At 73.1% G+C, this 57,671-nt stretch carries 48 protein-coding genes and 2 pseudogenes (1 of these 50 running past the window's edge); 20 read left to right on the forward strand and 30 right to left on the reverse strand.

What is annotated here, in order from left to right; translation table 11 throughout:
• Positions 1-328 (forward strand): hypothetical protein (locus ABZ479_RS07710; RefSeq protein ID WP_500460582.1); only part of this gene is annotated, 328 nt, incomplete at its 5' end.
• A 267-nt stretch (positions 329-595) separates the two neighbouring features.
• Here ABZ479_RS07710 and ABZ479_RS07715 read toward each other — a convergent pair.
• Complete coding sequence (locus ABZ479_RS07715) at positions 596-1,159, reverse strand: MarR family winged helix-turn-helix transcriptional regulator (RefSeq protein ID WP_499605018.1); 564 nt, start codon at positions 1,157-1,159, stop codon at positions 596-598.
• 116 nt (positions 1,160-1,275) lie between these two features.
• Here ABZ479_RS07715 and ABZ479_RS07720 point away from each other — a divergent pair, with 116 nt between their 5' ends.
• Entirely contained in the window at positions 1,276-2,523 is a 1,248-nt protein-coding gene (locus ABZ479_RS07720; protein ID WP_500460583.1) for an MFS transporter, read from the forward strand.
• Positions 2,524-2,530: 7 nt separating this feature from the next.
• On the opposite strand, the gene ABZ479_RS07725 is transcribed toward ABZ479_RS07720, so the two are convergent.
• Entirely contained in the window at positions 2,531-4,180 is a 1,650-nt protein-coding gene (locus ABZ479_RS07725; protein ID WP_500460584.1) for an ATP-binding SpoIIE family protein phosphatase, read from the reverse strand.
• Positions 4,181-4,296: 116 nt separating this feature from the next.
• Entirely contained in the window at positions 4,297-5,676 is a 1,380-nt protein-coding gene (locus tag ABZ479_RS07730; protein ID WP_500460585.1) for an NAD(P)/FAD-dependent oxidoreductase, read from the reverse strand.
• A gap of 294 nt (positions 5,677-5,970) precedes the next feature.
• Here ABZ479_RS07730 and ABZ479_RS07735 point away from each other — a divergent pair, with 294 nt between their 5' ends.
• The gene (locus ABZ479_RS07735; RefSeq protein ID WP_499605010.1) at positions 5,971-6,666 is read left to right on the forward strand and encodes a TetR/AcrR family transcriptional regulator; all 696 of its coding nucleotides are present in this window, start codon (positions 5,971-5,973) and stop codon (positions 6,664-6,666) included.
• Between the two features lie 110 nt (positions 6,667-6,776).
• Entirely contained in the window at positions 6,777-8,645 is a 1,869-nt protein-coding gene (locus ABZ479_RS07740) for a sigma-70 family RNA polymerase sigma factor (protein ID WP_500460587.1), read from the forward strand.
• Between the two features lie 25 nt (positions 8,646-8,670).
• Here the strand turns inward: ABZ479_RS07740 and ABZ479_RS07745 are convergent, their stop codons facing one another.
• The 6 genes and pseudogenes from ABZ479_RS07745 to ABZ479_RS07770 form a co-directional block, all read right to left on the reverse strand.
• Positions 8,671-9,369, reverse strand: a complete 699-nt coding sequence (locus tag ABZ479_RS07745; RefSeq protein WP_500460588.1) for a DsbA family oxidoreductase — start codon at positions 9,367-9,369, stop codon at positions 8,671-8,673.
• 98 nt (positions 9,370-9,467) lie between these two features.
• Entirely contained in the window at positions 9,468-12,710 is a 3,243-nt protein-coding gene (locus ABZ479_RS07750) for an ATP-binding protein (RefSeq protein ID WP_500460589.1), read from the reverse strand.
• A 795-nt stretch (positions 12,711-13,505) separates the two neighbouring features.
• Positions 13,506-13,679: pseudogene (locus ABZ479_RS07755) on the reverse strand (precorrin-4 C(11)-methyltransferase); the annotation flags it as partial.
• Positions 13,680-13,852: 173 nt separating this feature from the next.
• Positions 13,853-16,936 (reverse strand): dTMP kinase, encoded by a 3,084-nt coding sequence (gene tmk / locus ABZ479_RS07760; protein WP_500460590.1) that lies wholly within the window; start codon positions 16,934-16,936, stop codon positions 13,853-13,855.
• 78 nt (positions 16,937-17,014) lie between these two features.
• Positions 17,015-19,894, reverse strand: coding sequence for a type I DNA topoisomerase (gene topA, locus ABZ479_RS07765; RefSeq protein ID WP_500460592.1), 2,880 nt, complete (start codon positions 19,892-19,894; stop codon positions 17,015-17,017).
• 161 nt (positions 19,895-20,055) lie between these two features.
• Complete coding sequence (locus tag ABZ479_RS07770) at positions 20,056-20,256, reverse strand: hypothetical protein (protein ID WP_499604999.1); 201 nt, start codon at positions 20,254-20,256, stop codon at positions 20,056-20,058.
• 329 nt (positions 20,257-20,585) lie between these two features.
• Between ABZ479_RS07770 and ABZ479_RS07775 the strand changes: the two genes are divergently transcribed.
• The 3 genes from ABZ479_RS07775 to ABZ479_RS07785 all read left to right on the forward strand — a co-directional run bounded on the left by ABZ479_RS07775 (position 20,586) and on the right by ABZ479_RS07785 (position 21,853).
• The gene (locus tag ABZ479_RS07775) at positions 20,586-21,002 is read left to right on the forward strand and encodes a TM2 domain-containing protein (protein ID WP_500460593.1); all 417 of its coding nucleotides are present in this window, start codon (positions 20,586-20,588) and stop codon (positions 21,000-21,002) included.
• Between the two features lie 5 nt (positions 21,003-21,007).
• Positions 21,008-21,421: a DUF2752 domain-containing protein gene (locus ABZ479_RS07780; protein ID WP_500460595.1), complete on the forward strand. Its 414-nt coding sequence runs from the start codon at positions 21,008-21,010 to the stop codon at positions 21,419-21,421.
• Positions 21,422-21,574: 153 nt separating this feature from the next.
• The gene (locus ABZ479_RS07785) at positions 21,575-21,853 is read left to right on the forward strand and encodes an NINE protein (protein WP_499604994.1); all 279 of its coding nucleotides are present in this window, start codon (positions 21,575-21,577) and stop codon (positions 21,851-21,853) included.
• Between the two features lie 55 nt (positions 21,854-21,908).
• Here the strand turns inward: ABZ479_RS07785 and ABZ479_RS07790 are convergent, their stop codons facing one another.
• The 5 genes from ABZ479_RS07790 to bldG form a co-directional block, all read right to left on the reverse strand.
• Entirely contained in the window at positions 21,909-23,426 is a 1,518-nt protein-coding gene (locus ABZ479_RS07790; protein WP_500460597.1) for a DUF7059 domain-containing protein, read from the reverse strand.
• 56 nt (positions 23,427-23,482) lie between these two features.
• Positions 23,483-24,046 carry a small secreted protein gene (locus ABZ479_RS07795; RefSeq protein ID WP_500460598.1) on the reverse strand — a complete coding sequence of 188 codons (564 nt, stop codon included), beginning with the start codon at positions 24,044-24,046 and terminating at the stop codon, positions 23,483-23,485.
• Between the two features lie 173 nt (positions 24,047-24,219).
• Positions 24,220-26,643 carry a sodium-translocating pyrophosphatase gene (locus ABZ479_RS07800; RefSeq protein WP_500460599.1) on the reverse strand — a complete coding sequence of 808 codons (2,424 nt, stop codon included), beginning with the start codon at positions 26,641-26,643 and terminating at the stop codon, positions 24,220-24,222.
• Positions 26,644-26,952: 309 nt separating this feature from the next.
• Positions 26,953-27,447, reverse strand: a complete 495-nt coding sequence (locus tag ABZ479_RS07805) for an ATP-binding protein (RefSeq protein ID WP_499604988.1) — start codon at positions 27,445-27,447, stop codon at positions 26,953-26,955.
• An 84-nt stretch (positions 27,448-27,531) separates the two neighbouring features.
• Positions 27,532-27,873, reverse strand: coding sequence for an anti-sigma factor antagonist BldG (gene bldG, locus ABZ479_RS07810; protein ID WP_018562186.1), 342 nt, complete (start codon positions 27,871-27,873; stop codon positions 27,532-27,534).
• Between the two features lie 135 nt (positions 27,874-28,008).
• On the opposite strand from bldG, the gene ABZ479_RS07815 reads away from it, so the two are divergent.
• Complete coding sequence (locus ABZ479_RS07815) at positions 28,009-30,411, forward strand: DEAD/DEAH box helicase (RefSeq protein ID WP_500460601.1); 2,403 nt, start codon at positions 28,009-28,011, stop codon at positions 30,409-30,411.
• A 35-nt stretch (positions 30,412-30,446) separates the two neighbouring features.
• Here ABZ479_RS07815 and ABZ479_RS07820 read toward each other — a convergent pair.
• From ABZ479_RS07820 to ssd, 7 genes and pseudogenes are all read right to left on the reverse strand, one after another.
• Positions 30,447-30,728 (reverse strand): annotated as a pseudogene (locus ABZ479_RS07820) (Rv3654c family TadE-like protein); the annotation flags it as partial.
• Complete coding sequence (locus ABZ479_RS07825) at positions 30,725-31,072, reverse strand: TadE family type IV pilus minor pilin (RefSeq protein ID WP_500460602.1); 348 nt, start codon at positions 31,070-31,072, stop codon at positions 30,725-30,727. The gene ABZ479_RS07825 and the pseudogene ABZ479_RS07820, both read right to left, overlap by 4 nt.
• A complete protein-coding gene (locus tag ABZ479_RS07830) occupies positions 31,059-31,196 on the reverse strand; it encodes a DUF4244 domain-containing protein (protein ID WP_018562183.1) in 138 nt (45 codons plus the stop codon). The genes ABZ479_RS07825 and ABZ479_RS07830 overlap by 14 nt, the downstream gene beginning before the upstream one ends.
• 71 nt (positions 31,197-31,267) lie before the next feature.
• Positions 31,268-32,044, reverse strand: coding sequence for a type II secretion system F family protein (locus ABZ479_RS07835; RefSeq protein WP_500460604.1), 777 nt, complete (start codon positions 32,042-32,044; stop codon positions 31,268-31,270).
• Entirely contained in the window at positions 32,041-32,895 is an 855-nt protein-coding gene (locus ABZ479_RS07840; protein WP_500460928.1) for a type II secretion system F family protein, read from the reverse strand. Before ABZ479_RS07840 ends, ABZ479_RS07835 begins: the two co-directional genes overlap by 4 nt.
• A gap of 50 nt (positions 32,896-32,945) precedes the next feature.
• Complete coding sequence (locus ABZ479_RS07845; protein ID WP_500460606.1) at positions 32,946-34,100, reverse strand: TadA family conjugal transfer-associated ATPase; 1,155 nt, start codon at positions 34,098-34,100, stop codon at positions 32,946-32,948.
• Entirely contained in the window at positions 34,097-35,257 is a 1,161-nt protein-coding gene (gene ssd / locus ABZ479_RS07850; protein ID WP_500460607.1) for a septum site-determining protein Ssd, read from the reverse strand. Before ssd ends, ABZ479_RS07845 begins: the two co-directional genes overlap by 4 nt.
• Before the next feature lie 490 nt (positions 35,258-35,747).
• Here ssd and ABZ479_RS07855 point away from each other — a divergent pair, with 490 nt between their 5' ends.
• Complete coding sequence (locus ABZ479_RS07855; protein WP_500460608.1) at positions 35,748-36,578, forward strand: HAD family hydrolase; 831 nt, start codon at positions 35,748-35,750, stop codon at positions 36,576-36,578.
• Positions 36,579-36,962: 384 nt separating this feature from the next.
• Here ABZ479_RS07855 and ABZ479_RS07860 read toward each other — a convergent pair whose 3' ends face one another.
• Positions 36,963-37,793, reverse strand: a complete 831-nt coding sequence (locus ABZ479_RS07860; RefSeq protein WP_500460610.1) for a Fic family protein — start codon at positions 37,791-37,793, stop codon at positions 36,963-36,965.
• A gap of 214 nt (positions 37,794-38,007) precedes the next feature.
• Here ABZ479_RS07860 and ABZ479_RS07865 point away from each other — a divergent pair, with 214 nt between their 5' ends.
• The 7 genes from ABZ479_RS07865 to ABZ479_RS07895 all read left to right on the forward strand — a co-directional run bounded on the left by ABZ479_RS07865 (position 38,008) and on the right by ABZ479_RS07895 (position 47,060).
• Entirely contained in the window at positions 38,008-38,988 is a 981-nt protein-coding gene (locus ABZ479_RS07865; RefSeq protein ID WP_500460611.1) for an ATP-binding protein, read from the forward strand.
• A gap of 197 nt (positions 38,989-39,185) precedes the next feature.
• Complete coding sequence (locus ABZ479_RS07870; RefSeq protein WP_500460612.1) at positions 39,186-41,480, forward strand: SulP family inorganic anion transporter; 2,295 nt, start codon at positions 39,186-39,188, stop codon at positions 41,478-41,480.
• Positions 41,481-41,695: 215 nt separating this feature from the next.
• Positions 41,696-43,657: an acetate--CoA ligase gene (gene acs, locus ABZ479_RS07875; protein ID WP_500460614.1), complete on the forward strand. Its 1,962-nt coding sequence runs from the start codon at positions 41,696-41,698 to the stop codon at positions 43,655-43,657.
• Between the two features lie 221 nt (positions 43,658-43,878).
• Positions 43,879-45,318 (forward strand): Na+/H+ antiporter NhaA, encoded by a 1,440-nt coding sequence (gene nhaA / locus ABZ479_RS07880; protein ID WP_500460616.1) that lies wholly within the window; start codon positions 43,879-43,881, stop codon positions 45,316-45,318.
• Positions 45,319-45,370: 52 nt separating this feature from the next.
• On the forward strand, positions 45,371-45,853 hold the full coding sequence (locus ABZ479_RS07885) for a phage holin family protein (RefSeq protein ID WP_499604963.1): 483 nt from the start codon (positions 45,371-45,373) through the stop codon (positions 45,851-45,853).
• A gap of 12 nt (positions 45,854-45,865) precedes the next feature.
• Entirely contained in the window at positions 45,866-46,786 is a 921-nt protein-coding gene (locus ABZ479_RS07890) for an alpha/beta fold hydrolase (RefSeq protein WP_500460617.1), read from the forward strand.
• 94 nt (positions 46,787-46,880) lie between these two features.
• Positions 46,881-47,060 carry a hypothetical protein gene (locus ABZ479_RS07895; protein ID WP_499604960.1) on the forward strand — a complete coding sequence of 60 codons (180 nt, stop codon included), beginning with the start codon at positions 46,881-46,883 and terminating at the stop codon, positions 47,058-47,060.
• An 83-nt stretch (positions 47,061-47,143) separates the two neighbouring features.
• Here the strand turns inward: ABZ479_RS07895 and ABZ479_RS07900 are convergent, their stop codons facing one another.
• From ABZ479_RS07900 to nth, 3 genes are read right to left on the reverse strand one after another with little or no spacing between them, the layout of a single operon-like run.
• Positions 47,144-48,346, reverse strand: a complete 1,203-nt coding sequence (locus ABZ479_RS07900) for a MarP family serine protease (protein WP_499604958.1) — start codon at positions 48,344-48,346, stop codon at positions 47,144-47,146.
• Positions 48,347-48,368: 22 nt separating this feature from the next.
• Positions 48,369-49,049 carry an NUDIX hydrolase gene (locus ABZ479_RS07905; protein ID WP_500460619.1) on the reverse strand — a complete coding sequence of 227 codons (681 nt, stop codon included), beginning with the start codon at positions 49,047-49,049 and terminating at the stop codon, positions 48,369-48,371.
• Positions 49,046-49,867, reverse strand: coding sequence for an endonuclease III (gene nth / locus ABZ479_RS07910; RefSeq protein ID WP_500460620.1), 822 nt, complete (start codon positions 49,865-49,867; stop codon positions 49,046-49,048). The genes ABZ479_RS07905 and nth overlap by 4 nt, the downstream gene beginning before the upstream one ends.
• Before the next feature lie 254 nt (positions 49,868-50,121).
• On the opposite strand from nth, the gene ABZ479_RS07915 reads away from it, so the two are divergent.
• Positions 50,122-50,796 (forward strand): Crp/Fnr family transcriptional regulator, encoded by a 675-nt coding sequence (locus ABZ479_RS07915; RefSeq protein ID WP_431950174.1) that lies wholly within the window; start codon positions 50,122-50,124, stop codon positions 50,794-50,796.
• Between the two features lie 76 nt (positions 50,797-50,872).
• Here ABZ479_RS07915 and ABZ479_RS07920 read toward each other — a convergent pair whose 3' ends face one another.
• The 4 genes from ABZ479_RS07920 to sp36 form a co-directional block, all read right to left on the reverse strand.
• Positions 50,873-51,697, reverse strand: a complete 825-nt coding sequence (locus ABZ479_RS07920; RefSeq protein ID WP_500460622.1) for an MBL fold metallo-hydrolase — start codon at positions 51,695-51,697, stop codon at positions 50,873-50,875.
• On the reverse strand, positions 51,694-52,566 hold the full coding sequence (locus tag ABZ479_RS07925) for an NUDIX hydrolase (protein WP_500460623.1): 873 nt from the start codon (positions 52,564-52,566) through the stop codon (positions 51,694-51,696). The genes ABZ479_RS07920 and ABZ479_RS07925 overlap by 4 nt, the downstream gene beginning before the upstream one ends.
• 112 nt (positions 52,567-52,678) lie before the next feature.
• On the reverse strand, positions 52,679-53,143 hold the full coding sequence (locus tag ABZ479_RS07930) for a RidA family protein (RefSeq protein WP_499604949.1): 465 nt from the start codon (positions 53,141-53,143) through the stop codon (positions 52,679-52,681).
• A complete protein-coding gene (sp36, locus tag ABZ479_RS07935) occupies positions 53,140-53,301 on the reverse strand; it encodes a Sp36 family protein (RefSeq protein ID WP_319134706.1) in 162 nt (53 codons plus the stop codon). The genes ABZ479_RS07930 and sp36 overlap by 4 nt, the downstream gene beginning before the upstream one ends.
• Positions 53,302-53,372: 71 nt before the next feature.
• Here sp36 and bagA point away from each other — a divergent pair, with 71 nt between their 5' ends.
• Together bagA and bagB are read left to right on the forward strand one after the other, a co-directional pair.
• Complete coding sequence (gene bagA, locus ABZ479_RS07940; protein ID WP_499604946.1) at positions 53,373-54,353, forward strand: ATPase BagA; 981 nt, start codon at positions 53,373-53,375, stop codon at positions 54,351-54,353.
• A complete protein-coding gene (gene bagB, locus ABZ479_RS07945; protein ID WP_500460625.1) occupies positions 54,350-55,852 on the forward strand; it encodes an ATPase BagB in 1,503 nt (500 codons plus the stop codon). The genes bagA and bagB overlap by 4 nt, the downstream gene beginning before the upstream one ends.
• On the opposite strand, the gene ABZ479_RS07950 is transcribed toward bagB, so the two are convergent.
• A complete protein-coding gene (locus ABZ479_RS07950; RefSeq protein ID WP_499604943.1) occupies positions 55,834-56,184 on the reverse strand; it encodes a WhiB family transcriptional regulator in 351 nt (116 codons plus the stop codon). The genes bagB and ABZ479_RS07950 overlap by 19 nt on opposite strands.
• 397 nt (positions 56,185-56,581) lie before the next feature.
• On the opposite strand from ABZ479_RS07950, the gene ABZ479_RS07955 reads away from it, so the two are divergent.
• Positions 56,582-57,671 carry the start of a transglycosylase domain-containing protein gene (locus tag ABZ479_RS07955; protein ID WP_500460626.1) on the forward strand. Its footprint extends 1,226 nt past the window's final position, so 1,090 of the gene's 2,316 nt are visible here — the first part of the coding sequence; the start codon lies at positions 56,582-56,584; its stop codon lies beyond the right edge, outside the window.

Below are 57,671 nucleotides of genomic sequence, written 5' to 3' on the forward strand. Positions count from 1 at the left end.
ATGTCTTCACGAGAGCGGCACCATCGGGAGGAATAATCCCGACGTGCCCAGCGTCCTCGCTGTGTTTTTCTTCAAAGGAACCTCGCCCCAGACCGAATGGTCCGGAGACGGGGTATCAACATATCTGGCGTTGACTTTTGGCACGCTGTTGAGTTCTCAAGGAACGGAAGCTTCCTTCGAGACCGTTTCACCGGCCCCTCCGGGCTTTCCCTTCGTTGTCTCCAGCTTAGCAGATCCGATTTCCTTCTCTGCCACCCTCTGGAGGGGGTTCGCCTTCGGGCTTTCGCTCTCCGGCTTTTCCGACTGTATCAGACCATTTCCGGGCTGATCCCCAGTCAGCGGGGCTCGTCATCGCGGCTGTTGGGCCGTTCCGACTGGTGAGACATTAGCGGATCGGTGGCGCCCGATGCCAATCGAGCAATTCCTTCGATCCTCATTCCGAAAAACGCACACGCGAACGAGACGACACATGGCCGTTCATCGAGTGGGTCCTGCGGGATGGCTGCCCGGGGCCGACCGGAGTCGGTGTTCACCGGCGGGCAACTCGGAGAACATTACGGATCCCCCGTACGTCTGTCAAACCAGGGCAGGGGGGTCAGTCGAGGTCCTTCAGGCGGCCGCCGGCGTCCGGCTGGGCGGCCTCGACCCGGCGGAGGAGTCGGGTCAGCAGGTCACCGAGGCCGGTGCGTTCGTCGGGGGCGAGGTCCTGGAGGAGGTCCGCCTCGAAGACGGAGGCCATCCGCATCGTCTCCAGCCACTTGCTACGGCCGAGGTCGGTGAGCTCGACGATGACGCGGACGCGGTTGCTCTCGTCGCGCTCCCGGGTGACGAGTCCCTCCGAGACCATGCGGTCGATGCGGTGGGTCATGGCCGCGGGGGTGAGGCCGAGCCGCTTCGCGAGGTCTCCGGGGCCGAGGCGGTACGGACGGCCCACGACCACAAGGGCCTTGAGGACCTCCCACTCGGCGCTGGTGATGCCGACCGCCGACAGGTGCCGGCTGTAGCCCACGTTCATACGGCGGTTGAGCCTGCCCAGGGCCGTGACGATCTTCTCGACCTGAGGGTCCACCTCAGGGTATTCGCGCTGGTAGATCGCGATCTGCTCGTCGAGGTCCAGCTCCTGCGGGGTGCCGGCAGGGCCGTCGGCTGCGCTCGTCATGGCAGGAGTGTCCCACGAAACTCATTGGCCCTAAAGACTTCCGGCATGTACTGTTTAGCTTCGAAGTTTAAAGTTGAAGTCTTCAAGTTCGAGAACTACTGACCTAAGGGGTGAGTGTGACCACCGCGATGGGCGCCGCGCTGCGCCGGATCCAGCTGGGCAACGCGCTGAGCGCGTTCGGCAACGGCTTCACCGTCCCGTTCCTGTTCGTCTACGTGGCGCAGGTCCGGGACCTGGGAGCGGGCACGGCGGGTGTCGTGCTGTCCGCGTTCGCCGTGGCGGCGCTCGCCGTGCTGCCGTTCACCGGCCGGACGATCGACCGGAGCGGCCCGCTGCCCGTGCTGCTGGCCGGTGCGTTCGCGGCGGCGGTGGGCTCCATGGGCTTCGGGCTCGTGTCGAGCGCTCCCCTGGTGATCGCCGCGTCCGCGGTGATGGGCGCGGGCATCGCCGTGATGCAGCCCGCGCTGGCCACGCTCATCGTGTGGTGCTCCACGCCGAGGACCCGGTCGCGGGCCTTCGCGACGCAGTTCTTCCTGAGCAACCTCGGGCTGGGGGTCGGTGGTCTGCTGGGCGGGCTGCTGGTGGACACCTCGCGCCCGGGCTCCTTCACGCTGCTGTTCTCGATCGAGGCCGCGATGTTCGTGGTGCTCGGTGTCGTCGCGGCCTCCGTGCGGCTGCCGAGGGCGGCACGCCTGGAGGCGGCGCCCGCGGACAAGGCCGCCGGGGGCTGGCGCGCGCTGTTCGCCGACCGGGCGATGGTGCAGCTGTGCGTGCTGGGCGGCGTGCTGTTCTTCGCCTGCTACGGGCAGTTCGAGTCGGGGCTGTCGGCGTACGCCGTCGAGGTGACCAAGGTGTCGCCGGCGACGCTGGGCATCGCCCTCGCGGCGAACACCGCGGCGATCGTGGTGGCGCAGTTCCTCATCCTGCGGCCGGTGGAACGCCGGCGGCGCAGCCGGGTGATCGCGGCGGTCGGCCTGCTGTGGGCGCTGGCGTGGGTGGTCGCCGGGCTGTCCGGGCTGACGGGCTCGGCGCACGGCACCGCGACGGCGATGCTCATCGCCACGTACGCGCTGTTCGGGCTCGGTGAGGCGATGCTGTCGCCGACGGTCGCGCCGCTGGTGGCGGACATGGCGCCGGAGCGGATGGTCGGCCAGTACAACTCGGCGTTCGCGCTGGTGAAGCAGCTGGCGCTGGCCGTGGGGCCGGCGGTCGGCGGGCTGATGGCGGGCAGCGGGATGTACGCCGAGTACATCGTGATGCTCGTCGCGTGCTCGCTGGCGGTCAGCGTGCTGTCGGTGCGGCTGGGCCGGCGCCTGACGGTCGGGCAGGACGCGCCGATGCGGGAGCCCGTGCTCGCCGCGTGATCCCCCGTCAGGTGGGGAGCGCGAACTCGCACCACACCGCCTTGCCGCCGCCGGGGGTCCGGCGGGATCCCCAGGCGGAGGCGATGGTGGCGATGATGGAGATGCCCCGGCCGGCCTCGTCGGCCGGTTCGGCGCGTCGGCGGCGCGGCAGGTGGTCGTCGCCGTCGGTGACCTCGATGATCAGGCGCCGGTCGGTGCGGCGCAGTCGCAGCCGCATGGGCGGGACGCCGTGCTGGAGGGAGTTCGCGACCAGTTCGCTGGCCGCGAGGACGCCGAGGTCGACGAGTTCCACGGGGAAGCGCCAGGAGGTCAGCACGCCCTGGGCGAAGGCGCGGGCGCGGGGCGCCGCCTCGATGCCGCCGAGCAGTTCCAGGGAGGCGTTGCGGAACAGCTCGGAGTCGTTGCCCTCGCGCAGCGGGTACTGCATGACGAGCACGGCGACGTCGTCGGCGTGCTCCGAGGTGACGCCGAGGGCGCGCAGCAGGCGGTCGCAGATGACCTGGGGGCTGCCGGTGGCGCCGCCGACGGCGTTCATCAGGGCGGAGACGCCCTCGTCGATGTCCTCGCCGCGGCGCTCGATGAGTCCGTCGGTGTAGAGCACGGCGGTGGCGCCCGGCCCGAGGGGGATGGAGCCGGAGGTGTGGACCCAGCCGCCGGTGCCCAGTGGCGGTCCGGTGGGCTCGTCGGCGCGGCGGACGGTGCCGTCGGCGTCGCGGACGACGATCGGCAGGTGGCCGGCGGAGGCGTAGGACAGCCGTCCCTCGCTGGGGTCGTGGACGGCGTAGACGCAGGTGGCGATCTGGGTGGCGTCGATCTCGGCGGCGAGCCCGTCGAGGAGCTGGATGACCTCGTGCGGGGGCAGGTCGAGGCGGGCGTAGGCGCGGACCGCGGTGCGGAGCTGGCCCATGACGGCGGCAGCCCGCACGCCGCGACCCATCACGTCGCCGATGACGAGGGCGGTGCGGCCCGCGCCGAGGGTGATGACGTCGTACCAGTCGCCGCCGACGGCGGCGTCGGTGCCGCCGGGCTGGTAGGTGGCGGCGACGCGCAGGTCGTCGGGCTGTTCGAGTTCCTGGGGGAGCAGGCTGCGCTGCAGCGTGACGGCGGTCGCGTGGAGGCGGCGCTCGCTCTCGCGCAGGCGTTCCGCGGCCTGCACCTGGTCGGTGACGTCGGTGGCGAAGACCAGGACGCCGCCGGTGTCTCCGCCGTCCTTCACCGGGACGGGGCTGCAGGTGAGGGTGAAGTAACCCTGACGGGTGGCGGTGGCGACCTTGCGGGCCTTGACGGTGCGCGGCTTGCCGCTGCGGAGGACCTGGTCCATCAGCGGGAGCAGGCCGAGTTCGGCGAGTTCGGGCAGGGACTCGCGGGCGGGCTCCCCGGGGGTGCGGGGGCCGAAGACCTCGGTCCAGGACCCGTTGACGTACCCGAGGTGGTGGCTGGGCCCGTGCGTGACCGCGATGAGGGCGGGCAGCCGGCCCAGCACCTCGCGTACGGGGAGGGCGTCGAGGGTGTGCGCCGGCGCGTCGGGGTGCTCGGCGGCCTCGCCGCGCGCCGCGGGGACCGCTCCGCCGGACGGGGGTTCGGCACCGGCGGCCGCCGCCTGGGCATTGCGTCGTTGTGTTCCGGGGAGCCGGGCGCTCCAACGCGTGAGGTTCAAACGTCCGATTCCTCGTATTTGTCACTCTTTGCAGGTGCTGGCGCACACTTGGTCACGGGTCCAGTGTGGCCGACCCACCGCTCCGGGGGAATCGGCCACCGCATCCGCACTGGCGGTCAGGGCGCGTCGGGCTTGCGTCCGGTCTCCGCGGCGAGCTCGAACTCGGCGCGGGGGTTCTCCAGCGAGCCGAGCGAGACGATCTCCCGTTTGAAGAGCCCGGACAGGACCCATTCGGCCAGGATGCGCGCCTTGCGGTTGAAGGTGGGCATCCGGCTGAGGTGGTACGCGCGGTGCATGAACCAGGCGGGGTACCCCTTGAGTTTGCGCCCGTAGACCTGCGCCACGCCCTTGTGGAGACCGAGCGAGGCGACCGAGCCCGCGTACTCGTGACGGTAGTCGGTCAGGGGCTCACCGCGCAGGCTCGCGACGATGTTGTCGGCCAGGACGCGGGCCTGGCGCAGGGCGTGCTGGGCGTTGGGCGCGCAGAGCGCCCCGGGGTCGTCGGAGGTGACGTCCGGGACGGCGGCGGCGTCGCCGGCGGCCCAGGCCCCCTCGGTGCCGGCGATCCGCAGGTCCGCGGTGCACGTGATCCGGCCACGGCCGTTCAGGGGCAGGTCGGTGCGGGACAGCACGGGGTGCGGTTTGACGCCGGCCGTCCACACCAGCGTGCGGGTCGGCAGGCGGGAGCCGTCGTCGAGGACGGCGACGCGGTTCTCGACGGACTCCAGCCGGGTGTTCAGGCGGATGTCGACGTTGCGGCCGCGCAGCTCGCGGACGGCGTACGTGCCCATCTCCTCGCCGACCTCGGGGAGGATGCGGCCGGTGGCCTCGACGAGGATCCACCTCAGGTCGTCGGCCTCGACGTTGTGGTAGTAGCGCACGGCGTAGCGGGCCATGTCCTCCAGCTCGCCGAGGGCCTCCACGCCCGCGTAGCCACCGCCGACGAAGACGAAGGTCAGGGCCGCGTCGCGGACCTCGACGTCGCGGGTGGAGGAGGCGATGTCGAGCTGCTCCAGGACGTGGTTGCGCAGCCCGATCGCCTCCTCGACGGTCTTGAAGCCGATGCCGTGCTCGGCGAGGCCGGGGATGGGCAGGGTGCGGGAGACCGAGCCGGGGGCCAGCACCAGGTGGTCGTACGGCAGCTCCAGCGCGGCGGAGCCCTCCTCCTCGGAGGCGAGGGTGGTGAGCGTGGCGACCCGCTTGCCGTGGTCGATGCGCCGCGCCTCGCCGACGACCAGCGTGCAGCGGTCCAGGACCCGGCGCAGGGGCACCACGACGTGGCGGGGCGAGATGGATCCGGCCGCCGCCTCGGGCAGGAAGGGCTGGTAGGTCATGTAGGGCTGCGGGTCGACCACGACGATTTCCGCCTCGTCGTGTTTCAGCCTGCGTTGCAGCCGCAAAGCGGTGTACATGCCCACGTAACCGCCGCCGACGACCAGGATGCGCGGAATCCCGGATTCTTCTGCCGCGCCGGACGGCCCTTTGAGTGCTGCCATCGTCCCATGAGGCAATGGGCCATCGGTGTTTGTCCACAGGGCGTACGGCAATGAATGGCCGAATCCTGTTCCACGGCAGGTCACGGGCGGGTTGCTGACCGGTCTGAAGCGCCGGGAAGGAGAATCGGCGGCCCCGGTACTCCGATCGTGGGCGGGCTCCCCCTTCATTCTTGACCGGGGCTCAACTATGTTCGTATCCCGCCGGGGTGCACGCGCGGCGTCGTCCGCCGCCGCCCGGCGATCATGGGGTGGGGAGTCTCCGGGGGGAGACGCGATCAACCGGGGGATACACATATGCATATCCAGGACTCTCAGTGGGCGATGACCGCTACCGTCAGCGGCCATCCGGATACGGGCGTGAGGGGCGGCGGGAGCCGTACGTCCCCGCTGCGCGTGGACGCGCAGCGCAACCTCGAGCACGTCCTGCGGGCCGCCCGCGAGGTCTTCGGCGAGCTGGGCTACGGCGCGCCGATGGAGGACGTGGCACGACGGGCCCGGGTGGGCGTCGGCACCGTCTACCGGCGCTTCCCCAGCAAGGACGTGCTGGTACGCCGGATAGCCGAGGAGGAGACGGCACGGCTGACGGAGCAGGCGCGTTCGGCCCTGGGCCAGGAGGAGGAGGCCTGGTCGGCGCTGTCGCGCTTCCTGCGCACGTCGGTTGCCTCCGGCGCCGGACGGCTGCTGCCGCCGCAGGTGCTGCAGGTGCAGCCGGCCGGCGCCTCCGACGGCACGCGTGTGCCGCAGCAGCGGGGCGGGGCCGACGACATCGCGTCGGGCGCCGGGATAGCCACGCTGCTGGACGTCGTCGGGCAGCTGGTGGAGCGGGCGCGGGCGGCCGGCGAGCTGCGCGCCGACGTGTCGGTGGCCGACGTGCTGCTGGTGATCGCCACCTCCGCGCCGTCACTGCCGGATCCGGCCCAACAGGCCGCCGCCTCGGCCCGGTTGCTGGACATCCTGCTGGAGGGGCTGCGCTCCCGTCCGGGCGCGTGAGGCTGACCCGTACAGGTGATGACCCGCGTCCGGGGGGTGAAACTCCCCGGACGGGTGGTTCTGGTGCTTGACAGGTCGCCGGACGGTACGGGTGTGCCACGCTTACGCCCGTGGATGAAGGAAACGGGGAGTCCGGTCCGCCCGCGGAGGCGGGGGCGGACTCCGGTGGGGGCCCGCCGTCCGGCCGCGTACCGGGGCAGCGGGAGCCGCTCGAGGAACGCCCTCCGGAGGCCGCGGACGCCCCCGGCGCGGAGCTGTCCGACGCCGACCTGGTCGCCCGTGTGCGCGGCGGCGACGACAGCGCGTACGAGGAGCTGTACCGGCGGCACGTCGCGGCCGTACGGCGCTACGCGCGCGGCTGCTGCCGTGACCGGCACACCGCGGAGGACCTGACCGGCGAGGTCTTCGCCCGTACGCTGCAGGCGATCCGCGGCGGCAGCGGTCCGGACGCCGCGGTGCGCGCCTACCTGCTGACCACGGTGCGGCGGGTGGCCGCGTCCTGGGGCACCACCGCCAAGCGGGAGCAACTGGTCGACGACTTCGCGGTGTTCGCGGTCACGTCGGCCGGCGCCGCGGCGGCCGAGGGCACCCAGGAGCTGGGTGCGGACGTGCGCGCCATGCACGAGGCCGAACGCTCGCTGGCCATCCAGGCCTTCCGCACCCTCCCCGAGCGCTGGCAGGCGGTGCTGTGGCACACCGCGGTCGAGGAGGAGTCGCCCAGCAAGATCGCGCCGCTGCTCGGGCTGACCGCCAACGCCACGGCCGTCCTGGCGCACCGGGCCCGCGAGGGACTGCGCCAGGCCTACCTGCAGGCGCACGTGTCATCCTCGCTGACCGCCGAGGGGGCCTGCGCCCGCTACGCGGACCGGCTCGGCGCGCACGCCCGCGGCGGTCTGCGGATGCGGGCCGACCGGGAACTGCGCAAGCACCTGGAGGAATGCGCCAAGTGCCGCCTGGCGGCGGCGGAGCTGGCGGACGTGAACGCGGCGCTCAAGGGGCTGCTGCCGGTCGCGGTCGTCGGCTGGTTCGGCGCCGCGTACGCGGCGAAGGCGGCGGGCATCGCCGCGGGCGGTGCGGCGGCCGGTGCCGGCGCGGGCGCCGCGGCCGCCGCCGCTTCGGGCGGCTCGGGCGGTGGCGCCGCGGCGGGTGCCGGTGGTGCGGCAGCCGCCGAGGGGGCCGCCGCGCCGGTGAAGATCGCGGTGGCCGCGGGGCTGGCGCTCGCCGCGGCCGGCGCCGTGGTGGCGATCGCCCTGACCGGGGACGACAGCACCCCGCAGCCGCAGGCGGAGAGCAGGCCCTCGGCCGCGCCGGCCGTACCGGCGCCGCCGCCCACGCCCACGCCCACCCCCTCGCCGTCCCGGCGTTCACCCGCGCCGAGCCCGACCCCGTCCGTGCGGACCCCGGTGCGGGCCGTCCCCCAGGCGCCCACGCCTCCGGCACGTCCCGTCGAGGAAGCGGCGCCCACGCCCGCCGCACCGAGCGCGCCGCCCCCCAGCCGTACCCCGGAGCCCACACCCACGCCCACCCCGACGCCCACTCCGGTGCCCGAGCCGGTGGTCTACCGGCTGAGCGGGCTCGGGTACGACGCCGTCGGCACCGCGGACCGGCCCACGATCCGGCTCGGCGACTGGGTCTGGCGGCGCTGGGGCCTCGGCATCGACGGCACGCGCTACCCCGACGGCGTCACGGTCGGCGCGCCGGCCTCCGTCACCATCGACCTCAACCGCTCCTGCACCGCCTTCGACGCCGTCGTCGGCATCGACGACCTCGCGCTGGGCTTCGGCGCGGCCCGCTTCTCGGTCCACGGCGACCACGGCCGGCTGTGGCGCTCCGAGGTGCTGCGCGGCGGTGACCCGGGCGTGCCGGTGCACGTGCCGATCGCCGGCAACCGCAGCATCCGGCTGACGGTCGAGCCGACGCGCAGGTTCCACGTGGTGAACGTCGCGGACTGGGCGCTGTCGAGGATCAGCTGCGGCTGAGCCGTCGCCGCGGCTCCCCGCCGGTTCAGCCGGCGGGGACCTCGCACGCGCCGTCGGCGCACGCGTCCGCCGCGGGGGCGGCCGGCACGGCACCGGTCTCCTGGGCGACCTGCTCCAGCACGCGCAGGAAGGTCGAGGACTCCTGGCCGCCCTGAACCGCCCACTTACCCTCGAAGACGAAGGTCGGAACGGCGTTCACCCCGATCCGGCGGGCGTCGTCGATCTCGGCGAGCACCTCCGCGAGGCCCTCGTCGGAGGCGAGGAACGCCGCGGCACGGTCGCGGTCGAGGCCGGCCCCGGCGGCGAGCGCGGCCAGCGTGTCGCGGTCGCCGACGTCGGCGCCCTCCGCGAAGTGGGCCACGAGCAGCCGGTCCTTGAGCGCGGCCTGCTCACGGGCGCCGTAGGTGTTCAGGGCGTGCCACAGCAGGCGGTGGGCGAGCAGGGTGTTGTTCTCGATGGCGCGGTCGAAGTCGAAGGCCAGGCCCTCGGCGCGGCCGAGCTCCTCCAGCCGGGCGTCCATCGCCGCGGACTGCGGGCCGTAGCGCTCGTTGAGGTAGGCGCGGTGCGGCTCGGGGGTCTCGGACTTGTCGGGGACGAGCTGGAAGGGACGGTAGACCACCTCGACCTGGTCGGCCTGGGGGAAGGCGGCCAGCGCCCGCTCGAAACGGCGCTTGCCGACGTAGCACCAGGGGCAGGCGATGTCGCTGTAGATCTCGACCTTCATGCTCTCTCCGTCACCGAATCCGTCAGTTGAAGTCCTCAAGGACGCAACGAAGGGCCCGTCCCCGGCCATTCCCCGGCCATCCGGTCCACACCGCGCGGTCAGGCCGGCGCGCCGGCCAGCAACGCGTACGCGCCCTCGCCGCCCAGGTCCCGGCCGGCGGCGCGGGCCCGCTCGTACGGCCCGTCCCCCAGCGCGGCCCGGGCCGCCGCCTCGGCGGCGCGCACCCCCTCCTCCTCCGGGACCGGACGCGGCAGACCCGCCCGCAGTCCGTCGGCCGCCCCGTGCAGCCGGGCGGCCCGTCCGGGATCGCCGACGGCGACCAGCACCTCCGCTGCGTACTCGACCACCGCAGCCAGTCGCGGTTCGGCGCAGAAGCCGTCGAGCCCCGTACGTAGCGCCTGCGCGAACCCGGCCAGGGCGCCCGCCCTGTCGCCCTCGGCGGCGGCAACCCGGGCCGCGAGGCCCGCCGCGAGCAGCTCGAAGTCCGGCGGCGGCGTGCCCAGGCGGCCCTCTCCGCGGGCGAGTTCGACCAGCTCGCGGGCCCCGCCGACCTCACCGCGGCGCAGCAGGATCGTCGCCAGCAACGCCCGGACGTAGGCGCGGGCGTCCCACAAGCCGTACTGCTCGGCCTCCTCGCCGGCCCGGCGCAGCAGCCTCTCGGCCCCTTCGTCGTCACCCTCCCGGTGGGCCAGTTCGCCCAGCCGGGAACGGACGAAGATGCCCTCCACGTGGGCACCCAGCTCGGCGCCGAGCCGCAGCGCCTCCTCCAGGTCCGCGCGGGCCGCGGGGTAGTCGCCGTACGCCAGTGCCATCTCGGCGCCGGCCTCGCAGACCTGGGCGCGCATCCAGCGGTCGCCGAGCCGCTCGCTCAGTTCCAGCAGCTCCGGCCAGTCCGCGTCGGCCCGGGGGAGCCCGCCGGGGAGGTCGATCGTGATGTGCGTACGGAACATCAGCGCGGCCGCGAGCTCCCACTCGCCGCCGTACGCGCGGCACGCCGCCACCATGGCGTCCGCGTGCTTCCGGATGGACTCGTAACGGCCCACGACGTAGTCGGAGAACGGCCACAGGATGCCCGGGAAGCGCGTGGAGTGAGGGCCCGGCACGCTGTAGACCTCGATGATCCGCGAGGCCAGCGCCAGCATCTGCGGGCTCTGCATCTCCTCGCGGGGCATGGTGTCGCTGACGACGAAGAGGTGGAGCAGCCGCAGGTTCATGCGCGGCCAGAAACCGGGGGCGTCCGGGTCGTCCGGCAGGTCGGCCATGGCGATGAGCCGGACCAGCCACTCGCGTGCCTCGTCGCGGAAGTTGCGCAGCCACCAGAACCAGCCCATGGCCAGGGCCAGTCCGATCGCCTCGTCCTCCTCCCCCGCGTCGATCGTCCGGTGCAGCACGGCCCGTACGTTGTCCAGGTCCGCCTCCACGAGGGCCGCCCAGACCAGCTGGTCGGGGCCGCGCATGCCGGAGTCGGCGGTGCGGGCGAAGTCCGAGAAGTACGCGGTGTGCCGGCGGGCCGCCGCCGCGAGGCCGGCCGGGTCCTCGGCGGCGCGCTCGGCGGCGTACTCGTGGATCGTCTCCAGCAGCCGGTAGCGCACCTCCCGCGCGCCGTGGTCGACGACGACCAGGGACTTGTCCACGAGCTGGCCGATCAGCTCCAGCGCCTCCTCCCCGCACACGGCCTCCGCCGCCTGCAGCGTGCAGCCGCCCGCGAAGACGCTCAGCCGGCGCAGCGCCGTACGCTCCGCCGCGCCGAGCAGGTCCCAGCTCCAGTCGACGACCGCGCGCAGCGTCTGCTGGCGGGGCAGCGCGGTACGGCTGCCTCCGGTCAGCAGCCGGAAGCGGTCGTCGAGGCGCTCCGCGATCTGCCGCGGGGTGAGCACCCGCAGCCGTGCGGCGGCCAGTTCGATGGCCAGTGGCAGCCCGTCGAGGCGGCGGCAGATCTCGTCCACCGCCTCCGCGTGGTCGCGGTCCGCGTCGAAGCCCGGGCGCACCGCCGCCGCCCGCTCCACGAACAGCCGGTGCGCGGTCGGCAGCGGCAGCGGCTCGACCGGGCGCACCGTCTCGCCGGGCAGGCCCAGCGGTTCCCGGCTCGTGGCGAGCACGGTCACCCCGGGGCAGGCGGCGAGCAGTTGGTCGGTGAGCGCGGCCGCCGCGTCGATGACGTGCTCGCAGTTGTCGAGCACCAGCAGCATGCGGCGCTGTGCGCAGTGCTCCAGCAGCCGTGCGGCCGGGTCGGCCTCCTGGCCCGCGCTGCGCACCTCGCGGGCCGCGGCCAGCACGGCCGTGTCACGGCGCCCGATCGCGCTCAGCACGGCGTCCGGCACGGCGGCGGGACGGTCCAGCGGCGCGAACTCCGCCAGCCACACGCCGTCCGGATAGGCGGAGGAGCCCGTCACGGCGGCCGCCGCCTCCTGCGACAACCGGGTCTTGCCGGAGCCGCCGGGGCCGGTCAGCGTCAACAGGCGGTGCGCGCCGTCGGTCAGGCTCGCGCGCAGCGAACGCAGTTCTGCCTCGCGGCCGACGAAGCTGGTGAGACGGGCCCGCAGGTTCCCGTTCCGGGGCGGCGCGCCGGGGGCCGGCTGCGGCGGCCCGGCGGTCAGCAACCGGGCGTGCAGCGTCCGGAGTTCGGGGCCCGGGTCGGTGCCGAGGCGGTCGGCGAGGGCCAGCCGGGTGTCCTCGTACGCGGCCAGGGCGTCGGCGGGGCGGCCCGTCGCGGTCAGCGCCCGTATCAACTGCGCCCGGAACGGCTCGTGCAACGGGTGCTCGGCGACCAGCCCGCGCAACTGCGGCAGCAGTTCGGCGGCGCGGCCGAGGGCGAGGCACGCCTCGACCCGGCGGTACGTCGCGGTCAGCCGCAGGTCCTCCGCACGGGCGGCGGCCGAACCCCGGTCGGGCAGGTCCGCCAGCGCGGGGCCGCGCCACAGCGCGAGCGCGGCCTCCAGGGTCTGCGCGGCGGTCGCGGGGTCGCCGGTGTCGAGCGCGGCACTGCCCTCGCGCACCAGGCGCTCGAAGAGGTGGAGGTCGACGTCGTCCGGGGTGTCCGTGATCAGCCGGTAGCCGGCGGGCCCGGAGGCGACGATGTCCCTGCCGCCGCCCGCGTCCCCTGCCCCGAGGGCGCGGCGCAGCCTCGACACGAGCGCCTGCAGCGCACCGGACGCGTCCTGGGGCGGCTCGTCGCCCTCGCCGCCCCACACCTCGGCGATCAGGGCGTCCGGGGACACCGCGTGCGGGGCGTGCAGCGCGAGGGCGGCCAGCAGGGCCCGCAGCCGCTTGCCGCTGCCCAGGGGCACGGGCGCGCCGCTGGGGCGATGCGCCTCCGTGGCGCCGAGGATCAGGTACCGCACGCGCCCATTCTCCCGGTGTGGACCCCCGCCTCGCGGTGCCGGGGGGGCACGGTTCCGGCCGTTTGCGGGGTGCGGACCGTATGTGGCCGGGGTTGAGTCTCTCCCCCACCCTCCCGCCCTCCCCCAGCCTTCGGCCGGGGGTGCCCCCACCTTCCCCATCCCTCCGAATCGACAGCGACCGCCGTCTCGCGCCCTGCGGGCGCAAAGATGCCGGCTGCGGATGGGAGGGCGGGGGCGCTCTCTTCGGCAGTGTGCGGGTGGGTGGGAGGCCGGGGTTCAGGCGCCGGAGCGGGGCCGGTTGTTCGTCCGGCTCGGGTCTCGTTGCCGTCCGCGGGTGCAGATGGCCGGTGACCACGCCCACCCTTGGTGGGTGGCGCGCCCGCCGTAACCGGCGCCTGCGGGTGCTTCCCCGATCCGACATCGGGCTCTGTTCCGACGGATATACCGCTGAAAGAGAGCCCGATCTCCATCAGCCCAAAGATCGGGCTCTGTTTCGACGTCCATACCGTCGAAAGCGGGCCCGATCTCGCCGACCCCCGACAGCACCCCGAAATACCCGCAGTCGCGGGTTACGGCGGGCCCGCCCACCACCGGCAGTAGGCGTGGAAGCGGCCATCTATACCCGCGGACGGCAACGAGACCTCCGCCACCGGAAAGGCACCCCGCTCCGGCGCCTGAACCCCCGCCACCCACCCACCCGCACACTGCCGAGTCGGAGCGCCCCCCACCTTCCCATCCGCAGCCAGCCGCTGTGCGCCCGAAGGGCGCGAGACGGCGGGACAGCCGACGTCAGCCCTACGAGGAGGTGCCGCACTCCGTCGCGTGCCGGTGGACGCGCTCGGCCGAGTAGAGGTGGCTGTCACGGAACTGCTCCGCGCCCAGCGTGCGACCGACCATGATGACCGCCGTGCGGACCACACCGGCCGCCTTCACCTGCTCGGCGATGTCCGCGAGCGTCCCGCGCAGCACCGACCCCACAACGAGGTGCGAGACCCGCACCAATCGCGCCGGATGGGGGTCCCCCCGGCCGAAGGCTGGGGGAGGGCGGGAGGGTGGGCGGACGCCCGCCGCAGGCGCAACGGACTCGCACACGACAACCGGCCCCAAGGGGCACCGCCTCGCGACGGGGTACCCCGGAAGGGTTAGTCGTCCTCGTCGCGCCGCCCGAGCAACTCGTCAGCGAGGGAGGGAAGGTCGTCCAGCGGGGTCTCCTCCGCCCACGAGGGCCGGGGGCGCGACCGGCGCCCCTCCTCCGGGAGGGACGGCATCTCACGCGTGCGCTCGTTGTCCGCGTCCCGCACCGCCGCGCCGGACGTCGCCGCCTCGGACGCCTCGGACGCCTCCGGACGGAAAATCCCGGGCGGCACCCGGTCAGCGGAGGGCACAGCCGGCAGGACAGCGGTCTCGTCCGCCGCGCCGGGCGCGACCGCGGGCAGGACCGCCGTCTCCTCCGCATCCGCGGCATCCACGATCCGCGGCGCCGCCACAGGCTTCGTGAAGTCCGGGAAGGCCGGCTTGACCGGCGGCAGGACCGCCGTCTCGTCGTCGACGGGCACCGCGCGCAGGACGGCGGTCTCCGCGTCCGCGGCTGCCGGGGCCCGGGAAGCTGCGGCCCGGGGGGCTTCCGGAGCCTCCGGAGCCCCCGGGGCCTGCGGGCGGGGGGTCTCGACCGTCTGCGTCGTGTCCTCCGCCTCGATGCGCGCCTGCTCGGCCCGCATCAGGGCCTCCTCGGCCTTGCGCTGGCGCTCGACGCGTCGCTCCTCGGCCTCGGCGCGGAGCCGGGCCTCCTCCTCGGCCTGACGGCGCAGCCGTTCCTGCTCCTCGCGGCGGACGCGTTCCTCGGCCTCGCGGCGGGCCCGCTCCTCCTCCGCCTGGCGGCGGGCCTCCTCGGCCTGCCGGCGGGCTTCCTCCGCCGCTGCTTCCTCGGCCTCGCGGCGGGCGGTCTCCTCGGCGAGGCGGCGGCGTTCCTCCTCCTCCGCGCGGAGCTTCTCCAGCTGGGCCTGGCGCTCGCGTTCGAGCCGCTCCTCCTCGGCCTTGCGGGCGGCCTCGGCCTCGGCGCGCAGCCGGGCCTCCTCCTCGGCGCGGCGGCGGGCCTCCTCGCGGGCCTCGATCTCCTGCTCCGACAGGGGGAGGAGCTCGTCGAGACGGTGCCGTATCGCCGTCGTGACGGCCTCCGGCTCCTGGCCCGCGTCGACGACCAGGTAGCGCGCGGGGTCGGCCGCGGCGAGGGTGAGGAAGCCGGTGCGTACGCGCTCGTGGAACTCGGCGGGCTCGGACTCGAGCCGGTCGGGTGCCTCGGTGAAGCGCTCGCGGGCCGCCTCGGGGGTGACGTCGAGCAGGACGGTCAGGTGCGGGACGAGTCCGTCCGTCGCCCAGCGGGAGATGCGGGCGATCTCGGTCGGCGCGAGGTCGCGCCCGGCGCCCTGGTAGGCGACGGAGGAGTCGATGTAGCGGTCGGAGATGACGATCGCGCCGCGCTCCAGCGCGGGACGGACGACGGTGTCGACGTGCTCGGCGCGGTCGGCGGCGTAGAGCAGGGCCTCGGCGCGGTGGGACAGCCCGCCGCTGGAGACGTCGAGCAGGATCGAGCGCAGCCGCTTGCCGACGGCGGTGGCGCCCGGTTCGCGGGTGACGACGACCTCGTGGCCCTTGCCGCGGATCCACTCGGCGACGGCCTCGACCTGGGTGGACTTGCCGGCTCCGTCGCCGCCCTCGACGGCGATGAAGAAGCCGGCGGGCGCGGGCGCCTGCTCGGGGTCGCCGCCGCGCAGGGCCTCGCGCAGGTCGCGGCGCAGGGGCACGCCCTGGCGGTCGTCGGTCTTGCCGAGGACGAGGGCGGCGACGGGCAGCAGCAGAGCGCCGATGAGCATCAGGGCGTAAGCGGCGCCGCTGTGGTCGAAGGTGAAGTGCCCGTTGACGACGCGGTGCGGGCCGATGCCGCCGGCCAGTAGCGGGGCGCCGACGGCACCGATCGCCATGAGCAGGTGCACGACCGCGTGGAGGTGGTCGGTGGCGCGGGCCTGGCGGGACTCCTCCGTCTCCTGGTCGATGAGGACGTGCCCGGTGTTGGCGGTGATCCCGGCGGCGACGCCGGCGACCAGCGCCAGCAGCAGCACGGTCGTCGGGTCGGGCACGATACCGGTCAGCAGCAGGGCCAGACCGGTGACGGCGATGGCGATGGCGAGCAGGCGGCGCCGCGACAGGCCAGGCAGGGTGTGCGGGGCGATCCGGATGCCGAGCACGGGGCCGGCGGTGAGCGCCAGCACGAGGAGGCCGAAGCCGACCGGGCCGCCGCCGAGGTCTGCGGCGTGCAGTACGGCGAGTGCCACGGCGGCCGCGACGGCGCCGGCGACGGTGGCGGTGCCGAGCACCAGCAGCGGTACGGCGCCGGTGCGCCCGCGGTCGTTGCTGCGCAGGCCCTGCAGCGGGGAGCGGAGCGGGGTGGCCTGGTCGCCCGGCAGTTGCAGCAGGTAGAGGACGGCGCCGGAAGCCGCGAACAGCCCGGCGGCGACGTAGGAGGCGAGCGCGGCCTGGTGGAGCCCGAACCAGTCGACGCCGAGGCCGATCAGGTTGCCGACGAGCGTGACGACGACCAGGCTCGCGGCGGCGATCGGGAAGGCGACGAAGCCGGTGCGCTGGTCGAGGCGGCGCAGCGCGTCGAGGCGGTCGGGCAGCGGACGTACCGTTCCTGCGCCCGGCGCGGGCGCGGGCAGCAGGCCGGGGGCGGCGCCGTCCTTGGCGACCGTCCACAGCCGCTCGGCCACCCCGGTGAGGAAGACGGTGACCAGCAGCCAGGCGACGGCGTCGCCCGGCACCCAGTCGATCCACAGCGGGGCGACGATCAGCAGCGCGAGGCGTACGACGTCGGAGCCGATCATCGTCCACCGGCGGTCGAGCAGGCCGCCGGGGCCGGTGAGCGAGCCCAGCGGGCCGAGCAGTACCGCGCCGAAGAGCAGGGCGGCCAGGACGCGCGCCCCGAGGACGGCCGCGACAGCGAAGGCCGCTCCGCGGTACCCGCCGCCGAAGGACTGCGCGCCCACGGCGGCCTGCGCCGTCAGGACGGCCAGGACCAGTAGGGCAAGGCGGTCGCCGACGGTACCGGTCAGCTGGGCGCCCCACAGTTTGCGCAGGGGCGGGATCTTCAGGAGCGCACCCACGGCGCGCTGCCGTGAGTCGGCTTCCAGTTCGTCGGCGAACGTGTCCGTCGGCTGCTCGGATCGCGTCATTCCGCCAGCCTATCGGGACCGGGTGCCGTGCCGGAGGGCGCCTACCGGGACCGCGCCTGCGGCGCGGTCCCGCGGGGACTACTCGGCGGGCTCCGCGGCCGGGGACGCGGCCCTCTTCGCCGTGGTCGTGGCCTTGGCGGCGGTCTTCTTGGCGGTCGTCTTCGCCGCCGCGGTCTTCTTCGCCGCGGTGGTCTTGGCGACCGTCTTCTTCGCCGCGGTCTTGGTCGCGGTCGTCGTCTTCTTCGCCGGGGCCTTCTTGGCGACGGCCTTCTTCGCCGTCTTCTTGGCGGGGGCCTTGGCCCGCTTCTCGGCGAGCAGCTCGTAGCCGCGCTCGGGCGTGATCGTCTCGACGTCGTCGTCACGGCGCAGTGTGGCGTTGGTCTCGCCGTCGGTGACGTACGGGCCGAAGCGGCCGTCCTTGACGACGACGGGGCGCTCGCTGACCGGGTCCGTGCCCAGTTCCTTCAGCGGGGGCTTGGCCGCAGCGCGGCCGCGCACCTTCGGCTGGGCGTAGATCGCCAGGGCCTGGTCGAGGGTGATCGCGAAGAGCTGGTCCTCGGTCTCCAGGGAGCGCGAGTCGGTGCCCTTTTTCAGGTACGGGCCGTAGCGGCCGTTCTGCGCGGTGATCTCGACGCCCTCGGCGTCGGTGCCGACGACGCGCGGCAGCGACATCAGCTTGAGCGCGTCCTGCAGCGTCACCGTGTCGAGGGACATCGTCTTGAAGAGGGAGGCGGTGCGCGGCTTGACCGCGTTCTTGCCGGTCTTCGGGGTGCCCTCGGGCAGGATCTCGGTGACGTACGGGCCGTAGCGGCCGTCCTTGGCGACGATCTGGCGGCCGGTCTCCGGGTCGGCACCCAGCTCGAAGTCGCCGCTGGGCTTGGCCAGCAGCTCCTCGGCGAGCTCGACGGTCAGCTCGTCCGGCGGCATGTCGTCGGGGACGTCGGCACGCTGCCCGGGCTCGCCCTCGGTCTCGGCGGCCTTCTCCACGTACGGGCCGTAGCGGCCGACGCGCAGCACGATGCCGTTGCCGACGGGGAAGGAGGACACCTCGCGGGCGTCGATCGCGCCGAGGTCCTCGACCAGCTCCTTCAGGCCGCCGAGGTGGTCGCCGTCGCCGTTGCCCGCGTCGGCGGCGCCGCCGACCGGGGTCTCGCCCTCGCCGAAGTAGAAGCGGCGCAGCCACGGCACGGCCTGGGCCTCGCCGCGGGCGATGCGGTCGAGGTCGTCCTCCATCCGGGCGGTGAAGTCGTAGTCGACGAGCCGGCCGAAGTGCTTCTCCAGCAGGCCGACGACGGCGAAGGAGAGGAAGGACGGCACCAGGGCCGTGCCCTTCTTGAAGACGTAGCCGCGGTCGAGGATGGTGCCGATGATCGAGGCGTACGTCGACGGACGTCCGATCTCGCGCTCTTCCAGCTCCTTGACCAGGGAGGCCTCGGTGTAGCGGGCGGGCGGCTTGGTGGCGTGGCCGTCGGCGGTGATGTCCCGCGCGGTGAGGGCGTCGCCCTCGGTGACGGCGGGCAGCCGGCGCTCGCTGCTGTCGAGCTCGGCGTTGGGGTCGTCGGCGCCCTCGACGTAGGCCTTCATGAAGCCGTGGAAGGTGATGATCTTGCCGGAGGCGGAGAACTCGGCGTCCCGGCCGTCGGCGGCGCGGCCGCCGACCTTGACGGTGACGGACTGGCCGACCGCGTCCTTCATCTGGGAGGCGACGGTGCGCATCCAGATCAGCTCGTACAGGCGGTACTGGTCGCCGGTCAGGCCCGTCTCGGCGGGGGTGCGGAAACGATCACCCGAGGGGCGGATCGCCTCGTGCGCCTCCTGGGCGTTCTTGACCTTGCCCGCGTAGACGCGGGGCCTGTCCGGCAGGTAGTCGGCGCCGTACAGCTGGGTGACCTGGGCCCGGGCGGCGGCGATGGCGGTCTCCGACAGCGTCGTGGAGTCCGTACGCATGTAGGTGATGAAGCCGTTCTCGTACAGCTTCTGGGCGACCTGCATGGTGGCCTTGGCGCCGAAGCCGAGCTTGCGGCTGGCCTCCTGCTGCAGGGTCGTGGTGCGGAAGGGCGCGTACGGCGAGCGGCGGTACGGCTTGGACTCGACCGAGCGGACGGAGAAGGCCGTGCTCTCCAGGGCGGCGGCGAGCGCGCGGGCGGCGGCCTCGTCCAGGTGGAGGACGCCGGCGCCCTCGCGGAGCTGCCCGGTCGACCCGAAGTCGCGGCCCTGGGCGACGCGCTTGCCGTCGACGGAGCTGAGCTTGGCGCCGAAGGTGCCCGGGTCGGTGGCGTCACCGGCCCGGCCGGTGGCGAAGGTCGCGGAGAGGTCCCAGTACTCGGCGGAGCGGAAGGCGATCCGCTCGCGCTCGCGCTGGACGACGAGCCGGGTGGCGACGGACTGGACGCGGCCGGCCGACAGCCGCGGCATGACCTTCTTCCACAGGACCGGCGAGACCTCGTAGCCGTAGAGGCGGTCGAGGATGCGGCGGGTCTCCTGGGCGTCGACGAGGGTCTGGTTCAGCTCGCGCGGGTTGCGGACGGCTTCCTGGATGGCGTCCTTGGTGATCTCGTGGAAGACCATCCGGCGGACCGGGACCTTGGGCTTGAGGACTTCCTGCAGGTGCCAGGCGATGGCCTCGCCCTCGCGGTCCTCATCGGTGGCGAGCAGGAGCTCGTCCGACTCCTTGAGCAGGTCCTTCAGCTTCTTGACCTGGGCCTTCTTGTCCGCGTTGACGACGTAGATCGGCTGGAACTCGCTGTCGACGTTGACGCCGAGCCGCGCCCACGGCTGGCCCTTGTACTCCGCCGGCACTTCGGCGGCCCCGTTCGGGAGGTCGCGGATGTGCCCGACGCTGGCCTCGACGACATAGCCGGGGCCGAGGTAGCCCTTGATCGTCTTCGCCTTGGCAGGCGACTCGACGATCACGAGTCGGCGGCCGCTGCCCTGTGCGGTCTCGCGGGTCGGGGACAACTTCGCTCTTCTCTCCGGGTCGAAGGTGGTCTCGCTGCGGAGTGTGACCGTACATCCCGGTCCCGTGTCAAACGGGAAAAGTCCGCAACGCCACTCGAACGGTAACCCGACAAGCGTCCTGTCTGCCGCACGGACTGCCGCCCATGTCCGATTTGCCCAGCTCAGAGGATCAGGAACAGCCAGACCCCGACAAGAAGCGAAACGACCCCGAAGAAACCTGCCACGGCGACCGAGACCGGGCCCCCTCCTTGGACCACCGGCAGGTGCTTCAGCGACCGGGTGACGGTCCAGGCCAGGAGGGCTGCCCCGAAAACCGCGAACACCGTCCCGGCGAAGATCCCTGGCGCGGTTTCCATGTACATGCCCCCGGATCCCTCTCGCGCTCCACGACCGATGCCCCCGCAGGCACGGAGAGTGGCACGCCGGGGCGGCTTCGGGAAGAACCCCCGGTGAACTCCGCCCGAAAGGGCCTGGCCGATTCCTTTCGCTCCCGCGCCCCTCGGTCCGGCTCCGGCGGACCCGGCGGACCCGCCAGCGAACCCTTCCGGCGGCTCCTTCCCACGGGGTCCCGCCGCTCTCCCCTCCCGCGTTCCCCGCCGGTGCTGCGCACCGCTCGCTCGCCCCGGACCGCCTTGACTCGCCTGACAAGATGTCCGGATACAGCGAACGCATCCTCAGGGGGAGTCCCGCCATGTCCGACCCGAACAACCCGTACGGCCAGCCCAAGCAGGAGGGTTACGGCTACCCGCAGCAGCCCCCGGCCGGCCCCGGCGGCTACGGGCAGCAGCCCGGCTACGGCTACCCGCAGCAGGGGTATCCGCAGCAGGGTGGTTACCCCCAGGGCACCTACACCGGGGACCCCAACGCCCCGTACGGATACGACATGTACGGCCGGCCGCTGTCGGACAAGTCCAAGGTCGTGGCGGGCGTGCTGCAGCTGCTGGTGGGCAGCCTGGGCGTCGGCCGCTTCTACGTGGGTGACGTCGGCATCGGCATCGCGCAGCTCCTCACCTGCGGCGGCCTCGGCGTCTGGGCGCTGATCGACGGCATCCTCTTCCTGACGAGCAATGACCGCACCGACTCCCAGGGCCGCGTCCTGCGCAGCTGAGGACGATGACCTCCCCGACCACCTGGAACCGCCTCAGGGCCGTGGCCGCGCGACCGGCCACGGCCCCCGTGGCGTCGCTGCTCGCGGGCGCGGCGGGCGCCGCCTACCTGTACGGCACGGACCCGCACCAGCCGGGGCACTGGCTGCCCCGATGCCCCTTCAACTTCGCGACGGGGCTGCTCTGTCCGGCCTGCGGCGCGACCCGCATGGTCTACGACCTGATGCACGGCGACCTCACGGCCGCCTTCCACGACAACGCGTTGCTGCTGCTGGCGAGTCCCTTTCCCCTCTATCTGTACGCGCGGTGGGTGACGGAGGGGCTGCGCGGCCGGTCGTACCGGCCGACGCTGGGACGACGTGCGCAGATGGCCGTCCTGGGGATCGCCGTGACCTGGGCCGTCGTACGCAACGCGGTTTGACAACGCGGCGATCACGGTTCCGTGACGTCTGTTAATCAGAGCGACAGATGTCCATATCTAGTGCCAAGATTCAGCCAATCCGAGGCGGGGGGCCGGATCGTACTGATGCGCGCGCTCCCGCTGAACCGTCCCCGTTGCACGAGGAGCACGTCCATGGCCACGCCCGCCCCCACCACTGACGCCCCGTTCGGTCTCGACCCGTCGGGCCGGCCGCTGTCGGACAAGTCCAAGGTCGCCGCCGGTCTGCTCGGCATCTTCCTCGGTGGTCTCGGCATCGGCCGCTTCTACACCGGCCACACCAAGATCGGCATCCTGCAGCTCGTCGTCTCGGTCGTCACCCTGGGCGCCGGCGGCCTGTGGGGCTTCATCGACGGCATCGTGCGCATCGCCGGCAGCGCGCCCACCGACGCGCAGGGCCGCGTCCTGCGCTGACCACCCACGCCCCGGCCCGCCTCCGCTCCGCGGCGGCGGGCCGTCGCGTTCCCACTCACACCGGCTCGATGAAGCCCTGCTCCACCAGCAGCCGGATCGCCTCCGGCGTACGGTCCCGCAGCACCACCGGGTCCTCGCCCAGCAACTGGGCGATGGCGTCGAGGATCCGACCGGCCGTCAGCGTCCCGTCGCAGACGCCCGCGAACCCCGCGCCGACCGTGTCCACCCTCGTCGCGCGCCGCATGCCGCGGTTGGCCCGCAGGACGACGTGCTCCGGGTCCTCGGCACCGGGCAGGCCCACCTGCTCCTGCACCACCTCGTCCGCAAGGCGGAAGCGCGCGTCGAGCAGCGCCGCGTCGTCATGGGCCCGCAGGAAGTCCTGCCGGCCGAACCACGCCTCGATGTGCGGGCCGAGCGGCTGCTCCACCGGGTGCGGCCACTCCTCCGCGGTGACGACGGGACGGTCCGAGCCGGTCCTGCGCACGGTGATCCAGCCGAAGCCGACGGCCTTGGTCTTGCGCTGCTCGAAGGCGTCCAGCCACTCCTCGTAGCGTGCGGCGTACGCCTCCGGCCCGGCCAGGTGGTCACCGCCGTCGCGCAGCCACAGCTCCGCGTACTGCGTGACGTCCTGCACCTCGCGCTGCACGATCCACGCGTCGCAGCCGTCGGGCACCCAGCCGCCGACCCGGTCCCGCCAGTCCTCGCCCTCGGTGTGCTCCCAGTTGGCGAGCAGTTGCAGGTAGCCGCCCTCGGCGAGGTGCCCGGCGGCCTGCCGCACGACGGTGCGGCACAGGTCGTCGCCGGCCATGCCGCCGTCGCGGTAGGTGAAGCGGCTGCCCGGGGAGATGACGAAGGGCGGGTTGGACACGATCAGGTCGAAGCGCTCGTCGCCGACGGGCTCGAAGAGGCTGCCCTGCCGGACGTCCGGCTCGGGGGCACCCGACAGGGCGAGGGTGAGCCGCGTGAAGTGCAGGGCACGGGGGTTGACGTCGGTCGCGGTGACCCGGGTGGCGTGCCGGGAGGCGTGCAGCGCCTGGATGCCGGAGCCGGTGCCGAGGTCCAGCGCGCGGGCCACGGGCGTGCGGACGGTGATCCCGGCGAGGGTGGTCGAGGCGCCGCCGACCCCGAGCACGAGGTCCGCGCGGTCCACCCCGGGCGTCGTACGGATGCCGTTGGCGCCGCCCACGGCGCAGCCGAGGTCCGAGACGATGTACCAGTCCTCGCCGCCGTCGCCGCCGTAGGGGCGGACGTCCACGGTGGCGCGCAGTTCGTCGCCGTCCCGGACGAGCCAGCCGTCCTCCAGGGCCGCGTCGAGGGGCAGCACGTCACGCAGCCGGCCGTACGGGACGGGCTGCTGCAGCAGGAACAGCCGCACCAGGCTCTCCAGCGGGCCGCCGCCGCGGGTGGCGCGCAGGGCGGGGACCGTCTCCGCCCGCGAGAGCGCGGCGTAGGCCGTCGCCCCGAGCAGGTCGAGGCAGCCGTCGGCCGTGAAGGCGGCGGCGCGCAACGCGTCGCGGAGACGGCCGGCGCGGTCGGGGGCGGGCAGGGGCTGCGGGTGCGGCTGCGTACTCACGCTGCCATTGTCACCCCGGAGGGGGCGCCCGGCGGGCCCCACCCGCCCTCGGCCGGTCAGGACTTCGAGGGCTGGGCGCCGGAATCCTGGCAGCCGGGCTGCTTCGCCATCGCCTCGCCGACCTCGCCGCGGCGCAGCGTGTCGAGGGCCTGCTCGCCGCTCTTGCTCACCTTGGCCAGGCTGTCGGAGACGCCCTTGAGACCGTCGGCGAACTTCGCCTGGTTGGAGACGGGCAGCGCGTCGACCTGCTTGCGCAGGTTCGCGTACGCGGTGGACAGCGAGTTGAGGTCGCCGACCGCGTCCTGCTTGAGCTTGGCGCCGTCGTCGACCGGCGGGTCACCGGCCTTGCCGACGATTCCGGCGAGCGCCTTGTAGGCCTCCGAGATCTGCCCGAACGCCGTGGAGTCGGCGCTCCTGACGTCCTTCGGCGTGGCGTTGCTCGGGGTGTTGCTGATGTGGGTGTTCGCGTCGTTGATCTTCTTGACCTGTGCGGAGGCCTGGTCGCAGACCGTCTTCGCCCAGGCGTCGAGCTCCTTGTTGCCGTCGCCGCATCCCGACAGCGACCCCGTCGCGAGGATCACAGCCGTGACGGACAGCGCAGCCGCGAGTTTGTTCTTCACGGCCCCGGAACCTACACGGCTCCTGTCCACGGGCCACATCGCTTCCGCTCGATGCGCCCACTATTGCCCCTTATGAACCAAGAACGGGGTGATGCATCTGACGTGGGCGAAGGCGGCGGGCGCCACCCGGGAGGATGACGCCCGCCGCCTTATCCGGATGAGCTCACACTACGTCAGACCGTTGCCGTGGCGTTCGGGTCGGCCGACCGCTTGGTGCTCTGGCCGTCGTCCTGGCCGGTGCCGACGCCCTCGTCCTCCTCGACCGCGATGCCGCGGCGCTTGGAGATGTAGACGGCGACCACGATGACCAGGATCGCCACGGCCGCGGCGCCGATCCGCACGCCGAGGTTGGCGTCGTCACCGTAGGAGAACTGGACCACCGCGGGGGCGACCAGCAGCGCCACCAGGTTCATGACCTTGAGCAGCGGGTTGATGGCCGGACCCGCGGTGTCCTTGAAGGGGTCGCCGACGGTGTCGCCGATGACGGTGGCGGCATGGGCCTCGCTGCCCTTGCCGCCGTGGTGACCGTCCTCGACGAGCTTCTTGGCGTTGTCCCAGGCGCCGCCGGAGTTCGCCAGGAAGACCGCCATGAGGGTGCCCGCGCCGATGGCCCCGGCGAGGTACGAGCCCAGCGCGCCGATGCCGAACGTGAAGCCCACGGCGATCGGGGCGAGCACGGCGAGCAGACCGGGGGTGGCCAGCTCGCGCAGCGCGTCCTTGGTGCAGATGTCGACGACGCGCCCGTACTCGGGCTTCTCGGTGTAGTCCATGATCCCGGGCCGCTCGCGGAACTGCCGGCGCACCTCGAAGACGACCGCCCCGGCGGACCGGGAGACCGCGTTGATGGCCAGTCCGGAGAAGAGGAAGACGACGGCCGCACCGAGCAGCAGGCCGACCAGGTTGTTGGGCTGGGAGATGTCCAGGTCCAGCCACCTGAGGTCGCTGGCGGAGATGTTCGCCTCCCGCACCGCGGTGTCGACGGCCTCCTTGAAGGAGCCGAACAGCGCGGTCGCCGCGAGCACGGCGGTCGCGATGGCGATGCCCTTGGTGATCGCCTTGGTGGTGTTGCCGACCGCGTCGAGGTCGGTGAGCACCTTGGCGCCCTCGCCGTGCACGTCACCGGACATCTCGGCGATGCCCTGCGCGTTGTCGGACACCGGGCCGAAGGTGTCCATGGCGACGATCACGCCGACGGTGGTGAGCAGGCCGGTGCCGGCCAGCGCCACCGCGAACAGGGCGAGCCAGATCGAGGCGCCGCCCAGCAGGAACGCGCCGTACACGGAGAGGCCGATGAGGACGGCCGAGTACACCGCGGACTCCAGGCCGACGGAGATGCCGGACAGGACCACCGTGGCGGGACCGGTCAGCGAGGTCTTGCCGATGTCGCGCACCGGACGCCGGCTGGTCTCGGTGAAGTAGCCGGTGAGCTGCTGGATGAGCGCCGCCAGCACGATGCCGATGGCGACCGCGACCAGCGCGAGGATGCGCGGGTCACCGCCGTGCGACGCGATGTCGCCCGGCACGTTGGCCAGCTCCGCGTACGTCGAGGGCAGGTACGCGAACGCCGCGACGGCCACCATCGCCAGCGAGATCACCGCGGAGATGAAGAAGCCGCGGTTGATGGCGGTCATGCCGCTGCGGTCCTTGCGGCGGGGGGCCACCGCGAAGATGCCGACCATCGCGGTGAGCACGCCGATCGCCGGGATCAGCAGCGGGAAGGCCAGGCCGGAGTCGCCGAAGGCGACCTTGCCGAGGATCAGCGCGGCCACCAGGGTGACGGCGTAGGACTCGAACAGGTCGGCCGCCATGCCGGCGCAGTCGCCGACGTTGTCGCCGACGTTGTCCGCGATGGTGGCGGCGTTGCGCGGGTCGTCCTCGGGGATGCCCTGCTCGACCTTGCCGACCAGGTCGGCGCCGACGTCCGCGGCCTTGGTGAAGATGCCGCCGCCGACACGCATGAACATGGCGAGCAGCGCCGCACCGAAACCGAAGCCCTCCAGCACCTTGGGCGCGTCGGCCTTGTAGACCAGCACGACGACGGAGGCGCCCAGCAGACCCAGGCCCACCGTGAACATGCCGACCACACCACCGGTGCGGAAGGCGATCTTCATCGCGTGGTGCGAGACGGTCGTCAGGTCGGCCGCGGGCTCACCCTGCGCCGGGGTCGCGGCTCGTGCGGCAGCGGCCACGCGGACGTTGCTGCGCACCGCCAGCCACATGCCGATGTAGCCGGTGACCGCCGAGAACCCGGCGCCCACCAGGAAGAACACGCTTCGGCCGATGCGCTGCGACGTGGTGTCCGCGGGCAGCAGCATGAGCAGGAAGAACGCGACGACCGCGAAGACTCCCAGCGTGCGGAACTGCCGTGCGAGGTAGGCGTTCGCGCCTTCCTGCACGGCAGCCGCGATCTTCTTCATGCTGTCGGTGCCCTCGTCGGCACTGAGCACTTGACGTACCAGCACCACGGCGAGCACGAGTGCGGCCAGCGCCACGGCGGCGATGACGAGCACGAGATTGCGGTTGCCGTCCGTCAGTACGGGTGATGCGGCCAGTGGTTGAGCGATGTCCTGCAGGTGAGGGGTGAGTGGCCCCGCCATTCGTCCTCCTTGACGTTTGGCACGTGGGCGCGCGGCTCCGGCGACTTAGCAGCCGCGACGCTCAGGCTTGTGGGCTGAGCAAAGATGGACGGATTGTAGGGAGCCGAACTAGATCAAAACAGGGCGCAGGAAACGAAATTCGCCGAGGCCGGGGATATAGCAAAGGAGATCGCCCACAGATATCACCGGAAAAGGTGAACAGTCACCGTGTAAGTGGATCAACCACCGGGTGAACGCGGGCACGCCGAGCTGACCTGCGGCGGAAGCTCGCAGGCTGCTCGGCAGGAGCGCGTGAGGGGGGCGGGGCGGCTAGGAGAGCGCGGCCGGGTTCAGCGGCCAGCTCATCCGGATGACATCGCCGTACTCTCCCGAGAAGACCTCGACGTCGTCGACGAGGCCACTGATGACCGCCAGACCCATCTGGCCCTCGTCCTCCGCCTCGGAGGAGTCGGACGAGGACGACGAGCCGTCGGGAAGCGGCTCGGGGTGTTCGGCGGGGCTGTCGCCGCGCGCCGAGGGCACGCTGGCGGCGTCCGCGGGGCGGTCGTCCGCCTCGGGGGACTTGTCGCCGACCTCGATGGAGAACTTCTTCTCCTCCTCGGTCAGCACCACCCGGACCGGGCGGTCCGCACCGCTGCTGCGGTACAGGCCGACGGCCCGGCTGCACGCCTCACCGACGGCGAGCCGGACCTCGTCGAGGACGGCCTCGTCCACCCCTGCCCTGCGGGCTACCGCAGCCGCCACCAGTCGTGCGGTGCGGACGTGCTCCGGCAGTGCGCTGAAGAGCAGTTCTACGGTGGGCATGGCCTCCCCCTCGTGCCTGTGGGCGGGCAACACAGGGGCCCGGGCGTCGGCGTCGCCCGGAGCCCCGCGGTCCGGCGCCGAACGTCAATCGGTCGCCGCGACGGCCTCGTCGACCGAGGTGTGGATGGGGAACACCTTGGTCAGGCCGGTGATACGGAAAATCTTGAGAATGCGCTCCTGGTTGCACACCAGGCGCAGCGAGCCTTCATGCGCGCGAACCCGCTTGAGCCCGCCGACCAGCACGCCCAGTCCGGTCGAGTCCAGGAAGTCAACGCCTTCCATGTCCACGACCAGGTGGTAGCTACCGTCGTTCACGAGTTCCACCAGCTGCTCGCGCAGCTTGGGTGCGGTGTACACATCAATCTCGCCGCCGACCTCGACGACCGTACGGTCGCCGACGGTTCGAGTCGACAGGGACAGGTCCACGGATCCTCCAGCACCTTGCATCGAGCGGTCGCCCCCCATGGATCGGCAGCCGCGATGGCATTCAATCACTTACCAGCGGGCATGCACGACGCCTTACGGCGATTGTCCGTCATGCCAGTGACACACTGAGTGCCGATGGCTCAGGATCATCTTCCGCAGTCGGCGCACGGCCGCACCTCCCCCGTCGCCCTCCTGGAGCGGCTTGCCACGGGGGCGGGCAGGGCCGCGCGCATCACCCATACGGAGCACTTGCCCCCACGGGCGGGTCGCCATGCCGATTGGCCTGATCAGATCCGCCCGGAGGTGATCGACGCGGTCCGCGCGTGCGGCATCGAACGCCCGTGGGAACACCAGGCCGAAGTGGCCGCCCACGCCCTCGCCGGCACCTCCGCGGTGGTCGCCACGGGGACGGCCTCCGGCAAGTCCCTGGCGTACCTCGTGCCGGTCCTCAGCGCCCTCGTGGACGGTTCCGAGGCGCCGAACGGCCGGGGCGCCACCGCGCTCTACCTCGCGCCCACCAAGGCCCTGGCGGCCGACCAGCGGCGTGCCGTGGCCGAGCTCGCCGCCCCGCTGGGCAAGGCGGTCCGCGCGGCCGTCTACGACGGCGACACGCCGTTCGAGGAGCGCGAGTGGGTCCGCCAGTACGCCACGTACGTGCTCACCAACCCCGACATGCTCCATCTGGGTGTCCTGCCGGGCCATTCGCGGTGGTCCTCGTTCCTCCGGCAGCTCCGCTACGTCGTGATCGACGAGTGCCACACCTACCGGGGCGTCTTCGGCTCGCACGTCGCCCAGGTCATACGCAGGCTGCGGCGTGTCTGCGCCCGCTACGGCGCCGATCCCGTCTTCCTCCTCGCCTCCGCGACCGCCGCCGACCCGGGGGCGACCGCGACCCGGCTGACGGGCGTGCCCGTCGCCGAGGTCACCGAGGACGCCTCCCCGCGCGGCGAGGTCGCCTTCGCCCTGTGGGAGCCCCCGCTCACCGAGCTCAGCGGGGAGCACGGCGCCCCGGTGCGCCGCACGGCCACCGCCGAGGCCGCCGACCTGCTGACGGACCTGGTGCTCGACGGCACCCGCACGGTGGCCTTCGTGCGCTCCCGGCGGGCCGCCGAGCTGATCTCCCTCATCGCGCAGGAACGCCTCGGCGAGATCGACCGCCGGCTGACCCGCCAGGTCGCCGCCTACCGCGGCGGCTACCTTCCCCAGGAGCGCCGGGCGATCGAGCGCGACCTGCACACCGGGCGGCTCCTCGGACTGGCCTCCACAACGGCCCTGGAGCTGGGTGTGGACGTCTCCGGGCTCGACGCCGTGCTCCTGGCCGGGTACCCGGGCACGAGGGCCTCCCTGTGGCAGCAGGCGGGTCGCGCGGGGCGGTCGGGTCAGGGGGCGCTGGCGGTGCTCATCGCCCGCGACGACCCGCTGGACACGTACCTCGTGCACCACCCGGACGCCCTCTTCCGCCGTCCGGTGGAGTCCACGGTGCTGGACCCGGACAACCCGTACGTCCTCGCGCCGCACCTGTGCGCCGCCGCGGCCGAGCTGCCGCTGGGCGAGGAGGACCTTGAGCTCTTCGGACCGGAGACCGCGATGCTGCTGCCCCAGCTGGAGCGCCGCGGGCTGCTGAGGCGGCGTTCCGGCGGCTGGTACTGGACGCGGCGCGAGCGGGCGGCCGACCTCACCGACATCCGCGGCGAGGGGGGCAAGCCCGTCCAGGTGGTCGAGGCCGGGACCGGGCGCCTGCTCGGCACCGTCGACGCGGGCGCCGCGCACACCGCCGTCCACGAGGGCGCGGTCCACCTGCACCAGGGCCGCACCTACCTCGTCCGGCACCTGGACCTGGAGGACTCCGTCGCGCTCGTGGAGCAGGCCGACCCGCCGTATTCGACGATGGCCCGCGACACCACGGCGATCTCCGTGCTCGACGAGGACCTGGTGGAGGAGTGGGGCGAGGCCCGCCTCCACTTCGGCTCCGTCGAGGTCACCCATCAGGTCGTCTCCTTCCTCCGCCGCCGGCTGATCACCAACGAGGTGATGGGCGAGACCAAGCTGAACCTGCCGCCCCGCACCCTGCGCACCCGCGCCGTGTGGTGGACGGTCACCGACGATCAGCTCGACGCGGCGCAGATCCACCCCGAGGAGCTGCCCGGCGCCCTCCACGCCGCCGAGCACGCCTCCATCGGCCTCCTCCCGCTCTTCGCCACCTGCGACCGCTGGGACATCGGCGGCGTCTCCGTGCCGCTCCACCAGGACACCGGGCTGCCGACCGTCTTCGTGTACGACGGCCATCCCGGTGGCGCGGGCTTCGCGGAACGGGCCTTCCGGACCGCCCGGAGCTGGCTCACCGCCACCCGCGAGGCGATCGCCTCCTGCGAGTGCGAGTTCGGCTGCCCGTCCTGCGTGCAGTCGCCGAAGTGCGGCAACGGCAACGACCCGCTGGACAAGCAGGCCGCGGTCCGTCTGCTCGACGTGCTCCTCGCGACGGAGGGCCCTTCGGAGCCCGGACCCCCGTCGGCGCCCGCCCCCGATCCGGAGTCCTGAGGCCCCGCCCGGGAGCGGACCCGGGCGGGCCCGACCGCGGCCGTGACGTCGGCGACCTCACCGGTGACCGCGCAGCGCACCAGCCGGGCGTGCTGGGCCGCGGCCACCCGCCCGGCCACGGCGCAGGCCTCGGCGCTGCCCCGCAGGGCGTGGTCGGCGGCGGCCAGCGCCGCGAGGTCCGCGGCGGCCCCGGCGCGGTGGCGTGCGGCGACGGCCGCGCCGAACGCCAGCACGGTGCAGGTGGCCAGTGCCAGCAGCGCTCCCAGGAGGGCCGTCCAGACCGTCGCGGAGCCCCGGTCGCCCCTTCGCCGGCTCACGGCCCCTCCCCCGGCCCCTCCACGGCGGCGACCGCCTCGCCGCGGAGGGTCAGGGACAGGGAACGGGCCTCCACCGTGACCCGGACCAGGTCGCCGCCCCGGTGGACCGAGACGGCGGCCCCGGCGGGCGCCGCTGTGCGCGCCACGCTCAGCACCGCGGCATCGGGCTCCTCGCGGGCCGCCGCGCGGGCTCCGGCCCGCGCGGCGTCGACGCAGCGGATCTGCGCGGCCGCCGCGGCGATCCCCCACAGCAGGAGCGCCGTGAGGAAGACCAGCGACGGGATGACCACCGCGGCCTCGGCCGTGACGTAGCCCGCGTCGCGGCGGCGTTCAGAACGCCACATCGAGGGCCCGCTTGATGAGCCCGGAGAGCGCGGAGCTGACCGCGCCCGAGGTGACGACCTTGTAGAGCACGGCCGCGAAACCGCAGGCCGCCAGCGTGCCCACGGCGTACTCGGCCGTGGTCATCCCGCGCTCGCCGGTGCGGCACCGGCGGCTCAATTTCCTCAGACAACGCATGACTCGCATGGGATCCCCCTTCAGTTCGTCGTGCCGGCGAGGATCGCCCCCGCCAGCCCCATCACCACCGGCGCGACCCCCACGAGGAGGAAGGCCGGCAGGAAGCACAGCCCCAGCGGGGCGGTGATCAGCACTCCGGCGCGGCGCGCGCGTGCCGCCCCGAAACGGGCGTGTTCGGCCCGGCACCCGGCGGCGAGACGCGCGATCTCCTCGACCGGCGGCACTCCCGTCGTGGTCGCGCGTTCCAGGCACCGGGCGAGCTCCCGGCAGCCGAGCCGGTCCAGCCGGCCCCAGCACTGCGCGGGGTCGCCGCCCAGCCGGAGTTCGGCGGCGGCGCGGGTGAGCGCCTCCCCGAGCGGCCCGCCGAGGGACGGCCCGACGGCCTCCGCGGCCTCGCGGGGCCCTGCCCCGGCGGCGACGCAGGCGGCCATCAGATCCGCGGCCAGCGGCAGTTGGTGCGCGGCACGGGTCTGGTCCCCGGGCTGCGCGGGCCGGGGCCGCCGCTGCCGGCGGCGCATCGCCCACGCGGCGCCGAGCCCGGCCGCCGCGCCGGGGACACCGCCGATCAGGGCGAACGCGCCCAGGGCGACCCCGGCGACCGGCGCCCAGGTGCGGACGGAGGCCGCGCCCGGCCATCGGCGGAGCCGCCTGGGCGGTGGCGCCGCCCGCATGAGCAGCCGGAGCCTGCGCCGCGCGGCGCGCTCCCTCCGTGCGGCGGCGAGGGCAGCAGCCGCACAGACGGCGGCGGCCACGGACGCCATGACGATCCCCAGCCTGTGGACGGCCTCGCCGTTCATGACCCGCCCTCCGCACCGCGGACGATGCGGGCGGTCCAGGCGAGCCCCGCCCACTCCAGGAGCCCGCCGGCGGCCAGGCAGCCGAGCCCGGCGGGTGTGCGCAGCAAGGTGCCGAGCGGATCCGCGCCCAGCCCGGTGCCCAGGACCAGCCCGAAGGCGGGCAGCAGGGCCAGCAGCGCCACGGTGGAACGGGGCGCCGCCAACTGGGCCCGCAGGTCCTCGCGCTGGTCGCGTTCGGCCCGGAGTGCGGCCGCGATCCGGTCCAGGCCGTCCGCGAGTCCCGCGCCACCGTCCACGGCCACCTGCCAGCACGCGGCCACACCGGAGAGCCCCTCGGCGCCCGCCGGCCGGGCGGCCGCCCGCAGTGCCGCCGGCACGTCACCGCCGAAACGGGCGGCGGCGAGCAGCGGCAGGGCGGCGTCCGACAGGCCGGGGTGCTCCGCCCAGCCCTCACGGCCGAGCGCACCGGCCAGCGCGGCGGGCGGGGCCAGTCCGGCCCGCAGATCGCCGGCGACCGCAGCGCACAACGCGCCCACCGCCACGGCCCGCCGTTCCGCCTCGGCACGCCGTTCCCGCCCGCGCAGCCACCGCCCGGCGAACGGCACGGCGGCCGCTCCGAGCAGGACCGGTAGCACCGACCCGGCGGCCAGGGCCACGACCAACCCGCCGGGAAGGAACAGCACTTCGCGACCGAGTCGCCAGCCGAACCGCACCCGGAACGGCTCCAGCAGCCCGTTGAGGCGGCTTTCAATGCCTCCAGGTCCCAGGAGTCCACCAGGCGCCCCACGGGCCCCTGAGGCGCCACTCAGCAACGTCCGTGCCCTGCGCACGACTTCGTCCCGTGCGCACATCGCCCACGCGGCGGCGCCCGCGCACAGGGCTGCGAGGACCACGACGGCGTTCACGGCCGCCCCCTCTCGCAGAGCGCGGCCAACCGGCCCCACCCGGAGCCGCGTTCACCGCCGCACAGGGCGGGGACGGTGCCGACGATCCCGTCGGGGCCCCGCTCCAGGACGTGGATCTCGGCGACCCGGCGCCGGCCCGAGCGGTCCCGCACCAGATGCACCACCACCGAAAGGGCGGCGGCCAACTGGCTGTGCAGGGCGGCCCGGTCCAGCCCCGCCACGGCGCCCAGCGCCTCCAGGCGGGCGGGCACATCACCCGCGGCGTTGGCGTGGACGGTGCCGCAGCCACCCTCGTGGCCCGTGTTGAGCGCTCCCAGGAGGTCGAGGACCTCGGGCCCCCTCACCTCGCCGACCACCAGCCGGTCCGGACGCATACGCAGCGCCTGCCGCACGAGGTCCCGCAGGGTGACCAGGCCGGCGCCCTCCTGGTTGGCGGGCCGGGTCTCCAGCCGGACGACGTGCGGATGGCGCGGCCGCAGCTCCGCGGAGTCCTCGGCGAGGACGATGCGCTCGCCCGGCGGGACGAGGCCGAGCAGGCAGCTCAGCAACGTCGTCTTGCCGGAGCCCGTGCCGCCGGAGACCAGGTACGACAGGCGGGCCTCCAGCATGGCCCGCAGGAGGGCGGCCGTGCCGCCGTCCATGCTGCCCGCGGCCACGAGCTCGTCCAGGGTGAAGGCACGGGTGCGGACCACCCGCAGGGACAGGCACGGAGCACCGACCACCACCGGTGGCAGCACCGCGTGCAGCCGGGTGCCGTCCGGAAGCCGGGCGTCCACCCAGGGCCTGGCGTCGTCCAGCCGGCGGCCGGCCGCGGAGGCCAGCCGCTGGGCGAGCCTGCGCACGGCCGACGCGTCCGCGAACCGCACCTCGGTGCGCTCCAGCCCGGCGCCCCGGTCGGCCCACACCTCGTCGGGCCCGTTCACCAGCACATCGGTGATCTCCGGTTCGGCGAGCAGGCCCTCCAGGGGCCCGGTGCCGACCATCTCCGAGCGCAGCGCGGCCACCACGTCGAGCACCTCGGTGTCGCCGAGCAGCCGGCCCTGGGCCCGCAGCGCGGCGGCCACGCCGGCCGGGGTGGGCTCGTCGCCGGAGGCGGCCAGCCGCAGACGTACGGCGTCGAGCAGGGCGGGGGTCATGGCGTCGGCGCTCATGCGGCCACGCTCCCGCCGCCGGACAGCGCCGCCGTGAGGAACGCCGAGCAGAACCCGGACAACGGGCCCCGGCCGCTGCCGCCCGGCGCCTCGCCGCCGTCCAGGGCGGCGGGCAGGCCGGGCTCGGGCGGCAGCTCGCCGGCGAGCGGGAGCCCGACCAGCTCGGCGAGCGCCTCGTCGGTGAGCCCCGAGCCGAAGGGACCCCGGGCGACGACCCGCAGATCCCGCAGCACCATGGCCATCCGGGACGCGACCCGGCCGGCGGCCGCGACCGCGCGCAGTTCGGCGGGGACGACCAGCAGGCCCACGTCGATCTGGGCGAGCGCCTCGGCCACCGCCTCGTCCATCCGGCGCGGCAGGTCGACGACCACCACCCCGCCGCGCCGCCGGGCGGCGCCCATCACCGACCGCATGGCCTGCGGCGGGATGACGACGGTGTCGCCGCGGTCCCAGCTGAGGACGCTCAGGGCGTGCGTCCGGGGGAGCGACTCCTCCAGCGCCCCGCTGCTGACCCGGCCCCGGGACTCGGCGAGGTCGGGCCAGCGCAGTCCGCCCACTCGTTCGGCCCCGAGCAGCACATCCAGCCCGCCGCCGAGCGGATCCGCGTCGACGAGCATCGTGCGGCGCCCGGAGCGGGCGGCCGTGACGGCCATCGCGCAGGCCAGGGTGCTGGCCCCCGCGCCGCCTCGGCCGCCGACGACCCCGATCGTCAGGGCCGGCTCGCCGGCGCCCTCCGCTACGTCGGCGATGCGGTCGGCCAGCCATGTCTCGGCGTCGGGCAGGAAGGCGACGTGCTCGGCGCCGACGTCGACGGCGCGGCGCCACACGTCGGGATCGTCCAGATCCCGGCCGACGAGGAGCACGCCCCGGCGGCGGCGCGCCGTGCCCGGCACGCGGCGGGTGTCCGCGGCCCCGACCAGCACCAGCGGCGCGGCCTCCCAGCTGCCCGGCGCCGGCGGGACCCCGAAGGCGACCTCCGGTTCCGCGCCCGCCGCGGCGCACAGCCGCAGCAGGTCGTCCAGGAGGGCCCCGTCCTCGGTGACGATGAGCGGGCCGCCGCCCTGATCGTCCTTTCCGCGCGGCCGTCCCGATGCCCGCGCGGACACCCGCCCTTCACGCGTTCCATTTGTTTCACCGTTGAATGATTCGGCGACCACGACGCCCCCTCGCTCGTTCCGGCCCGTGCCGTCGGTATCCGGCACATGCACCGGACACATCTCCGGCGCGGCATTTGCCGCCAGAGTCTCGCGAGTCGCCGAAACTTGATGATCTTGGTGGGAATCAGTGGATAACCAGGCCGTTGTGGATATCTCCGCCACCCGCACGAGTGGCTTCCACCGCACAGCGCAACGAATGTGATCCGTCACTCACCGTAGTCGCGCGGGAAAGAGAACCGGCCCCCCGCGGAAACCGCGGGGGGCCGTTCACATGCCGGGCGCGTTCGGACTCAAGGCCTGAAAATGCCCCCGGACATGCGACGACCCCCGCCGGGGGGGAGAGCGGGGGTCGTCCCCACGGTCCGACTCGGGGGGGGAGGAGCCAGACCGGGTTAGCACGGTCGCGAACGATCCGTGACTTCCATGGTGTACCCGAAGGCCTTCTCAGGCAAACCCACGCGCTGGAGCTTACGCCGAATGGTGGGTCCCTATGCTCGTCCTCGTGGAAAACCACCTGTCGCCGCGCACCGCCGCGTTCTTCGATCTCGACAAGACGGTGATCGCCAAGTCGAGCACCTTGGCGTTCAGCCGGCCGTTCTACCAAGGCGGCCTCATCAACCGGCGCACCGTGCTGCGGACCGCGTACGCCCAGTTCGTCTATCTGCTCGGCGGCGCGGACCACGACCAGATGGAGGGGATGCGAAAGTACCTCTCCGACATGTGCCGCGGCTGGAACGTGCAGCAGGTGCGGGAGATCGTGGCCGAGACCCTCCACGACCTCATCGACCCGATCATCTACGACGAGGCCGCCTCGCTCATCGAGGAGCACCACCTGGCCGGCCGCGACGTCGTCATCGTCAGCGCCTCGGGTGCGGAGGTCGTGGAGCCCATCGGCGAGATGCTCGGCGCGGACCACGTCATCGCCACCCGGATGGCCGTCGAGGACGGCTGCTACACCGGCCGGATCGAGCACTACGTCTACGGCCCCGCCAAGGCCCGGGCCATCACCGAGCTCGCGGAGGCGGAGGGCTACGACCTCAAGCGCTCCTTCGCCTACAGCGACTCGGTGACCGACGTCCCGATGCTCGAGTCCGTCGGCCACCCGTACGCGGTCAACCCCGACCGCGGGCTGCGCAGGGAGGCGGCGTCACGCGAATGGCCGACGCTCACCTTCAGCCGGCCGGTCCGGCTGCACCAGCGGGTGCCCGCGCTGACGATGCCCTCGGGGCCGGTCCTGGCGCTGGCCGCGGTCGGCGCCGCCGCCGCCACGGCGGGCCTGGTCTGGTACGTGGCGCGGCGACGCAGGCTCGTCCTGTCCTGATGTGAACCCGATTGCGCCTTTCGAGGAGAAGGCACAGACCCGTCCCGGTATGCAAAGAACCGCGGCGAGGGGTTCCGGTTCTCCCGAAGGTGCAGTACAAAGGTCTTACGGCCCGCGAGACCACGGACTTCCGCGAGGAACCCCGTCGAATCAGGCCCCACGGACCGAGCATGACAGCTGGGAACCCACGCGACGCAGACCCGCTGACCGGGCCGGCCGCACCAGGTGACGGGCAAAGTTCCCGACCTGATGGGCGAACATCGTGCACGCCTGGTAACCCGACGGTCATGCCAGCGGCGGCACCCGCGAGGTGCCGCCGCATCTTTGTGTCCGCGCATTCGCCGCCGTGCCCACGGATCCCGCGGGCGGCGCCTGCCCGGCGTCCTAGGCGGCGCCGCGCTGCAGGGCCTCGCAGACCGCCACGCTCTCCCGTACGCCCAGGCCCACGGCCTGCCCGCAGTGCGCGATCCAGGCGGCCATGCCCTGGGGGGTGCCGGAGGCGTAGCCCCGCAGCGCCTTCAGGTGGTCCGCGCGCCCGAGTTCGGCGTGGCCGACCTCCGCCGGGCAGATGGACTTGGGGTCCAGACCGCTCCCGACGAGGACGACGCGCTGCGCGGCACGCGCCACAAGACCGTTGTACGAGCCGAACGGCCGCAGGCACAGCAGTTCACCGTGCACGACCGCGGCGACGACCAGCGCCGGCGCCTCACTGCCCGACAGCAGCAGGCCGGCGAGCCCGTCGAGCCGCGCGACGACCTCCGCCGGTTCGGGCAGCGGGAATTCGGCGACGTCCAGGAGCAGCTCCTCGACCTTCTCGCCCGCCTGCCGCGGGCGGCCGACCGTCTCGTCCGGCGAGATGCCGCCGGCCGCGACCAGGTGCAGCCGGGCCAGTGCCTGCAGCGGCGACTGCCGCCAGACGGAGAGCAACTGGCCGGACTCGGCGGTGAGCCGCAGCGCGGCACCCACCGCGCGCGACTCCTCGTCGGAGGAGAAGTCGCTGCGCCTGCGCACCTCTTCCAGCGCCCAGTCGGCTCCGGCGAGCGCCGCGGAGCCGCGGGCGCCGCGCAGCGCCGCCTCCGAGGACACCTCTTCGGAGCGGCGGCGCATCACCCGGTGCCCGTAGACCCGGTCCACGGCCTTTCGTACGGAGTCCACCGACTCGGTGACACCGGGGAGCGAACCGAGGACGGCGAGCGGATCAGCTGTCGTACCCATACCCACGACCCTACGCACCCCCGGCGGGGCGCTGGTGGGCGAGTGGGCATCGTCACGCGCACCGCGCGCGCCCGCGCCGTCCCGGCCGGGGCCCCGCCCGGGGTCCGGAAACGGGCCCGCAGGCGGGCCCCCGAGCCACCCCGATGTCCACCGACGGGTGAACTCCCGCGCCGGAGGCCGCGGGAGGGCGGCGCCGTCACTACGCTTAACGAACATGAAGATCGCTTTCGTCGGAAAGGGCGGCAGCGGCAAGACCACGCTGTCCTCCCTCTTCATCCGTCACCTGGCAGCCGCCCACGTCCCCGTCGTGGCCGTCGACGCCGACATCAACCAGCACCTCGGCCCGGCGCTCGGCCTCGACGAGGAGGAGGCCGCCGCCCTCCCGGCGATGGGCGCCCACCTCCCGCAGATCAAGGAGTACCTGCGCGGCGTCAACCCGCGGATCGCCTCCGCGGAGACGATGATCAAGACCACCCCGCCCGGCGAGGGCTCCCGCCTGCTGCGGATCACCGGGGACAACCCGGTCTACGCCGCCTGCGCCCGGCCCGTCGCGCTCGACGTCGGCGAGGCGCGGCTGATGGTCACCGGCCCCTTCCAGGAGTCCGACCTGGGCGTGGCCTGCTACCACTCCAAGGTCGGGGCGGTGGAGCTGTTCCTCAACCACCTGGTCGACGGCCGCGGGGAGTACGTCGTCGTCGACATGACGGCCGGCAGCGACTCCTTCGCCTCCGGCATGTTCACCCGCTTCGACATGACGTTCCTGGTCGCCGAACCGACCCGGAAGGGAGTGGCGGTCTACCGCCAGTACAAGGAGTACGCCCGGGACTTCGGGGTCGCCCTGCACGTCGTCGGCAACAAGGTGCAGGGCCCGGACGACGTGGACTTCCTGCGCTCGCACGTCGGCGACGACCTGCTGGTCACCGTCGGGCACTCGGACTGGGTCCGCGCCATGGAGAAGGGCCGGCCGCCGCGGTTCGGGGAGTTGGAGGAGCCCAACCGCGCGGCGCTGCGGTCGATGCGCGACGCCGTGGACGCCGCGTACGAGCGGCGGGACTGGGAGCGCTACACCCGCCAGATGGTCCACTTCCACCTCAAGAACGCGGAGAGCTGGGGCAACGCGCGGACCGGCGCGGACCTCGCCTCGCAGGTCGACCCCGGCTTCGTCCTGGGCGAACGGTTCACCCTCACCGGGTAATCGTTCGCCCGTTCGGGCGAATCCCGATCCACGGGCCCTTTGTCTGCATTACTCTCCATTTACCGACTCTTGAGAGTAATCAAGCAATCACATTCCGTTACTTTCAAGGCCGACAGCACCCGCCGCAACAGCCGTGACCACGACCGCGTACGCGCACCAGCCGGACGCAGCCGCGCCGCCCCGGAGGAGACGGGAACATGCACGCCACGCCAGAACCGCAGACGCAGCAGTCGCAGACCCCACCGCGGGATCTGCCCCCACCGCCCGCCGCCGGGGAAGGGAACACCGCCGTCTGGCGGCACGACCTCTCGGCCTCGATCACCGTCTTCCTGATCGCCGTCCCGCTGTCCCTGGGCATCGCCCTGGCCACCGGTGCCCCGCTGCAGTCGGGGCTGATCGCCGCCGCCGTCGGCGGCATCGTCGTGGGTCTGATGGGCGGCGCGCCGCTCCAGGTCAGCGGCGCCGCCACCAGCCTGGTGGTGGTCACCGCCGAGCTCGTCCACCGCTACGGCTGGCGCACCACCTGCGCCATCACCGTGCTGGCCGGGCTCGCCCAACTCGCCCTGGGCACCCTGAGGGTGGCCCGGGCGGCGCTCGCCGTCAGCCCGGCGATCGTGCACGGCATGCTGGCGGGCATCGGCGCCGCCATCGCGCTCGCCCAGCTCCATGTCGTGCTCGGCGCCAACCCTGACAGCTCGGCGCTCGCCAATCTGGCGGCCCTGCCCCAGCAGTTGTCGTCCCCGCACCCCGGCGCGCTGCTGATCGCGGCGGTCACGGTGGTCGTGCTGGTCGGCTGGCCGCGCCTTCCCGGACGGGCCGGCGGGGCGCTGCGCACGGTCCCGGCGCCGCTCGCCGCCATCGCCGCCGCGACCGCCGTCGGCGTCCCCATCGTGGTGCCGCGGGTCGATCTGCCCGCCTGGCACGCGGTGGCGCTGCCCGGGCTGCCGCACGGACCGGTGCTCGGCATCGCCGCCGCCGTCCTGACCGTCACCCTCGTCGCGAGCATGGAGTCGCTGCTGTCGGCGGTCGCGATCGACAAGCTGCGCTCCGGGCGCGGTGCGCCCGGGGACGCCGTCCCGGCCCGCCTGAACAAGGAGTTGCTCGGGCAGGGCACGTCCAACGTGCTCTCCGGCCTGCTCGGCGGGCTGCCGGTGGCCGGCGGCGCGATCCGCGGCTCGGCCAACGTGGCCGCGGGCGCGCGGACGCGCCGGGCCACGGTGCTGCACGGGGTGTGGGTGCTGCTGTGCGCCGGGCTGCTGGCGGGGCTGCTGGAGCACATCCCGCTCGCCGCCCTCGCCGCCCTGGTGATGGTGGTCGGGATGAAGATGGTGAGCTTCGCGCACATCAAGCACGTGCAGCGGCACCGGGAGTTCCCGGTCTACGCGGCGACGCTCGGCGCGGTGCTGCTGCTCGGCGTGCTGGAAGGGGTGACGACCGGCATCACGGTGGCCGTCTTCCTCTCGCTGCGCCGGCTGACGCACACCCGGATCACGGTGAACGAGGAGTCCGGCGTCCACCAGGTGCACGTACGCGGTCAGTTGACCTTCCTCGCGGTGCCCCGGCTGACCCGGGCGCTGGCGGAGGTGCCGGACGACGCCAGCGCCGTCATCACCCTGGACGGCTCCTTCATGGACCACGCCGCGTACGAGTCGCTGCAGCACTGGTGCGACGGCCACCGGGCGCGCGGCGGCTGGGCGACCCTCACGGGCCGGTCGGGCACACCGATCGCGGTCCCCTCCAGCGCGCACGCCTGCCGCCCCTGGACGCCGTGGCGCAACCACCACTGCACCAAGCCGGGCACGGAGGCGGGTGCCGCCGGGCAGCTGGTGGGCGGACTCAGCGCCTTCCAGCGCAACACCGCGCCCCTGGTCAGGGACGAACTGGCACGGCTCGCCCGCGAGGGGCAGCGGCCCACCCAGCTCTTCCTCACCTGCGCCGACTCCCGCCTGGTCACGAGCATGATCACATCCAGCGGGCCCGGTGACCTGTTCACCGTGCGCAACGTGGGCAACCTGATGCCGCCGCCCGGCGCCGACGCCTCCTGCGACTCGGTGGGCGCCGCGATCGAGTACGCGGTGGAGGTGCTGAAGGTCGGCAGCATCACGGTGTGCGGGCACTCCGGGTGCGGCGCGATGCAGGCGCTGCTCAGCGGGGCGGGCCACGAGCCGGGGGCGCAGACCCCGCTGGCCCGCTGGCTGCGCCACGGCCGCCCGAGCCTCGCCCGGCTGGAGCGGATCGGCCGGCTCGGCCGCGGCGAGGTCGCCCTCGCCGACCGCCCGGTGGCCGACGAGCTCGAACGGCTCTGCCTGGTCAACGTGGTGCAGCAGCTCGACCACCTGATGGCCCACGCCTGCGTCGCCCGCAGGGTGGCCGAGGGATCGCTGCAGCTGCACGGGATGTACTTCCACGTCGCCGAGGCCCAGGCCTACGTCCTCGGCGCCGGGAGCGGCACGTTCGCCGCCGTACGGCCGGAAGTGCTCGACACGGTCTGACCGGGCCGCCCGCAGCGGCGGCTCATCCGACCGGCCCACCCGACCGGCCCACCCTCCCGGCCCGCCGCGCACCCGCCGGCGGGCCGGACCCGTGCGGGGGCGCCGCACCGCGACAGGTCTAAACCAATATTTGCGGCGAACCCTTGTCATTCCGCCCCTCCGGCTGGTGAGCTATGGCGTGGGACACAAGAGGACACCCTGCGAAGGAGCACGGCGTGAGCAACGAGAGCCTGGCCAACCTTTTGAAGGAGGAGCGCCGGTTCGCTCCGCCCGCCGAGCTGGCGGCCGGTGCCAATGTGACCGCGGAGGCCTACCAGCAGGCCGGTGACGACCGACTGGGCTTCTGGGCGGCGCAGGCCCGCCGGCTGAACTGGGCGAAGGAGCCGACCGAGACCCTCGACTGGTCCAACCCGCCGTTCGCGAAGTGGTTCGCCGACGGCACCCTGAACGTCGCCTACAACTGCGTCGACCGGCACGTCGAGGCCGGCCACGGCGACCGCGTGGCGATCCACTTCGAGGGCGAGCCCGGTGACGGCCGGGCCATCACCTACGCCGAGCTCAAGGACGAGGTGAGCCGCGCCGCGAACGCCCTGACCGAGCTGGGCGTCACGGCCGGCGACCGGGTCGCCGTCTACATGCCCATGATCCCCGAGACCGTCGTGGCGATGCTGGCCTGCGCCCGCGTCGGCGCCGCGCACTCGGTGGTCTTCGGCGGCTTCTCCGCCGACGCGCTGGCCGCGCGCATCGCCGACGCCGACGCCAAGCTGGTCATCACCGCCGACGGCGGCTACCGCCGCGGCAAGCCGTCGGCCCTGAAGCCCGCCGTGGACGACGCGGTCGGCCGCTCCGCCGGCGTGGAGAAGGTGCTGGTCGTCCGGCGCACCGGCCAGGAGGTCGAGTGGACCGAGGGCCGGGACGTGTGGTGGCACGAGATCGTCGAGCGGCAGTCCGCGGAGCACGCCCCGGAGGCCTTCGAGGCGGAGCACCCGCTCTTCATCCTCTACACCTCCGGCACCACCGGTAAGCCCAAGGGCATCCTGCACACCTCGGGCGGCTACCTGACGCAGACCGCCTACACCCACAACGCCGTCTTCGACCTGAAGCCGGAGACCGACGTCTACTGGTGCACCGCCGACGTCGGCTGGGTCACCGGCCACTCGTACATCGTCTACGGCCCGCTGGCCAACGGCGCCACCCAGGTGCTGTACGAGGGCACCCCCGACACCCCGCACCAGGGCCGCTTCTGGGAGATCGTCCAGAAGTACGGGGTCACGATCCTCTACACCGCCCCCACGGCGATCCGCACCTTCATGAAGTGGGGCGACGACATCCCCGCCAAGTTCGACCTGTCCTCGCTGCGCGTCCTGGGCAGCGTCGGCGAGCCGATCAACCCCGAGGCGTGGATCTGGTACCGCGAGCACATCGGCGGCAGCCGCTGCCCGATCGTGGACACCTGGTGGCAGACCGAGACCGGCGCCATGATGATCTCCCCGCTGCCCGGCGTGACGGAGACCAAGCCCGGCTCCGCGCAGCGCCCGCTGCCCGGCATCTCCGCCACCGTCGTGGACGACGAGGCCAACGAGGTGCCCAACGGCTCCGGCGGGTACCTCGTCCTCACCGAGCCGTGGCCGTCGATGCTCCGCACCATCTGGGGCGACGACCAGCGCTACCTGGACACCTACTGGTCCCGCTTCGAGGGCCGCTACTTCGCCGGCGACGGCGCCAAGAAGGACGAGGACGGCGACATCTGGCTGCTGGGCCGGGTGGACGACGTCATGCTCGTCTCGGGCCACAACATCTCGACCACCGAGGTCGAGTCGGCCCTCGTCTCGCACCCGAAGGTCGCCGAGGCGGCCGTGGTCGGCGCCACCGACGCGACCACCGGCCAGGCCATCGTCGCCTTCGTGATCCTGCGCGGCAGCGCCGCGGCCGAGGACGGCGAGGAGCTGATCGCCGAGCTGCGCGACCACGTCGCCAAGACGCTCGGCCCGATCGCCAAGCCGAAGCGGATCCTCACGGTGGCCGAGCTGCCGAAGACCCGCTCCGGCAAGATCATGCGGCGTCTGCTGCGCGACGTCGCCGAGAACCGGGAGCTGGGGGACGTCACCACCCTGACCGACTCCACGGTCATGGACCTCATCCAGACCAAGCTCCCGACCGCCGCGAGCGAGGACTGACGGCCCCCGCCACCGCACCGAAGAGGCCCCCACGGGGGCCTCTTCGCCGTTTCACGGCGGTGCGGGACGCCCCTGCGGACGCCCCTGCGATGCCCGGCGATTGTCCGTAATGTGAAAAACGCCGGAGGCTCCGGCGCCAAGCCGGTAAGCTGCTGAGCGCGTAAAGAACGCGACAGTGCATCGGGGCGTGCCGGGAAGTCTGGTCGGCAAGGTGATCAGCCATGCCGAACCCGACCGGAGGTCCAGCCCCCGTGACCGCGACCAACCGCCGCCGTTCCGTCTTCCTGGGCCGGATGCCCCTCCCGGAACGGAACTTCGTCGCCGACGCGTTGCGGACGGAGACGGTGGGCGGCGTGATGCTGCTGGTGGCCGCCGTCGCGGCGCTGGTCTGGGCGAACAGCCCGCTGGGCGACTCCTACCGGTCCACCGTCGCCTTCCACTTCGGGCCCGCGTCGCTCCATCTGGACCTGTCGGTGGGGCACTGGGCCGGGGACGGACTGCTGACGGTCTTCTTCTTCGTCGCGGGCATCGAGCTCAAGCGGGAACTGGTGGCGGGTGAGCTGCGCCGTCCCTCGGCGGCCGCGCTCCCCGTCATCGCCGCGCTCTGCGGCATGGCCGTGCCGGCGGTCGTGTACGCGGTGGTCAACACCGTCGGCGGGGGTTCCCTGCAGGGCTGGGCGGTGCCGACGGCGACCGACATCGCGTTCGCCCTGGCGGTGCTGGCCGTGCTCGGCACGGCGTTGCCGTCCTCGCTGCGCGCGTTCCTGCTGACCCTGGCGGTCGTCGACGACCTCTTCGCGATCCTGATCATCGCGGTCTTCTTCACCTCGGGCATCAATTTCGCCGCGCTCGCGCCGGCCGTCGCCGGGCTCGTCCTGTTCCGGCTGCTGCTCCGCAAGGAGGTGCGCGGGTGGTACGTGTACGTGCCGCTCGCGCTGGTCAACTGGGCACTCATGCACGCCAGCGGGGTGCACGCCACCATCGCGGGCGTCGCGATGGGCCTGATGCTGCGCTGCCACCGGCGGGAGGGCGAGGAGCGGTCCCCCGGAGAGCGGATCGAGCACCTCGTACGGCCGCTCTCGGCGGGACTCGCGGTGCCGCTGTTCGCGCTCTTCTCCGCGGGGGTGCCGATCGCCGGCAGCGCGGTCGCCGAGGTGTTCCACCGTCCCGAGACGCTGGGCGTGGTGCTGGGACTGGTCGTCGGCAAGGCGGTCGGGGTCTTCGGCGGCACCTGGCTGGCGGCACGCTTCACCCGGGCGGAGCTCAACCCCGACCTGGCCTGGCCCGACGTCCTGGCCGTCGCCACGCTCGCGGGGATCGGCTTCACGGTCTCCCTGCTCATCGGCGAGCTGGCCTTCGAGGGCGACCAGGTGCTGACCGAGGAGGTCAAGGCGGCCGTCCTGATCGGCTCGTTCACCTCCGCGGTCCTCGCCGCGGTGCTGCTCAAGCTCCGCAACGACCGGTACCGGCGGATGTGCGAGGACGAGGAGCGCGACGAGGACCGGGACGGCGTCCCGGACGTCTACGAGTGGGCGAACCCCGAGTTCCACCTGCGCATGGCGGCGATCCACGAGGCGAAGGCGGCCGAGCACCGCAGGCTCGCGGAAGTGGCGCGCTCCGGGGGCAGCGACGAGGATGAGTCGGGCATGATCGGGGGGTAACCCGTTTGCCCCGGATGACGACTGACGCACCATGACGACGACGGAGGACCCGATGAGCCGAGCGGACGAGCCCGTGAACGTGGGGGTGACCGTGAGCCCCAACGGAAGCCGCAGCCTCGGTCAGCTCTTCGCCTCGGCGACGGCGGACCTGTCCGAGCTGGTCCACGAGGAGATCGCCCTCGCCAAGGCGGAGCTGAGGCAGGACGTCAAACGCGCCGGCATCGGCGGCGGAGCGGTGGGAGCGGCCGGCATCCTGGCGCTCTTCTCGCTGCCGGTGCTCAGCTTCGCGGCGGCGTACGGCATCCACAACCTGGGGCTGGGCCTCGCCTGGTCGTTCCTCATCGTCGGCGGTGCCTACCTGGTGCTGGCGGGCCTGCTGGGCCTGATGGCGCGCTCGAAGTTCAAGAAGATCAAGAAGCCGGAGCGCAGCATCGCCTCGGCGAAGGAGACCGCGGCGGTGTTGCAGGGGGTCAAGCCGCACCCGCGCAGCGCCTCCTCCAACGGATCGGGGGCCACGGTGGAGGCCAAGGTGTGACACGCTCGGGGCATGACGGTCGCTGAGAGTTCCCCGGTGCGCGTCGACGGACCCTGGACCCACCGGGACGTCGCCGCGAACGGTGCCCGCTTCCACATCGCCGAGCTCGGCGACGGCCCCCTGGTGCTGCTGCTGCACGGCTTCCCACAGTTCTGGTGGACCTGGCGGCACCAGCTGACCGCGCTGGCCGAGGCGGGCTTCCGTGCCGTCGCCATGGACCTGCGCGGGGTGGGCGGCAGCGACCGCACGCCCCGCGGCTACGACCCGGCCAACCTGGCGCTCGACGTCACCGGCGTGATCCGCTCGCTCGGGGAGCCGGACGCCGCGCTGGTCGGGCACGACCTCGGCGGCTACCTGGCCTGGACGGCGGCGGCGATGCGGCCCAAGCTCGTCCGGCGGCTCGCGGTGTGCTCCATGCCGCATCCGCGGCGCTGGCGCTCGGCGATGCTGACGGACCTGCGGCACAGCGCGGCCGGCGGCTACGTGTGGGGGTTCCAGCGCCCGTTCATCCCGGAGCGGCAACTCGTCGCGGACGACGCGGCGCTGGTGGGACGGCTGCTGCGGGACTGGTCGGGGCCCCGCCTGCCGGAGGACGAGACGGTGGACGCCTACCGCCGGGCGATGCTCATCCCCTCGACGGCGCACTGCTCGATCGAGCCGTACCGCTGGATGGTGCGCTCGCTGGCCCGGGTGGACGGCTTCCAGTTCAACCGGCGCATGAAGCGTCCGGTGCGGGTGCCCACGCTGCACCTGCACGGTTCGCTCGACCCGGCGATGCGGGCCCGGCACGCCGCGGGCAGCGGGGAGTACGTGGAGGCGCCGTACCGCTGGCGACTCTTCGACGGGCTGGGGCACTTCCCCCACGAGGAGGACCCGGCGGCGTTCTCCGCCGAACTGGTCAACTGGCTGAAGGACCCCGAACCGGACCGTTGATCCAGTATGACCATCAGCCAAATGCCGGGCGCATAGGCCAACTGATGGAGCGGCAGGCGGTTACCGACCATGGAGCCCGGGCAGACAGCTCGGTATGGGCTGGACGCACGACTACCGTGACGTGTCACGCGACCGCCGCGCCAACAGGGCGCGGGTCACCACCGGGACGCAGGCCCCGGACCACGGGTCCGGAGGCTCCCGACTCGGCATTCCCCACATCCTCAGGCGCCGCGCCCGCTGGGTGGGCGCCCGGCTGAGGCATACCCGCGACTGACCGCGCGCAGCCGACCGCACACGGCTGCACACGGCTGTCCGCACACGGCCGACCGTCACCGGCCGACCGTTTCCCCGCAGGACCTACAGGGCGCAGCCCTCGGTGTCGACCTGCCGGCTCGCCGTACGCCCGGCCCGGACGTCCGGCTGGACCTCGTCCGCCGTCAGGGCGTAGCCGGTGTCCGCGTCGTCGAGGGACTTGGCGAACACCACGCCGTACACCTTCCCCTCGGGGGTGAGCAGCGGTCCGCCGGAGTTGCCCTGGCGGACCAGCGTGTACAGCGAGTAGACGTCGCGCTCGACGGTGCCCCGGTGGTAGATGTCCGGGCCCGAGGCCGGGATGCGCCCGCGCACCCGGGCGGCACGCACGTCGAAGCCGCCGTTCTCCGGGAAGCCGGCGACGATGGCGTCGTCGCGCGAGTCGGCGTCGGTGCCGCTGAAGGACAACGCGGGCGCGTCCAGGGACGGTACGTCGATGACCGCGATGTCGCGCTGCCAGTCGTAGAGCACGACCTTGCCGTCGTACACCCGGCCCTCGCCGCCGATCTGCACGGTCGGGTTGTCCACGCCGCCGACGACGTGGGCGTTGGTCATCACCCGGTGCGGGGCGAAGACGAAGCCGGTGCCCTCGAGCACCTTGCCGCAGCTCGGTGCCGTGCCGACGACCTTGACGATGCTGCGCCGCGCGCGGCCGACGACCGCGCTGTCGGCGAGCGCCGGGTCGGGGGCGGGGACGGCGGTGATGGGCTCGTTGCCGAACGGCGAGAAGACCTGGGGCAGTCCGTTCTGCGCGAGCACCGAACTGAAGTCGGCGAACCAGTTGTCGGCCTCGCGCGGCACGATCTGCGCCACCCCCAGCAGCACCCGGGAGGAGCGCACCTCACGGCCGAGGCTGGGCAGCGTGGTCGTGGTGGCGAGCGCGGAGCCGATGAGCCAGGCGACCAGCAGCATCGCCAGGACGTTCACCAGGGCGCCGCCGACGGCGTCGATGGCCCGGGCCGGTGACCAGCTGATGTGCGTACGGACCTTGTTGCCGAGGTGCGTGGTGAAGGCCTGGCCGACCGAGGCGCACACGATGATCAGGACCACCGCGGCGACCACCGCCACCGTGCCGGGCTGGGCGCTGCCGGTGACCGCGTTCCAGATCGCGGGCAGCACGTAGACCGCGACCAGACCCCCGCCGAGGAACCCGACCACCGACATCACGCCGACGATGAATCCCTGGCGGTAGCCCACGATCGCGAACCACACGGCGGCCAACAGCAGCACGATGTCCAGCACATTCACCTGGACACCGTCTCATGGCGGATCAACCCAGCGGGACCGTCTTCGCGCGATCCCAGGGTCGTTCCCAGCCCGCGTGGTGCAGGATCCGGTCGATCAGGCCCGCGGTGAAACCCCACACCAGGGCGCCCTGCACCAGGAAGGCGGGCCCCTGGAGGCCGCTGGGATGGGTCACCACGGCCCGGTTGGCGGCGTCGGTGAGATCCGCCACGGGGACGGTGAACACCCGTGCGGTCTCCGCCGGATCGACCGCTCCCACCGGGGACGGCGTACGCCACCAGCCGAGGACCGGTGTCACGACGAAGTCGCTCACCGGGATGTAGAGCCGCGGGAGCACCCCGAAGACCTGCACCCCCGACGGGTCGAGGCCGGTCTCCTCCCACGCCTCGCGCAGCGCGGCCCGCAGCGGGCCCTCGCCCTCCGGGTCGCCGTCCTCGGGATCGAGCGCACCGCCGGGGAAGGAGGGCTGCCCCGCGTGGGAGCGCAGGGACGCCGCCCTTTCCATCAGGAGGAGTTCGGGCCCCTCGGCCCCCTCCCCGAGGAGGATCAGCACGGCCGAGGGCCTGCCGCCTTTCGGCGGCGGCAGGAAGCGGCTGAGCTGCTCGGGCCGTACGGCGTCGACCGCGCGGACCACCGGGGCCAGCCATGACGGCAACCCCTCGCGGTCCAGGGTGACGTCCTCGATGTCGGGTCGTGCCTGCGTCACTCCACCTCCAGCGGCGGCGCCGCCTTGCCCGGGAACCCCGGCGGCGGCTTGAGCCGCTGTCCCGGGCCGCCGGCCATCTCGTACTTCAGCAGCTTCTTCGCCTTCTCCGGGTCGGTCTCGCCCTCGCCGTACGCCGGGCACAGCGGGGCGATCGGGCAGACGCCGCAGGCGGGGCGGCGGGCGTGGCACATCCGGCGGCCGTGGAAGATCAGCCGGTGCGAGACCATCGTCCACTCGCTCTTCGGGAAGATCGCCATGACGTCCTGCTCGATCTTCTCGGGCTCCTTCGCGCTGGTCCAGCCGAAGCGGTGGACGAGCCGCTGGAAGTGGGTGTCCACGGTGAGGCCGGGGACGCCGAAGGCGTTGCCGAGCACCACGTTGGCCGTCTTGCGGCCCACGCCGGGCAGCGTGACCAGGTCCTCCAGCCGGCCGGGCACCTCACCGCCGTAGGTGTCGCGCAGCGCGGCGGACAGGCCGAGCACCGCCCGCGCCTTGGCGCGGAAGAAGCCGGTGGGGCGGAGGATCCGCTCCAGCTCCTCCGGGTCGGCGGCGGCCATCTCCTCCGGCGTCGGATACGCGGCGAACAGCGCGGGGGTGGTCTGGTTGACCCTCAGGTCGGTCGTCTGGGCCGAGAGGACGGTGGCGACGAGCAGCTGGAAGGGGTTCTCGAAGTCGAGCTCGGGATGGGCGTACGGGTACAGCTCGGCGAGCTCGCGGTTGATCCGGCGGGCCCTGCGCACCATGGCCAGCCGCGACTCGGGCTTGCGCGCCGCCCGCGTCCGGCCGGTGGAGGTCGTGCGGGCAGCCTGTTCGCTCACAGCGGAATCCGCGGCGGCGGCCACCCTTCCGGCCCCGCCACCCTGCCGTTTCTTCTGCGCACTTGGCGTATCGGACACCCGGCCAGCCTAAGCCTCGCCACCGACAATCGCCCTGGAGAGCAGGGATCCGGCCCCCAAACGGACCCCCGGGGCACAATCACACGAGCACATAAGACAGACTTGTGATTGATCGCACTGTTTTGCTGTCGGGCATGATGGGGACCGACCCAGCGATGTCGACAAGGAGAGAGCTCGTGGACGACGTTCTGCGGCGCGCACCGCTTTTTGCGGCGCTCGACGATGAGCAGGCCGCTGAACTGCGCGCCTCCATGACGGAGGTCACGCTCGCGCGTGGCGACTCGCTGTTCCACGAGGGGGAACCCGGGGACCGGCTGTACGTCGTCACCGAGGGCAAGGTGAAGCTGCACCGCACCTCCCCCGACGGCCGCGAGAACATGCTCGCCGTCGTCGGACCCGGCGAGCTGATCGGCGAGCTGTCGCTCTTCGACCCCGGCCCGCGCACGGCCACCGCGACCGCGCTGACCGAGGTGAAGCTGCTCGGCCTCGGCCACGGCGACCTGCAGCCCTGGCTCAACGCCCGCCCCGAGGTCTCGACGGCCCTGCTGCGCGCCGTCGCCCGGCGCCTGCGCCGCACCAACGACGTCATGTCCGACCTGGTCTTCTCCGACGTGCCGGGCCGCGTGGCCAAGGCGCTGCTGGACCTGTCGCGCCGCTTCGGCGTGCAGTCCGAGGAGGGCATCCACGTCGTGCACGACCTGACGCAGGAGGAACTCGCCCAGCTGGTGGGCGCCTCCCGCGAGACCGTCAACAAGGCCCTCGCCGACTTCGCGGGCCGCGGCTGGCTGCGCCTGGAGGCGCGGGCGGTCATCCTGCTGGACGTCGAACGGCTGGCCAAGCGCTCGCGCTGACGCCCGTACGCGTACGAGAAGGGGCGCCCACCCGGAGGTGGGCGCCCCTTCGGCGTCCGCGGTGCGGGTGGGGCCGTCAGATCAGCCCGTGCTCCAGCAGGTAGTCCAGCTGCGCCCGCACCGACAGCTCGGCGGCCGGCCACAGGGCGCGGTCGACGTCCGCGTACACGTGGGCGACGACCTCCGAGGGCGTCGTGAGGCCCTGCTCCACGGCCGTCTCGACCTGGGCCAGGCGGTGGGCGCGGTGGGCGAGGTAGAACTCGACGGCGCCCCGCGCGTCGGCCAGGACCGGGCCGTGGCCCGGCAGGACGGTGGCGACGCCGTCGTGCATCGTCAGGGCCTGCAGCCGGCGCAGCGAGTCCAGGTAGTCGCCCAGCCGCCCGTCGGGGTGGGCGACGACCGTGGTGCCGCGGCCGAGCACGGTGTCGCCGGTGAGCACCGCCCGGTCGGCGGGCAGGTGGAAGGAGAGCGAGTCCGCGGTGTGCCCGGGGGTGGGTACGACGCGCAGCTCCAGGCCGCCGGTGGTGACGACGTCGCCCGCGCCGAGGCCCTCCTCGCCCAGCCGCAGCGCCGGGTCCAGGGCGCGCACGGCCGTACCGGTCAGCTCGGCGAAGCGCGCGGCGCTCTCGGCGTGGTCGGGGTGGCCGTGCGTCAGCAGGGTGAGGGCGATCCTCTTGCCGAGGGAGTGCGCGGTGGAGACCACGGTGTTCAGGTGGCCCTCGTCGAGCGGGCCCGGGTCGATGACGACGGCGAGCTCGGAGTCCGGCTCGGAGACGATCCAGGTGTTCGTGCCGTCCAGCGTCATCGGCGAGGGGTTCGGCGCGAGCACGCACACCGCGCGGGCGGTCGCCCGCCCGCCGATCCCGGCGCGGGGGTCGCCGGGCTGAAGGGCCGAGGTCATTCGGCGGCTCCCATGCGCTTGGTGAACTCGTCGTGGCCGGGCCAGGTCAGCACGATCTCGTCGCCCACGAGGGCGGCCCTCGCCAGCACGGGGGTGAGGTCGCGTCCCGCCGCGGCGGAGGCCAGGGCCGCCGCCGCGGACCCGTACGGGAGCAGTTCCCGCAGCGTCGCGATGGTCGGCGGCAGCATGGTCATCTCGCCGCGGTCGTAACCGTCCACCGCTTCGGCGGGCCGCAGCCACACCGTGCGGTCCGCCTCCCCCGACACGTCACGGGTGCGCTGGCCGGGCGGAAGCGCCGTCAGGAAGAACCAGGTGTCGTAGCGGCGCTCCTCGAACTCCGGGGTGATCCAGCGGGCCCAGGGACCGAGCAGGTCGGAGCGGAGCACGAGCGCGCGCCGGTCGAGGAAGTCGGCGAAGGACAGCTCGCGCGAGACCAGGGCGCGGCGGTCGGCCTCCCAGTCCTCGCCGGTGGTGTCCGCGACGACGGACGCCTCGTCGGACCCGGCCAGCAGCACGCCGGACTCCTCGAAGGTCTCGCGCACGGCCGCGCACACGATCGCCTGCGCCGAGGCGGGGTCCAGTCCATGGCCCAGCCGGGCGGCCCAGGTCTCCGGCGAGGGGCCCGCCCAGGCCACCGGGCGCTCGTCGCGCGGGTCCACCCCGCCACCCGGATAGGCGTACGCGCCCGCGGCGAACGCCATCGACGCCCGGCGCCGCAGCATGTGCACGGCGGGACCGCCGTCGGCGTCCCGCAGCAGCAGGACCGTCGCCGCACGGCGCGGCACGACGGGCTCCAGGGTGCCCGCGGTGAGGGCGCGGATCCGCTCGGGCCAGCTCGGCGGGAACCACTGGCCGTTCGTGGTGGTCATGGGGCGGATGCTATGCGCTTCCGCGGGGATGTTCGATAGGGCCCGGACCGGGCGGCGGGCCCGGGCGCCCCTCCGGCGGCCGGGGCGCGGCCCGCCGGAGGGGTACCGGACGTCAGTCCTCGACCTCGACCTGGATCTCGACCTCGACGGGCGCGTCGAGCGGCAGCACGGCCACCCCGACGGCGCTGCGGGCGTGCACGCCCTTGTCGCCGAGGACCTCGCCGAGCAGCTCGCTCGCGCCGTTGACGACGCCCGGCTGACCGGTGAAGTCGGGGGCGGAGGCGACGAAGCCGACGACCTTCACGACGCGCTTGACGCGGTCGAGGTCACCCACGACGGAGCGGACCGCGGCCAGGGCGTTGAGCGCGCAGGTACGGGCGAGCTGCTTGGCCTCCTCCGCGGTCACCTCGGCACCGACCTTGCCGGTGCAGGTCAGCTTGCCCTCGACGACGGGCAGCTGACCGGACGTGTACACGTACGCGCCGGACCGGACGGCCGGAACGTACGCGGCGAGCGGCGCGGCCACGGCGGGCAGGGTCAGCCCCAGCTCGGCGAGCCGCTGCTCGACGGCGCTCACGCGTTCTTCTCCCGCTTGAGGTAGGCCACCAACTGCTCGGGGTTGTTGGGGCCCGGCACGACCTGGACGAGCTCCCAGCCGTCCTCGCCCCAGGTGTCCAGGATCTGCTTCGTCGCGTGCACCAGCAGCGGCACGGTCGCGTATTCCCACTTGGTCATGAGGGGACTGTAATGCCTGGCACAGCCACGCCCCTGCGTAGCCCCGCCCTCGACTGGTTAGGCTCGCAGGTGTGAGGCTGCACATCGTGACGGGCAAGGGCGGCACGGGTAAGACGACCGTCGCCGCGGCGCTGGCACTCGCCCTCGCCGCCGAGGGACGGCGGACGCTGCTGACGGAGGTCGAGGGGCGCCAGGGCATCGCCCAGCTCTTCGAGACCGAGGCGCTCCCCTACGAGGAGCGCAAGATCGCGGTGGCCCCGGGCGGCGGCGAGGTCCACGCCCTGGCCATCGACGCCGAACAGGCGCTGCTGGACTACCTCGACATGTTCTACAAGCTCGGCCGGGCGGGCCGGGCCCTGAAGAAGCTGGGCGCGATCGACTTCGCGACCACGGTCGCCCCGGGCCTGCGCGACGTCCTGCTGACCGGCAAGGTCTGCGAGGCGGTGCGCCGCAAGGACCGGGCCGGCTGGCGGTCGTACGACGCCGTGGTGCTGGACGCGCCGCCCACCGGCCGGATCACCCGCTTCCTCAACGTCAACGACGAGGTCGCCGGGCTGGCCCGGTTCGGCCCGATACACAATCAGGCGCAGGCCGTGATGCGGGTGATGAAGTCCCCGGAGACGGCCGTGCACCTGGTCACCCTCCTGGAGGAGATGCCGGTCCAGGAGACCGTGGACGGTGTCGAGGAGCTGCGCGCGGCGGGTCTGCCGACCGGCGCCGTGGTCATCAACATGGTGCGCCCGGTGGTGATGGACGGCGCCGCCGTCGCCACGGCGCGCGACGGGCGGCGCACGGCGATCGCCAAGGCCCTCTCCCAGGCCGGGCTGGGCGGCGCCCGGCGCGGCGGCCTCGCGGAGCGGCTCGTCGACCCGCTGCTGGCGCAGGCGCACGAGCACGCGGAACGGGTCGCCCTGGAGCGCGCCCAGCGCGAGGAGCTGACCGCGCTGGGCCTGCCGGCGTACGAGCTGGAGCTGATGGGCGACGGGGTCGATCTCGGCGGGTTGTACAGATTGGCTGAAAATCTGCGGAAGCAGGGGCTGGGGGTCGCATGAGCCTGGAGAGTCCGGTATTGGACATCGACCCGTTGATCGACGATCCGAGGACCCGGATCGTCGTCTGCTGCGGCTCGGGAGGGGTCGGCAAGACCACCACGGCCGCGGCGCTGGGCGTCCGCGCCGCCGAGCGCGGCCGCAAGGCCGTCGTGCTGACCATCGACCCGGCACGCCGGCTGGCGCAGTCCATGGGGCTCTCGGAACTGGACAACACCCCGCGCAAGGTCGCCGGCATCGACGAGTCCGCGGGCGGTGAACTGCACGCGATGATGCTCGACATGAAGCGGACCTTCGACGAGGTCGTGCTGCAGCACTCGGACCGGGAACGGGCCCGGGCGATCCTGGACAACCCCTTCTACCAGTCGCTCTCCGCGGGCTTCGCCGGCACGCAGGAGTACATGGCCATGGAGAAGCTGGGCCAGCTGCGCGCGCTCGACGCGTGGGACCTGATCATCGTCGACACCCCGCCGAGCCGGTCGGCACTGGACTTCCTGGACGCCCCGAAGCGGCTGGGGTCCTTCCTGGACGGTCGCTTCATCCGGCTGCTCATGGCCCCCGCGAAGGTCGGCGGTCGGGCCGGCGTGAAGTTCCTCAACGTCGGGATGTCGATGATGACCGGCACGCTCAGCAAGGTCATGGGCGCGCACCTGCTGCGCGACGTGCAGACCTTCGTGGCGGCGATGGACTCGATGTTCGGCGGCTTCCGCTCCCGCGCGGACGCCACCTACAAGCTGCTCCAGGCGAACGGCACGGCGTTCCTGGTGGTGGCCGCACCGGAGCGGGACGCGCTGCGGGAGGCCTCGTACTTCGTGGAGCGGCTGGCGGCGGAGAACATGCCGCTCGCCGGGCTGGTGCTCAACCGCGTGCACGGCAGTGGGGCGGCGCAGCTCACGGCGGAGCGGGCGCTGGCGGCGGCGGAGGCCCTGGACGACCTGACCGCGGCGGACGACCCCGCCGACCCCGACGACATGGACGGCACGGACGCCGTGGACCACCCGGGCGCCCTCGGCACCGACGAGGCCGGTCCCGTGGCCGGGGAACCGTCAACTCCCCGGCTGACCGGGGAGTTTGACGAATCTGCAGAAAATCTTCAAAGCGTCGGCATTGTGGATCAGCCCGGCGGGAAAGCTGGACTCCGTACGGCCGACGGCGGCGAAGGGACCCCCAGTACGGACAGTGCGGACACGAGCTCTCCCGAATCGCCCACCGGCTCCCCGGCCGTCACCGCACCGGCGGCACCCGCGCAGGACCCCGCAGCGGACCGGCCCGCGGAGACGGACCCACTGGACGCCGACCGTCTCGCCGCCGGCCTGCTGCGCCTGCACGCCGAACGGATGCAGCTGGTCGCGCGCGAGCGGCGCACCCGCGACCGCTTCGTCTCCGTGCACCCGGACGTGCCCATGGTGGACGTCGCGGCCCTGCCCGGTGACGTCCACGACCTCGAGGGCCTGCGCGCGATCGGCGAACGCCTCGCGCAGGGTCAGCCGACGGCTGCGTAGTCGTCGTAGTCCCCGTCGTAGCCCTCGTCGTCGAGCGGGAGCACACCCGTGCTGCGCTCGTACTCCGTGCGCGCCGTCTCCAGCAGCCTGCGCCACGAGGTGACCGTGGGACGCCGGCGCAGCAGCGCCCTGCGCTCCCGCTCGGTCATCCCGCCCCAGACGCCGAATTCGACGCGGTTGTCCAGGGCGTCGGCCAGGCACTCGGTGCGTACCGGGCAGCCGGTGCACACCGCCTTGGCCCTGTTCTGGGCCGCTCCCTGGACGAAAAGTTCATCCGGATCCGTCGTGCGGCACGCGGCCTGCGTACTCCAGTCCGTAACCCAGCTGCTCATGCTGGCGCCGTCCTCTCCCGAATCGAGGCTCCCCCACGGCGGCAAGCGGCATATTCACCGTTGCCAGTTGAGGACGTTACGGAAGGTGGGCACGGCGCAACAGCCCTTTCAGGCCCAATCTTGAATGGCCCGAACGGACTATGGGTATGCGGCAGATCACCCGACGGAGTGAGCCGACGGCAGAACGGGCAAATCGACGCAAAACGGTCAGCTCGCCACTTCCCGGGCCTGAGATCCAGGTCATATGGCTGGCATATGACAGGAATTCGGGCAGTTCTCATCACCCACAAGAGTGATGACGGAAGACAGACGTGTGCGCAGCGTTGGCGCCTGTCTGTTACAGAGTAGGCGAACAAGCATGCCTACGTCCCGGGAATGGCAACGTAAGCTGCACCCCATGGGTCACAAGCGATCGCGCCCCACCAGCAGCGGCGGCACCAGTTCCGCGCAGCAGGCCGCCAAGTTCCTGGGCGTCAGTGTCCTGGCCGGGGTCGTACTGGCCGGCATCGCCCTGCCGGCGGCAGGGGCACTCGGACTGAGCGCCAAGGGCACCGCGGCCGGGTTCGACTCCCTGCCGGGCGAGCTCAAGCGACCGCCGCTCTCCCAGAGCACCCAGATCCTGGACACCAAGGGCGACCTGATCGCGACCGTCTACTCGCGCGACCGCAAGGTCGTGGGGCTCGACAAGATCAGCAAGTCGATGCAGCAGGCCATCGTGGCCATCGAGGACGCCCGCTTCTACGAGCACGGCGCCATCGACGTCAAGGGCATCCTGCGCGCGCTCAACAAGAACGCCCAGGAGGGCGGTGTCTCCGAGGGCGCGTCCACCCTGACGCAGCAGTACGTCAAGAACGTCTTCGTCGAGGAGGCCGGCGACGACCCCACCAAGGTCCAGCAGGCCACCCAGCAGACCCTCGGTCGCAAGATCAAGGAGATGAAGTACGCGATCCAGCTCGAGCAGGAGCTGGGGAAGCAGAAGATCCTCGAGAACTACCTCAACATCACGTTCTTCGGCGAGCAGGCCTACGGGGTCGAGTCCGCCGCCCGGCGCTACTTCAGCAAGTCCGCCAAGAACCTGTCGCTCACCGAGTCCGCGCTGCTGGCCGGCCTCGTCCAGTCGCCGAGCCGCTACGACCCCGTGAACGACCCGGAAGAGGCCAAGAAGCGCCGCGACGTGGTGCTGCAGCGCATGGCCGACATGAAGGACATCACGCAGGCGGAGGCCGACGAGGGCAAGAAGAAGCCGCTCGGCCTCAAGGTGACCCAGCCCAAGAACGGCTGCATCACCGCCGTGAACGGCGCCGGCTTCTTCTGCGACTACGTGCGCCAGGTCTTCCTCACCGACAAGACCTTCGGCAAGACCAAGTCCGAGCGCTCCAAGCGCTGGGACCAGGGCGGCCTCACCATCCGCACCACCCTCGACCCGAAGGCGCAGCGGTCCGTCCAGGACTCGATCAGCCGGCACGTGTACAAGAGCGACGACGTCG

It is taken from the genome of Streptomyces sp. NPDC005722 (genome assembly GCF_040630935.1).
Classification (GTDB): Bacteria; Actinomycetota; Actinomycetes; order Streptomycetales; family Streptomycetaceae; genus Actinacidiphila.

Bases quoted from the DNA above. Each gene is read 5' to 3' on its own strand.
- ABZ479_RS07715 (WP_499605018.1), bottom strand. From the start codon at position 1,159: ATGACGAGCGCAGCCGACGGCCCTGCCGGCACCCCGCAGGAGCTGGAC.
- ABZ479_RS07730 (WP_500460585.1), bottom strand. From the start codon at position 5,676: ATGGCAGCACTCAAAGGGCCGTCCGGCGCGGCAGAAGAATCCGGGATT.
- ABZ479_RS07735 (WP_499605010.1), top strand. From the start codon at position 5,971: ATGCATATCCAGGACTCTCAGTGGGCGATGACCGCTACCGTCAGCGGC.
- ABZ479_RS07745 (WP_500460588.1), bottom strand. From the start codon at position 9,369: ATGAAGGTCGAGATCTACAGCGACATCGCCTGCCCCTGGTGCTACGTC.
- tmk (WP_500460590.1), bottom strand. From the start codon at position 16,936: ATGACGCGATCCGAGCAGCCGACGGACACGTTCGCCGACGAACTGGAA.
- ABZ479_RS07770 (WP_499604999.1), bottom strand. From the start codon at position 20,256: ATGTACATGGAAACCGCGCCAGGGATCTTCGCCGGGACGGTGTTCGCG.
- ABZ479_RS07775 (WP_500460593.1), top strand. From the start codon at position 20,586: ATGTCCGACCCGAACAACCCGTACGGCCAGCCCAAGCAGGAGGGTTAC.
- ABZ479_RS07780 (WP_500460595.1), top strand. From the start codon at position 21,008: ATGACCTCCCCGACCACCTGGAACCGCCTCAGGGCCGTGGCCGCGCGA.
- ABZ479_RS07785 (WP_499604994.1), top strand. From the start codon at position 21,575: ATGGCCACGCCCGCCCCCACCACTGACGCCCCGTTCGGTCTCGACCCG.
- ABZ479_RS07800 (WP_500460599.1), bottom strand. From the start codon at position 26,643: ATGGCGGGGCCACTCACCCCTCACCTGCAGGACATCGCTCAACCACTG.
- ABZ479_RS07805 (WP_499604988.1), bottom strand. From the start codon at position 27,447: ATGCCCACCGTAGAACTGCTCTTCAGCGCACTGCCGGAGCACGTCCGC.
- ABZ479_RS07815 (WP_500460601.1), top strand. From the start codon at position 28,009: ATGGCTCAGGATCATCTTCCGCAGTCGGCGCACGGCCGCACCTCCCCC.
- ABZ479_RS07825 (WP_500460602.1), bottom strand. From the start codon at position 31,072: ATGTGGCGTTCTGAACGCCGCCGCGACGCGGGCTACGTCACGGCCGAG.
- ABZ479_RS07830 (WP_018562183.1), bottom strand. From the start codon at position 31,196: ATGACCACGGCCGAGTACGCCGTGGGCACGCTGGCGGCCTGCGGTTTC.
- ABZ479_RS07835 (WP_500460604.1), bottom strand. From the start codon at position 32,044: ATGAACGGCGAGGCCGTCCACAGGCTGGGGATCGTCATGGCGTCCGTG.
- ABZ479_RS07840 (WP_500460928.1), bottom strand. From the start codon at position 32,895: ATGTGCGCACGGGACGAAGTCGTGCGCAGGGCACGGACGTTGCTGAGT.
- ABZ479_RS07845 (WP_500460606.1), bottom strand. From the start codon at position 34,100: ATGAGCGCCGACGCCATGACCCCCGCCCTGCTCGACGCCGTACGTCTG.
- ABZ479_RS07855 (WP_500460608.1), top strand. From the start codon at position 35,748: ATGCTCGTCCTCGTGGAAAACCACCTGTCGCCGCGCACCGCCGCGTTC.
- ABZ479_RS07860 (WP_500460610.1), bottom strand. From the start codon at position 37,793: ATGGGTACGACAGCTGATCCGCTCGCCGTCCTCGGTTCGCTCCCCGGT.
- ABZ479_RS07865 (WP_500460611.1), top strand. From the start codon at position 38,008: ATGAAGATCGCTTTCGTCGGAAAGGGCGGCAGCGGCAAGACCACGCTG.
- ABZ479_RS07870 (WP_500460612.1), top strand. From the start codon at position 39,186: ATGCACGCCACGCCAGAACCGCAGACGCAGCAGTCGCAGACCCCACCG.
- nhaA (WP_500460616.1), top strand. From the start codon at position 43,879: ATGCCGAACCCGACCGGAGGTCCAGCCCCCGTGACCGCGACCAACCGC.
- ABZ479_RS07885 (WP_499604963.1), top strand. From the start codon at position 45,371: ATGAGCCGAGCGGACGAGCCCGTGAACGTGGGGGTGACCGTGAGCCCC.
- ABZ479_RS07890 (WP_500460617.1), top strand. From the start codon at position 45,866: ATGACGGTCGCTGAGAGTTCCCCGGTGCGCGTCGACGGACCCTGGACC.
- ABZ479_RS07895 (WP_499604960.1), top strand. From the start codon at position 46,881: ATGGGCTGGACGCACGACTACCGTGACGTGTCACGCGACCGCCGCGCC.
- ABZ479_RS07920 (WP_500460622.1), bottom strand. From the start codon at position 51,697: ATGACCTCGGCCCTTCAGCCCGGCGACCCCCGCGCCGGGATCGGCGGG.
- ABZ479_RS07925 (WP_500460623.1), bottom strand. From the start codon at position 52,566: ATGACCACCACGAACGGCCAGTGGTTCCCGCCGAGCTGGCCCGAGCGG.
- sp36 (WP_319134706.1), bottom strand. From the start codon at position 53,301: ATGACCAAGTGGGAATACGCGACCGTGCCGCTGCTGGTGCACGCGACG.
- bagB (WP_500460625.1), top strand. From the start codon at position 54,350: ATGAGCCTGGAGAGTCCGGTATTGGACATCGACCCGTTGATCGACGAT.
- ABZ479_RS07950 (WP_499604943.1), bottom strand. From the start codon at position 56,184: ATGAGCAGCTGGGTTACGGACTGGAGTACGCAGGCCGCGTGCCGCACG.